Below are 55803 nucleotides of genomic sequence, written 5' to 3' on the forward strand. Positions count from 1 at the left end.
ACCGCTTTTATAATTAAACACCAAAGAAAATTTCAGGTTTTAATCTAAGCATTAAACAATATGCAGCCAAACTAGCTTGCTCTCTTGTATAGTTTCTATTGCCTTGTATATGAATGCATTCTTGTAAAAAGGTTCCATCTTTATACATAGCTCCTATGTAGATGGTGCCTGCTTTGGTATTTTTATCATTTTCTTCTCCAGCTACCCCACTAAGCGCTAAAGCAAAATCACAATTTGTGGTTTTAAAAACCCCTTTTAACATAAAATAAATACAACGATCAGAATATTCCCCAACACTTTCTAAAGTATCATTGCTCACCCCAAGCCAAGAATTTTTTAAACGATTAGAATAAGTGATCAAAGAACCCTCAAACACATTAGAAATTCCTGAATTTTCAGCAAATTTTGAAGCACAAAGTCCTGCGGTACAACTTTCTGCAAAGGAAATTTTTAAGTTTTTTTCTAAAAGTTTTTTGGCTATAAATTTAATAGGATCGTTTCCTAAAAATACTTTTCCTGCAAAAAGTTTGAAAACCCCTTTTAAAAAGCCTTCTAGTTTTCCATATTGACTAGCGCTTGCTCTAATACAAATAAGATTATCTAATAATGCACTTGAGCAAGTTTGAATTTCAAAAGAAGTAGTAAGTGTGCTAAGTAAGATATTTGCACTCATTTCATCTATATCTAAAAGACAAAAATACGCATAGTCAAGTTCAGGATTTTGCAAAATCAAAGGTAATTTTTGCTCTATATTTATATTTAATAAATTAATATGGCATTGCTCAAAAGAACTTAAAAAGGAATTTTTTTCACGCAAAGCTTTTGAAGGTACTAGGGTATCATTTTCTAAGATTAAAACATCATCATTTAAGGTTGCTATGATTTTAGCTATGGTTGCATAGTATTCGCTAATGCTAAAAATGGTTATATAGCTATATTCTTTAGAAAGTTTTTCAAGTAAAAAAGGAAGTTCTTTGTCAGGTTTGTTTATAAATTTTAACTCATGAAGCTCTAAAAACTGCTTTTTGTATTCTTCTTGTATATAACGCATATAATTTTCATTAATAATAATTTCATTGCCTATAATGATGATGAGATGTTTCATGATTTTCCTTTTTTTATTGCGATTATAACAAAAAAATAAGTGCAAATTAAAAGTATTTTAAGTAGAATTTACTATTTTTAAATTTTTCAAGGTGGATTATATGGATTATAAAGATACGCTATTGCTTCCAAATACGACTTTTGCAATGCGTGCAAATTTAGCAGAGCTTGAGCCTAAGCGTTTTAGTAAGTGGTTTGAAAACAACTATGCTTATGAAAAAATGAAACAAAAAAGACAAGGAATAAGCGAGAGTTTTACTTTACATGATGGCCCTCCTTATGCTAATGGACATTTGCATATTGGCCATGCTTTAAATAAAATTTTAAAAGATATCATCATTAAAATGCATTATTTTCAAGGTAAAAAAGTGCGTTTTACTCCTGGTTGGGATTGTCATGGTTTACCGATAGAACAGCAAGTTGAAGTTAAACTTAAAGATAAAAAGCAAAGTTTAAGCAAAAAAGAAATTCGTGAGTTTTGTAGAGAGCATGCGAGAGAATTTGTAAATATCCAAAGAGATGAATTTAAGTCTTTGGGTGTGATTGCTGATTGGGATGAGCCATACTTGACTATGAAAAATGCTTTTGAGGCAGATATTTACAAAGCTTTATGTAAAATCGCTAAAAAAGGACTTTTGCTAGAAAGAAGTAAGCCTGTTTTTTGGAGTTGGGCTGCTAAGAGTGCATTAGCAGAAGCTGAAGTAGAGTATGAAGACAAAGAAGATTATTCTATTTTTGTAGCTTTTGAGCTTGATAAAACTTCCCTTGAAAAGCTAGGTGTAAAAAAAGCTAAAGCAGTCATTTGGACTACCACGCCTTGGACTTTACCGGCAAATCAAGCTATATCTTTAAATCCAAATGAAAAATATGTTATCACTGAAGAAGGTTATATTTTTGCTAAAGCCTTGCTTGAAAATATGATTAATAAAAACTTCACTCAAGGAAAAATTCAAAAAGAACTTTTAGGTTCTGAATTTGAAAATTTAAGTGCTATTAATCCACTCAATCAAAGAAAATCCACTCTTATTTTAGGCGATCATGTTTTAATGGAAGGTGGAACAGGGCTTGTACATACTGCACCGGGTCATGGTGAGGATGATTATTATGTGTGCTTAAAATATGGCATTGAAGTGATTATGCCAGTAGATGATGGTGGGTGTTATGATGAAACACTAAGAGCTAAAGGGCTTTTGCCAGAGCATTTATTAAATGAGTTTATAGGACTTCATATTTTTAAAGCAAATGAGCGTATTTTAGAATTGCTTGGCGAAGCTTTGCTTGAAAGTTCTAAATTTATACATTCTTATCCATTTTGTTGGAGAACACATAAACCGGTTATTTATAGAGCTACAAAACAATGGTTTATCTTAATGGATGAGAAAAAATTAGATGGAAAATCTTTAAGAGAGCTAGCACTAGAGCAATTAAATAATGTGAAATTTTACCCAGAAAGTGGGGTAAAAAGACTTAGTTCTATGATAGAAAATCGCCCTGATTGGTGTATATCAAGACAAAGAGATTGGGGTGTGCCTATCGCATTTTTTAGAGATAAAAACACCAAAGAAGTGATTTTTGATGATGATGTTTTAGATCATTTAGTGGGAATTTTTGAAGCAAATGGAGCTGATGCGTGGTGGGATTTAGAAATAAAAGATTTATTATCGCCAAATAGCAAATATGATCCAAATAATTTAGAAAAAGTTTATGATATTTTAGATGTTTGGTTTGATAGTGGTAGCACTTGGGAAGCAGTATTAAACTCAGCAAGATATGATGCAGGAGAATATCAAGCTTCAATGTATCTTGAAGGAAGTGACCAGCACCGTGGATGGTTTCAAAGCTCACTTTTAATTTCTACTGCTATCAATCACAAAACCCCATATAAAAATATACTTACTCATGGCTTTACCGTAGATGAAAAGGGTCAAAAAATGAGTAAATCTAAGGGTAATGTGATTTTACCTCAAAATGTAGCTAAAAATTATGGGGTAGAAATTTTAAGACTTTGGATAATGCTTAGTGATTATTCAACAGACTTAAAAATTTCAGATAATATCTTAAAACAAGTAAGCGAGCAGTATAGAAAGATAAGAAATACTATAAGATTTTTACTTGCAAATACTAATGATATGGAATTTTTAGAAACAAAAAATTTCACACTTTTAGATAAGTGGATTTTAATGCGTGCAAAAGTTGCTTTTGAAGCATGTGAAGTTGCTTTTGAAAAATATGAATTTGCAAAAGGCTTTAGTGTGCTTTTAAATTTCTTAAGTGCGGATTTAAGTGGAATTTATTTAGATGTGTGCAAAGATAGATTGTATTGTAATGCAAAAGATGATACAAAAAGAGTAAGCGCGCAAAGTGCTATGGTGCTAATAGCTAGAAAACTTTTCACGCTTTTAGCTCCAAGTTTAACTTACACTATAGATGAAGCTTTAGAACATGCAAATGTGGCTATTAAAGAAAATGCTAAAGATGTGTTTGATTTGGTGTTAAAAAATGGCTTTGATTATGAGTATAAAATCGAAGATGATTTATTTATAAAATCAAGAGAAAAATTCTTTGAGCTTGTTGATGTATTAAAAAAAGACAAAATCATCAAATCAACCTTAGAGTTAAGCTTGCAAACAAGCGCAAATGAGCTTTTGAGTGAAGATATTGAAGAAGTAGCTGATTGGTTTATGGTAAGCTCGATAGAAAGCTTAGATGATAAAGAAACTTTGAGTGAGTTTAAAATAGATGATCATAGTTTTAAAATCGTGCGTTCTTTATTGCACAAATGTCCAAGATGTTGGAAATTTTTAGCAAAAGAAGAAGAATGTTTATGTCCAAGATGTAATAGCGTGGAAAAAGCAAAAAATGTTTGAGCAAGCTTTACCTTTTAGCGTGGTGGTGATTACTTTATTGAGCTTTTTATTTATCACGCTTTTTTTGTTTTATTTGGTTAAAAAATTTAAGGATAAATAATGGTAACTTTAAAAGAAGCTTTGAAATTTTCAAATGAAGAATTAGAAAATCTAAAAAAAGAATTAAATGAAAAAGCACATCAGCAAAAGCATTTAGGTGCTTATGTAGAGCAGTTTTTAAATAAAGACTTAAGCACTTCAGGTACTGGCGTACCAGTAGCTATAAAAGATAATATTAGTGTAAAAGATTGGGAATTAACTTGTGGTTCTAAAATTTTACAAGGCTATGTGGCTCCTTATGATGCAAGCGCTATTGTAAATTTACGCAAAAATAATTTTACTCCATTTGGAAGATGTAATATGGATGAGTTTGCTATGGGAAGTACAAGTGCAACTTCTTTTTATGGTAAGACTTTAAATCCGCTTGATAATACTAAAGTTCCAGGTGGAAGTAGTGGGGGGAGTGCTGCTGCGGTTGCTTCAGGGATAGCTTTGGCAAGTTTGGGTTCAGATACAGGTGGTTCGGTAAGACAGCCTGCTGCATTTTGTGGTTGTGTTGGGTTTAAGCCAAGTTATGGAAGAGTTAGTAGGTATGGTTTAGCAGCGTATTCTTCAAGCCTTGATCAAATCGGAGTTTTAACGCAAAATGTTGAAGATGCTGCGATTTTATATGATGCTATTGCAGGTTATGATGAAAAAGATAGCACAAGTGCAAACATAGCTTTTGAACCAACCGCACCAAAACTAAATGCAAATAAAAAGCTAAAAATAGCTGTGATTAAAAACTATATAGAGCAAACTAATGATGATGTAAAACAAGCCTTATTAAAAACTATAGATATATTAAAAGCAAATGGCCATGAGATTGTTTATAAAGACTTAATGGATTCTACATTTGATGTTGCGGCTTATTATATCATAGCAGCAGCTGAAGCAAGTGCAAATTTAAGCCGTTATGATGGCGTAAGATATGGTAGAAGAAGTGAAAAATGTGACAATCTTAGCCAAATGTATGTAAATAGCAGAAGTGAAGGTTTTGGTGAGGAAGTAAAAAGAAGAATTTTACTAGGAACCTTTGTTTTAAGTAGTGGCTATTATGATGCATACTACATCAAAGCACAAAAGGCTAGAAGATTTATCAAGCAAAAATATGAAGAAATTTTAAACGATTGTGATTTGATTTTTATGCCAGTTGCTCCAAGCGTTGCTTTTGGTTTTAACGATATAAAAACTCCAGTGCAAATGTATTTAGAAGATGTATTTACTATTTCAGTGAATTTAGCAGGACTTGGTGGCATTAGTGTGCCAGTAGGAAAAAATGAAAATGGACTTAGTATTTCTGCTCAGCTTATATGCAAAGCTTATGATGAGCAAACTTTATTAGATGGTGCTTTGAGCTTGGAAGAAATTATCAAAAACAAATAAAGGAAAAATTATGAAAATCATAAAACGCGCTTTGACTTTTGAAGATGTTTTACTAGTCCCTCAATATTCTGAGGTTTTACCTAAAGAAGTAGATATTAAAACAAGACTTACAAAAAATATCACCTTAAATATGCCTTTGATTTCGGCTGCTATGGATACAGTTACTGAACATAGAGCAGCTATTATGATGGCAAGGCTTGGTGGCATAGGGGTAATCCATAAAAATATGGACATAGCTTCACAAGTTAGAGAGATAAAAAGAGTTAAAAAAAGTGAAAGTGGCGTGATTATGGATCCTATTTATATAGGGCCTAAAGCAAGTGTTAAAGAAGCGCTAGAACTCATGGCTGAATATAGAATTTCAGGCGTTCCTGTGGTAGATGAGAATAAAATTTTAATAGGAATTTTAACTAATCGCGATTTAAGATTTGAAACTAACTTTGATAATTTAGTAGAAAATGTAATGACAAAAATGCCTTTAATCACTGCTAAAAAAGGCTCTACTTTAGATGATGCAGAAAGGATTTTCTCTACTAATAAAGTAGAAAAACTTCCAATCGTAGATGAAAATAATCGCTTAGAAGGTTTAATCACTATAAAAGATTTGAAAAAACGCAAAGAATATCCAAATTCAAATAAAGATGCTTATGGAAGATTAAGAGTGGCTGCAGCCGTGGGTGTGGGTCAGCTTGATCGCGTAAAGGCTTTAGTAGAAGCTGAAGTTGATGTTATAGTAATGGATAGTGCGCATGGACATTCTAAAGGGATTATTGATACATTAAAAGCAATTAAGGCTGAATTTAATGTAGATGTGATAGTAGGAAATGTTGCAAGTGCTAAAGCGGTTAAAGATCTATGTGAAGCAGGTGCAGACGCTGTTAAGATAGGTATAGGACCTGGTAGTATTTGCACCACACGCATTGTTTCAGGTGTGGGTGTACCTCAAATTTCAGCTATAGATGAATGTGCAATAGAAGCGAGTAAATACAGCGTGCCAGTAATCGCTGATGGGGGTATAAAATACTCAGGCGATATTGCAAAAGCTATCGCAGCAGGAGCAAGTAGTGTGATGATAGGTTCACTTTTAGCAGGAACTGATGAGAGTCCAGGTGAGTTATTTACTTATCAAGGAAGACAATATAAGAGTTATCGTGGCATGGGAAGCTTAGGTGCTATGCAAAAAGGTAGTTCAGATAGATATTTCCAAGAAGGTACAGCTCAAGATAAACTTGTACCTGAAGGTATTGAAGGTAGGGTGCCTTATGTAGGAAGTATAAAAAGTGTAGTACATCAACTTTTAGGTGGGCTTAGATCTTCTATGGGTTATGTAGGTGCAGTAGATATCAAAGCTTTCCAAGAAAGAGCTGAATTTGTAGAAATCACCGCAGCAGGATTAAAAGAAAGCCATGTGCATGATGTAACTATCACTGCTGAAGCACCAAATTATAAGGTGAGTAATTAATGGAATTTGAAGATCATATCAAACAAGCCGAGCTTTCTTTGGAAAAACTTAATGATAAAGATTTGGACCTTAAAACTTGCGTAGAAATTTATAAAGAAGGTTTAAAAAGTATCAAGCAAGCAAGAACTATGCTTGAAAATGCTAAATTAGAAATCGAGCAAGTAGATGAGTAGTGTTGTAGCTTTACAATTTCCCACTTTGGCTTTGAGTGAATCAAGGCTTGATTATTATCTAAAAGCTGCCAAGGAAAGTGGTGCGAATTTGGTGGTTTTGGGTGAGTATGTTTTAAATAGCTTTTTTAGTGAGCTAAAAACTATGCCAAAAAGCATGATCAAAGAACAAAGTCAAAGCAAAAAAGCAAGCTTGATAAAACTTGCTAAAAAATATGATTTAAATATTATTGCACCTTTCATAAGTGTTGAAAATGATGGTTTAAAAAAACTATGCTTAAAAGTAGGTCCACAAAATGTAAAAGTGTATGAGCAACAAATTTTAATGCCTTATGCACACTGGAATGAAGAAAAATTTTTTAACAATAAAAAAGCTGATAAGCTTAAACTTTTTACTTTCACACATGAGGGCTTAAAATGTGCTTTGCTTTTTGGCTTTGAGGCACATTTTGATATCTTTTGGCAAATGATCATGAAAAAAAAGATAGACTTAGTCATCATTCCCACAGCTAGCACCTTTGAAAGTAATCAAAGATGGCTAGAACTTTTAAAAACAAGAGCCTTTTTAAACTCAACAAGCATTTTAAGGGTTAATCGTATAGGTAATTTAAAGCAAGAAAATGAGTGGAAATTTTATGGAGATAGCTTTTTTATTAATGCTTTTGGCGAAGTGCAAGAGCAACTTGGCGATCAAGAAGAAATGCTTGTAGTGGAAGTTAGTAAGGCAAATGAAGCTAGAAATTTATGGGGCTTTGATAAGCTTGTGAAAAATTATGAAGAATAGTTTATATTTTAAAACACAAATTATACTTTTAATATAAAGTATAATTTGTTAGAATTAATAATTTAATATAGTAAATTTGGATTTAACTATTTTGTTTATTAACTATAAACCAAAGAATTGAAAATCCTATTATTCCAATTGGTAAGGCAAGCATAAATAATAAAAATTTTATAACTATTTTTGCAATGATTAAAAAAGAGCATTGATAAAAAATACATTATCTCCAAGCAGTATATTTTTTAGTTCTTTCCATACAAAATATGCAAAAGGAAATAATAAAAATTAATTCCTAACATAATGAAAAAAGAGATGTCGCTAGACGGTGGAGTGATTAAATAAAAAAACAAAAAAATACATGCTGTAAACACATAATGTCTTATAAGTCATACTAGATTTATAGTGCTAAAAACTTTTAGTGGATTGATCAAATTTTACTCCTTATTTATTTATAAAATATTTTGCAATTTTATTTTTTTAAATTAATTTAAACTTAATATTTTTATTTTAATATTGTTATATTAATACTAAATTAAATATAAAGTAGTTTTAGTATTAATAATTTATATAAGATTGTGTAAATATTTTGATGTGGCTATATGATTTATATCAGGATAAAATAAATACTCATTAAAAAGTTTATATTTTATTTTTAGTAAACAAATGATAGAATTTTGCCTTAAATTTTCAAAAAATTTGAGGCAAGAATGCAAAAAATTCATTTTATAGGTATAGGCGGTATTGGAATTTCAGCTTTGGCGAGATTTTTAAAAGAACAAGACTTTAAGATTAGTGGTTCTGATATCAAAGAAAGTAAAATCACAAAAGAATTAGAAAAAGAAGGTATAAATATAAAAATTCCTCATCATAAAGACAATGTCAAAGATGTGGATTTAGTGGTGTATTCAGCTGCTATCAAAGAAGATAATGAGGAATTAATCAGCGCAAAAAAACAAAACATCATAACGCTTTCAAGAAAAGAAGCCCTGCCTATGATTTTAAAAGACAAAAGAGTTTTTGCGGTTGCGGGAGCCCATGGTAAAAGCACGACTTCAAGCATTTTAGCAAGCTTGATAGAAGCTTCTGTTATTATTGGTGCAGTGCTAAAAGAAAGTGGTACCAATATGCTTTATAAAGAAAGCGAAAATCTCATTTTTGAAGCTGATGAGAGTGACAGTTCTTTTTTGAACTCAAATCCTTATTTAGCTATAGTGACTAATGTTGAAGCAGAACATTTAGATCATTATGGAAACGATCTTTCAAAATTATACAAAGCTTATGAAGACTTTTTGCGTTTGTCTAAAATTCAAGTGATTAATGCTGAAGATGAGTTTTTGTCAAGTTTAAATTTAAATAATGCAAAAAAGCTTTACCCAAGCAAAGATATCACAAATATTTATATGAAAGTAGAAAATTTTAAGCCAAAAACCTATTTTACACTTAAAGATTTAGGCGAATTTAGCGTTTTTGGTATGGGTGAGCATGTGGCGATGGACGCTGCTTTGGCTATTTTGGCTGCGAGTGAATTTATAAATATAGAAGAGCTAAAAACTAAGCTTTTAAAATATCAAGGGATTAAAAAAAGATTTGATATTTTGTTTGCAAATGAAAATATGGCTTTGATTGATGATTATGGGCACCATCCAACAGAAATTAAAACAACACTTAAAGCAGCAAGTGAGTATGCAAGGCTAGCTGGATATAAAAAAATCATAGCTATTTTTGAGCCTCATCGTTATACGCGTTTAAGTGCAAATATAGAGTATTTTAGTGAAGTTTTAGCAAATGTTGATGAGCTTTATATTTTACCTGTGTATGCAGCTGGGGAAGCTAAAATAGAAATTAATATGCAAAAATACTTTCCAAAAGCTAAATTTATAAAAGAAATCAAAAGAGAAGAAAATGCTATTTATCTTGATGATGAGTTGATTGAAAATGGTTTGGTAATTGGCTTTGGTGCGGGAGATATAAGCACAAAGCTTAGGGGAAAGTATGTTTAAGATTTTTTTATATATTTTAGCTTTTTTTGCGATTTTACTTTTTTTTGTTTTTTTACGTAAAAAAATAGGCAAGATTAGTAATTATCTTTTGATTTTAGTGTTGATTTTGATGATTGCTTTTGCGATTAAATTTGAGTTAAGTGCCACAAGAAGTGGTGTTTTAAAAAAAGAAACACTCAATGCATTTTTACAAGGACAAAGTTTGATTTGCAAAGATATTAATGTCACTAAAGAGTATTTTAACTTTGAACATGGAACGCAAAGTTTTATTTCAAATGGTAAAAATAAACAATTTAAAGCCTATGTTTTTGATATAAAAGATTGCAAGGTAGATAAATAATGCAAGAGCAATTTTTTAAAAAGCTAGATTTAGATGGCTATATAGAAGACTTTAGGGGGCTTTTTGCGAGAGATAAAGAAATTTTTTTACAAGGTGATAGCAAGCTTCATTATAAAAGGATCAATGAGCTTTCGCTGATTGATTTTAATCCTCCACCTATAATAGAAGAGCTAAATAGTGCTTTAACTCATCTTAGCAAGCAAGGAATTTTGCATTTAAGTCAAAGCTTTGAATTTATTAAAATCTGTATGTATTTTAGATACTTAAAGGGCTTAAAATTTGAAGAAAGCTTAAAAGAATGGCTTTTAAAAATAGAAATTCCACAGGCTATTTTAGAGCTTTTTGAGTATTTTGATGAAAAGGGTGAGATTAAGGAAAGTGTCGATGAAAGACTTGTTAATTTAAATTTAGCTCTAAAAATGAAAAAAGAAAGCTTGGTGGCTGAGTTTAAAAAACTTACCTATACTAAAAGTCTTAGTGCGTATTTAATCGATACTCAAATCCATCTTATCAATGGTATGGAGGCCTTGCTTTTACGCGGTGGGTTTAATCATGTCTTAAAAGCAAAAATCATAGGTAGAAGTAGCGGCGGTGGATTTTATGCGGTGCCTTTGAGTGTAGAAAAAATCCAAAGTCAAATAGATGAAATCAAAGATGCTAAAGAAGAAATTTTTTATGAGTATGCTAAAAAAATCAGCTTAATTTTTTATAAAAATTTGATGTTTTTGAAATTTATCAATAATGCTTTTGATTTATTTGATCATTATAGCGCTAGAGTTTTGATGGCTAAAAAACATGATTATGAGTTTGTTTTAGCTGATAGCTCTAATAATTTAAGCTTATATAACTTCGCACATCCGGCTTTAAAAAATGCAAAAAGCGTTAATATAGAGTTTAATAAAAAAGTTTTAATCATCACAGGTGTAAATGCAGGTGGTAAGTCTATGCTTTTAAAAGGAATTTTAAGTGCAGCTTTGCTTGCAAAGCATTTGCTTCCTATGAGAATTAATGCACAAAAAAGCCAAATAGGAAATTTCAAAGAATTTGATGCGATTTTAGAAGATCCGCAAAATGTAAAAAATGATATTTCTACTTTTGCGGGAAGAATGTTACATTTTTCTAAGCTTTTGGGTAAGAAAAATGTTTTATTAGGGGTTGATGAGATAGAGCTCGGGACAGATTTTGAAGAAGCTGCGTGTTTATATACTGAGCTTATTTCTAAGCTTTTAGAACAAGATAATAAAATCATCATTACAACTCACCACAAACGCCTTGCTATGCTTTTGGCGAAAAATTCACAAGTAGAACTCATCGCTGCTTTGTATGATGAGGAATTATCACGCCCAAAATATGAGTTTTTAAAAGGCACCATAGGTAAATCTTATGCATTTGAAACGGCTTTAAGATATGGCATAAGTGCAAATTTAGTGCAAAATGCTAAAAAGCTATATGGCGAAGATAAAGAAAATTTAGAAGAAATGGTAAGTAAAAATATCAATCTTGAACTTTCTTTACGTAAGAAAAATGAAGAACTTGAGAAAAAAGAAGCCAAAGTAGATGAAATTTTACTTTCACTCAAAGATCAAAAAGAAAAAAACGATCAAGAATTTAAAAAGCTTATTTCTAATTTAGAGTTTAAATACCACAAAGCCATAGAAGAAGCTAAAAAAACGATAAATCTAAAAGATATTAAAGAAAAACAAAGAAGTTTAAACAAAGCCAATGAACTTAAAAAAAGTATTGTTTTACCAAGTATGGAGCAAAATGAAGAACTTAGAGTTGGAGATTTTGTTAAATATGAAAAAATCAAAGGCAAAATCACAGCTATTTCAAAAAACGATGCGATGATTCAAAGTGATGGTTTGAGTTTGCGTGTACCATTAAAGCTTCTTAAAAAAAGCAATCAAACCCCCACACAAAAGGTAAAATCAAGTGTTAATATAACCCGCCCAAGTGCTTTAAATATGACTTTAGATTTACACGGCTTAAGAAGTGATGAGGCGCTTGAAAGATTAGATAAATTTATCTCTGATGCTTTGATAGTAGGTTTTGATGAGGTGATAGTTTATCATGGTATAGGCACGGGAAAACTAGCTTTTGCGGTAAAAGAGTTTTTAAAAGCTCACAAGAGTGTAAAAAGCTTTAATGACGCTCCGATTAATCAAGGTGGTTTTGGTGCTAAGGTGGTTAAGCTTTAAGTAAAATTATAGTAAAACCTTTAAACAATAATGAGGTTTAATAAATGAAACAAGTGATGATTTTAAGCGGGGCAGGTTTGTCTGCTCCAAGTGGTATAAAGACTTTTAGAGCTAGTGGTGGGCTTTGGGAAGAGCATGATGTGATGGAAGTTTGCTCTGCAACTGGCTTTAGAAAAAATCCTAAAAAAGTTTTGGAATTTTACAATAAAAGAAGAAAAGATCTAGCTGGTGTTAAGCCAAATCACGCACATGAAATCATCGCTTTATTAAAACAAAAATTTCCAAAACAAATTAGCGTTTTAACACAAAATGTAGATGATTTATTAGAGCGAGCAGGTTGTGAAGAAGTGGTACATTTGCATGGCTTTTTACCTGAACTTAGGTGTTTAGAGTGTGAAAATATTTTTAACATAGACTATGAAAGTAGTGATGATAAAATTTGTCCTAAATGTCAAAGCAAAAGTGTAAGACACAATATCGTGATGTTTGAAGAAATGGCGCCAAATTATAAGATTTTATATGAAAAATTACAAAATTGCGATTTATTTGTATGTATAGGCACAAGTGGGCAGGTTTTACCCGTGGGAGAGTATGCAAGAGTATGTAAGCAAAGTATATTAAACAATCTTGATGAGGATAAATATTTAGAAAGTAATTTTACTAAAGTTTATATAGAAGATGTTTGCACAGCCATTGATAAAATCAAAACCGATATAGAAAATTTCTTGGAAGCAAAATGTTAGAAGTAATCTTACAAGGCATAGTTTTAGGTATGGGTGTATCTGTGCCTTTTGGGCCTGTGAATATTTTGATCTTAAATACTGCTTTGTCTTCTTTTAAAAATGCTTTTTGCGTTGGGCTCGGTGCTTTAAGTGCTGATATACTTTTTTTGATTTTGACTAATCTTGGGCTTTTAAGCTTTGCAAATAATGAATTTTTTTATAAAATACTAGCGGTTTTTGGCTTTTTCTTTTTGAGTTTTATGGTATTTTTAATGCTAAGAAAAACAAGAAAAGTCGATCTTAACAAGGTAAATAAAACACATCCTTTAAAAAGTTTTAGCAAAGGATTTTTCTTAAATGTTACAAATCCTTATGTTATAGGCTTTTGGTTGAGTGTAGCAGGGCTTAGCATGCAGAGTAAAAACTCTTTTGCTTTGCTTTTTGGTTTGGTGGGTTTTATTGTGTTTTGGATTTTTACTTTATCGTTTTTTGTGTCTAAATTTAAAGCACTTGTAAAAAATAAACATATATTTTACATTAATCTTTTTTCAGCATTTATTTTAGAGTATTTTGCTCTTTCTATGCTGTATAAAGCTTTTATAGGATAGAACATGCAAGTAGTTGAAATTTTTAAAGAATTGAGTAAATTTAAATCCATCACCCCAGATGATGATGGAGCATTAAATTATATTGCAGTGGAGTTAAGTGATTTTGAAGCTTTTTTTATAGAAAAAGAAGGTGTGAAAAATCTTTTGCTGACTAAAAAATTTAGTGATGATGGCGAGCATTTAGCTTTTGGTGGGCATGTAGATGTAGTGCCTGCAGGAGAGGGTTGGAGCAGTGATCCTTTTGAGCCTTTAGAAAAAGATGGATTTATTTATGTAAGAGGTGCGCAAGATATGAAAAGTGGCGTGGCTGCTTTTATGTGTGCAGTTAAAGAGGTAGAAAATTTCAAAGGAAGAATTTCACTGATTTTAACAAGCGATGAAGAAGGCGAGGCTAAATTTGGCACGCTTGAAGTGCTTAAATTTATGCAAGAAAAAGATATGCTACCTGATTTTGCTGTGGTTGCTGAGCCAACCTGTGATAAAAAATTTGGAGATAGTATTAAAATAGGGCGTCGTGGTTCTATCAATGCAAAATTACTCATCAAAGGTAAGCAAGGTCATGTAGCATACCCGCAAAAATGCATTAATCCTGTGCATAATTTTGCTTTTGCTTTGAAATTTTTAGCAGGTTTTGATCTTGATCCAGGCGATGAGGTATTTGCACCATCTAAAATCGTTATTACTGATATACGCGGTGGTATGGAAGTGTGCAATGTAACCCCAAATGATTTAAAATTGATGTTTAATGTGAGAAATTCTCCACAAACTAGCTTAGAAGATGTAAAAGCTTATGTAGAAAAGACTTGTGAAGGGCTTGATTATGAGTTGAGCATAAATCAAAGTTCAAAGCCTTTTTTAACACAAAGTGATTCTAAAATCGTACAAAAACTAAATGAAAGTGTGCAAAAAATCACTCAAGTAGTGCCAGAACTTAACACCAAAGGTGGTACAAGTGATGCAAGATATTTTGCTGAGTTTGGTGTGAAGGTGGTAGAATTTGGCGTGTGCAATGATAGAATTCATGCAATTGATGAAAGAGTGAGTATAGAAGAGCTTGAAAAATTGTATTTAGTTTTTAAAGATTTATTAGAGAATTTTAACTAGGAAAAGCATGGATGCAATAGGAATTTAGAGTAGCCTCTCATTTAAGAGTACCTTGCAGCTACCGGCAAGTTAGCCCTCTAAACTTCTAAAATTATATCATTAATTTTTTAAAATGGAGTTAATAGGAAGTAAAATGTCTTTTGAGCTTGATGTAAGTAGCTATGAAAAAATAGAAAAGCTATTTATCAATTTTAAATTAAAATGTGATTTTAAATTTAGAATGATAAAAGGGATTAATGTTTTGCATTTTGGATATTTGTGGGGAGCTTGCAAAGAAGTACAAAAGATTTTAGAAAAAATCAAAAATGCGAAGATTTGTTTGAGCTAATTATGAAAATTTATTCCAAAAGACGCAAAAACCATCAAGCAAATTTTTTACTTTTACAATGTTATGAAAATGCTCTAAGAAGTACTTTAGCAGTAAAAATAGCAAATTTGTATAATAAGTTAGATGATGATTGGTTTAAATCTAGTGAAGAAGTTTTTAATCTTGCTTTGAAAAATCTTTTAAAAAAAGTTAAAAAGAGATGTCAAAAAATAGATGAATATAATAGCACTTGGCAAATTTTTGATGATTTTTGTCTGATTGATTTAGAAGGGATATTAATAGATCATTGGAGTGAATTTGCTTATATATTTAAAGATAAAAAAATATATAAAAATCAAGTCTTACCAAGTTTTGGCACCAAAGAACATCTTAAGACAAAACTAAGTCAAATAAGAAAAGCTAGAAATGAAACCTATCATAATAAACCTACAAAAATAAAATTTAAAAAAGATTTGGAAATTTTACTTTTGAAACTTGGTTATAATTTAGAAGATGCTATTGATATTGGAGAGATAAAAGAAGCTGTTATTTTAAGATTTAATTATAATAATGTAAGTGAGTAAGTATTTTAAGTAAAATAAGTAAAGGTTTTAAATGATTATCAATGGGCAAAAGCTTGAGTTAAAAGAGCTTAGATTTATGGATTATGTTAAAGAAAAGCAATTAAAAATAGAATTTATTGCCTTAGAATTAAACGGAGAAATTATCCCAAGGGATAAATTTGAAAATTTGATTTTAAAAGAAAATGATAAAGTAGAGATTGTTACTTTTGTAGGTGGTGGTTGATGAGAATTAAATTTAATGGTAGTATGATAAACACGCATTTTAAAAACACTTTGGAATTTTTTCAAAGTGTGAGTAAAAATGAAAATGATGTATGGATAGTCAATGGTTTTGCAACAAAAGAAAGTTTGGATCTAAAAGAAAATGATGAGCTTTTTTGTATAGAAAAAAATACTTTACCACCATATGAAGCTCTTGATGCGATGATGAGGGCAAGACATACTCCAAAGCTTCATGATAAACTTAAAAAGGCAAGTGTGGCAGTGTGTGGGCTTGGTGGACTTGGATCGCATATAGCTATAAATTTAGCAAGAAGTGGGGTTGGTAGGCTTCATTTGATTGATTTTGATGTGGTGGAGCCAAGCAATCTTAACCGCCAAGCTTATATGGTGGAAGATTTGGGTAAATTTAAGGCTGAAGCTTTAAAAGATCAAATCGCTAAAATTAATCCTTTTATAGAAGTATTTGCACAAGTTTTAAAAATAGAAAAAGAAAATATAGCCAAACTTTTTACAAATGATGATATAGTTTGTGAAGCCTTTGATAGTGCAAAATATAAAGCGCTTTTAGCGCAAAATTTTCATCAACACTATCCTCAAAAAACATTAATTTGTGCTTCCGGCTTAGCAGGATATGGCGATAGCAACAGCATACAAACAAGAAAAATTGCAAAAAACTTTTATGTTTGTGGGGATTTAAAAAACGAGGCAAAAGTAGGTAATGGACTTATGGCACCGCGTGTAAATATTTGTGCAGGACATCAAGCAAATTTAGTTCTAGAACTTTTAGCGAGCGAGTAATGGAAAAATTAAAAATAGGAAAATATGAGTTTAATTCCAGGTTTATTCTAGGTTCTGGGAAATTTTCTTTTGAGCTTATAAAATCAGCCATTGAAGAAGCAAAAGTTGAGATTATCACCTTAGCTTTGCGTAGGGTAAATGATAAAGGTATAGAAAATATACTTGATTTTATCCCAAAGCATATTAAGCTTTTACCAAATACTTCAGGTGCAAGAAATGCTAATGAGGCATTGCGTATAGCAAGACTTGCAAGAGAGCTTGGTTGTGGAGATATGATTAAGGTTGAAGTAATTAGCGATAGTAAATATTTATTACCGGATAATTATGAAAGTATAAAAGCAGTAGAACTTTTAGCAAATGAGGGTTTTACACCTTTAGTTTATATGTATCCTGATTTATATGCAGCACGTGCTATGGCTAATGCAGGAGCTGCTGCTATAATGCCTCTTGGAGCTCCTATAGGAAGCAATAAAGGCTTAAAAACTAAAGAATTTATACAAATTTTACTTAATGAAATTAGCTTACCTATTATAGTAGATGCAGGTATAGGAAATCCAGCACAAGCTTGTGAAGCCATGCAAATGGGAGTAAGTGCAGTGATGGCAAATACCGCCATAGCTCAAGCTAAAGATGTAGCAAAAATGGCAAAGGCTTTTGCGTTAGCTATAGAAGCAGGATATAATGCGTATTTAGCAGGCATAGCAAATGAAAGCACGCCAAGTGCAAGCTCGCCTTTGAGTGGTTTTTTAAGAGATTAAAATGCAAAAATATCCTCATATGCAAAGTATTGAAAGTGAGATTTTAACTAAGGTTTTAAAAGAAGTTGAAATTTTTGATGAAAGTAAATTTAGCGCTTTTGATGTAAAACAAGCTTTAGTTAAAGATTATCTTAACATAGAAGATTTGAAAGCTTTGCTTTCAAGCGCAGCGGAAGATTTTATAGAAGATTTAGCACAAAAATCAAGCAAGATTACTCAAAAATATTTTGGAAATTCCATTTTGCTTTTTACGCCTTTATATCTTTCTAATTTTTGCAATAGCAAATGTACTTATTGTGGATTTCAAAAAGGAAATAATATTAAAAGAGCTAAGCTAAACGAGGCTGAAATTCACAAAGAAATGCAAGAGATTAAAAAAAGTGGCTTGGAAGAAATTTTACTCTTAACAGGTGAGGGCAGGGAATATGCTAGCGTAGAATATCTTGCCAAAGCTTGTGAGATAGCAAAAGAGTATTTTAAGGTCGTGGGAATTGAAGTTTATCCTATGAATGTAGATGAGTATGCATTGCTTCATGAAAAGGGTTGTGAATATGTAAGTGTTTATCAAGAAACTTATAATCAAAAAACTTATTCTAAAATTCATATTGAAGGTGAAAAAAGTGTATTTGAGTATCGTTTTCATGCACAAGAGCGAGCATTAAAAGCAGGTATGAGAGGGGTTGCTTTTGGAGCTTTACTTGGCGTGGATGATTTTAGAAAAGATGCTTTTGCTACGGCTTTACATGCGTATTTTTTACAGCAAAAATACCCTCATGCTGAAATAGCTTTATCTATCCCTAGATTAAGACCTATTATCAATAATAAAAAAATTCATCCAAAAGATGTAAGCGAAACAAGACTTTTGCAGGTTTTATGTGCTTATAGATTATTTTTACCTTTTGCAAGTATTACGATTTCTACGCGTGAAAGAGCAGGATTTAGAGACGGGGTTATTAAACTTGGAGCTACTAAAATGAGTGCAGGTGTAAGCGTGGGGGTAGGTGAGCACCAAGGTGATAAAAAAGGTGATGATCAGTTTCAAATTAGTGATATGCGTAGTGTTGATGAGGTTTTAGCTATGTTAAAAAATGCAAATTTACAAGCTATAATGAGCGATAGTATTTATGTGGGATAAAAAAATCATTGCTATTAGCGATAGTCAAAATACCCAAGGAGATTTTTTAAATTTTATTGAAAAACTAAGTCAAAGTAGTATTGATGCTTTAGTGCTTAGAGAAAAACATTTAGATGAGTTAGAATATACTAAATTAGCCAAAGAAGTATTAAAAATTTTTAATAAAACTCAAAAAATTTGCTTTTTGCATTATCATTATGAAGCTTGTTTAAAATTAAATCATCAATTTTTTCATGCTCCCTTAATAATTTTACAAAATTACCCACAAAGTTATAAAAAATTTGAGCTTTTGGGTACTTCCATCCATTCTAAAGAAGAATTAGATTTAGCTTATAAGTTTAAAGCAAATCATGCTTTTTTTGGGCATGTATTTGAAAGCTCATGTAAGGCTGATTTAACACCAAAGGGTATAAAAAATTTAAAAGATTTGTTAGAAGTTTCAAAAATACCCATTTATGCCATAGGTGGGATAAATATCCAAACTATAAATCACTTAAAAGATTTAAATTTAGCAGGCGTATGTATAAGAGAAGCTTTGTATAAAAGTAAAGATGTAAAAAACTATGTTTTAAAGTGTAAAGATCTTTTAGTCCAAAAGGACTAAAAGATTATAGCCAGAAAAAGTATGCAATTACTGCAAGTGCGATTGAGCAAAAGATATTTAATATAATCCCAACTTTTACCATTTCTTGTTGTTTAATATGCCCTGTACCAAAAACTATAGCATTTGGTGGTGTAGCAACTGGTAGCATGAAAGCACAAGAAGCACCAATAGCAATGATTAAAGCAAGTCCTAAAGCAGGAACACCTAAAGTATCTGCTATAGAGATAAATAAAGGCACAAGTAAGGCTGCTGAAGCAGTATTTGAAGTAAATTCAGTTAAAAATACTATAAAAAATGCCACAATTAAACCTATAATAAATAAATGTCCATTTTCTATAAATGAAATGATAGTATCAGCCATTACTTTACTAGCGCCAGAATCTCTTAATACTACACTTAGAGTGATGCCTCCACCAAAGAGCATTAATACACCCCAATCGGTATTTTTTTGTATATTTTTCCAATCAATTACTTTAAAAGCACATACTAAAACAGCAGCCAATAAAGCAATAATCGCATCAAGATTTGCTATTTTGTGTCCAAAAATACTTGTGATGATAGGACTGATATTACCACTAAAAATCCAAGATAGTGCAACGACTAAAAAGATTATTAAAGTGATGATTCTAGGTCTTGTAAGTTCTATATTTTCAGTATGTAAATCAACTTGTAGATTAAATTTAGGTTTAAACATAAAGTATAAAATTAAAATCATTGCAGGTAGGAAAATTAAAACAATAGGAATTCCGTATTTTAACCATTGTGCAAAAGTAATGTGTAATTGAGTGGCAACGATTGCATTTGGTGGAGTTCCTACTATGGTGCCTATACCACCTATACTCGCACTAAAAGCTATACCTAAAAGGATGAAAACATAAGTATTTCTATCTTTTTGCGGATCAAGTGAAGCTAACATACCTATAGCAAGCGGAAGCATCATAGCTGCTGTTGCGGTATTACTCATCCACATAGATAAAAACGCAGTGGTAATAAAAATATATAAACTAGAAAGGCCTAAATGCCCTTTTGCTAATGTTAAAATTTTATGTGCAATAAGTTTGTCTAATTTTTGATGATGCATAGCTGCGGCCAAAGCAAAACCACCAAAAAATAAAAAGATATTAGAATCAGCAAAACCTGTTAAAGCTTTAGCGGTGGGTAGTAATCCCAAAATAGCAGCTAAAACAGGTACTAAAATAGCTGTAATAGTAACATGCAAAGCCTCGCTAAGCCATAAAACGGCAATAAAAATTAACAAAGATAAACCTTGGTTTACTTTAGTTTCACCAAAAGGGGAAAAATAAAGCAAAGCGATAAATAACACTAAATCAGCAACGACTATAAGTGTTTTTGTATTTGAACTCATTTAACAACTCCTTTAAAATATTGCAGTTTTGTAACATATTCTAAATGAATTTTCTTTTAAATATCAATTTTTGTATAAAATTTTTTCAATAAAATTATTCTTGTGTGAAAAAAAGTAAGTTTTAGTAAAATTTATTTGTTTTTGGTATAATTTTTGCTAATTAAAAATCATAAAATAATAAAGATGATTCTAAGGAAAAAAAGATGTTAAAAAAAGTATTTGTATTTGTTTTAGCTTTATTTTTTAGCGCATGTGCTGTAAATTCTAAAAATCAAAGTGTTGCAAAAGTTAATGAGCTTATAAAAATTCAAGCACAATGTTATAATCCTTCTGATTCTAAAGCATATGAAGCAAAAATTAAAGGCCTTGTGTATATTAGTGATGTGGGACTTAAGTATTGCGCAAATAAAAGAACAATTGATAAAAGTGCTTCCTTAAAAAAAGTTTATATTCATAGGGTATATGATTTAAATGAGAATTTAAAATATTCTTCTTCTAATGGAAGTAATTATTACATCAATGAAAATTTCAACTATTATTTTTATGTGTTTTTAAAAGAAGAATTAGAAAATAGAGGTATAGTTGTAGTAGAAGATACACAAGATTCTCCTTATGTTTTAAGAGTAGATTTAAGTTTTAATGATTTTTATTCTAAATTTGATTCTAGTTCTTTATTTTCAATTATTGCTAGTCAATTGACACTAAAAGATATTAATACCAATAAAACTATTAATATTAAAACCAAACAAGAAGTTAAAGGTTTTTATAATATCAAAGATCTACCTTTTTTCACTCAGCTTCTTATAAAACAAGTGGCTAATAAATCTGCAGATATTATCAGCTCTTTGTGAGGTGTTTTAATTGCCATGGATTTTCCTTTGCGAGTTTTTGTCCAGCTTGCAAGGAAGAGCTTTTAGAATATTCTTTAGGTATAAGAGAACTTGAGGGAAATTTTAAAGTTTATTATTTTTATCAATATGAGCAAATTAAGCATTTGATTTATTTTAAACACAAATTTCAAGGCTATTTTGTTTTAAATGCTTTGGCAAAATTGAGTTTTGCTAAATTTGAGGATTTTTTTCAACCATCTTGCAAAATTAATGCTATAGCTTTAGATGATAAAACATATAAAAATTACTCTCATACTGCTATTTTAACTAAATACTTAAATACTAAATTTATAAAACCTATGTATCACACCTTGCAAGCTAGTTCAGAATTTAAATATAGTGGTAAAAGTTTGAAATTTCGTAAAGACAATAAAAGATCTTATAAGCTTTTAAAGCGTCCAAAATATCCTGTAATTTTAGTAGATGATGTGATAACTACTGGATTAAGTTTATTAGAGGCAAAAGAGCTCTTAGAAAAAAATAATATTGAAGTGCTTTTTGCTTTAGTTTTGGCTAATGCAAAATTTGATACAATATAGGCATTAATTTTAAGGATTTTTATGGAAAATATTTTTACTAAAGATTCAGATATTGAAAATATAGATATAGAAAGTTCTATAAAAAGTAGTTATTTAGATTATTCTATGAGTGTTATTATAGGCCGTGCCTTACCTGATGCTAGAGATGGGCTTAAACCTGTTCATAGAAGAATTTTATATGCTATGAATGATTTAGGTGTTGGAAGTCGTAGTGCATACAAAAAATCAGCGCGTATAGTGGGTGATGTAATCGGTAAATATCATCCACATGGCGATACAGCTGTATATGATGCTTTAGTAAGAATGGCGCAAGATTTTTCTATGCGTTATCCAAGCGTAGATGGACAAGGAAACTTTGGTTCTATTGATGGCGATGGTGCTGCTGCGATGCGTTATACTGAAGCTAGGATGACGATTTTAGCTGAAGAGCTTTTGCGTGATATAGAAAAAGATACGGTTGATTTTATACCAAATTATGATGATTCTATGAGTGAGCCTGATGTTTTACCTGCTAGGGTTCCAAATTTATTGCTTAATGGTTCAAGTGGTATTGCAGTGGGTATGGCTACCAATATTCCTCCGCATAGCTTAAATGAGCTTATTGATGGTTTGCTTTATTTAATTGATAATAAAAACGCAAGTTTAGAAGAAATAATGCAATTTATTAAAGGACCTGATTTTCCAACCGGCGGTATTATCTTTGGTAAAAAAGGTATTATAGAAGCATACCGCACAGGTCGTGGTAGGGTAAAAGTAAGAGCAAAGACCCATATAGAAAAAAGAGCTAATAAAGATATTATCGTTATAGATGAACTTCCTTATCAAACTAACAAAGCAAGATTAATAGAGCAAATCGCTGAACTTGCCAAAGAAAAACAAATTGAAGGTATTGCTGAAGTTAGAGATGAGAGTGATAGAGAAGGAATTCGCGTGGTAATTGAGCTAAAACGCGATGCTATGAGTGAGATTGTGTTAAATAATCTTTTTAAATCTACCACTATGGAAAGTACTTTTGGTGTGATTATGCTTGCTATACATAATAAAGAGCCAAAAGTTTTTTCTTTAATTGAGCTTTTAAATTTATTCTTAAATCATAGAAAAACTGTAATTATTAGAAGAACTATTTATGAGTTGCAAAAAGCTAGAGCTAGAGCACATATTTTAGAAGGTTTAAAAAATGCACTAGATAATATTGATGAAGTGATAGCTTTGATTAAAAACTCTCCTGATAACCCAACGGCTAAAAATTTATTAATGCAAAAATTTGGTCTAAGCGAGCTTCAATCTAATGCTATTTTAGATATGAAATTAGGCCGTTTAACAGGTCTTGAGAGAGAAAAAATTGATAACGAATTAAGGGAATTATTAGCAGAAATAGAGAGGCTTGATCAAATTTTAAAAAGCGAAACTTTGCTTGAAAATTTAATCAAAGATGAGTTAAAAGAAATCAGAACAAAATTTGATGTACCAAGAATCACTCAAATTGAAGATGACTATGATGATATTGATATAGAAGATTTAATACCAAATGAAAATATGGTAGTTACTATCACTCATCGTGGCTATATTAAGCGTGTTCCAAGTAAGCAATATGAAAAACAAAAACGCGGTGGTAAAGGCAAGGTTGCAGTTACAACTTATGATGATGATTTTATAGAAAGTTTCTTTACGGCAAATACACATGATACCTTGATGTTTGTTACTGATCGTGGACAGCTTTATTGGCTTAAGGTTTATAAAATTCCTGAAGGAAGTAGAACTGCTAAAGGCAAAGCTGTGGTTAATCTTATTAATCTACAAGCAGATGAAAAAATTATGGCAATTATTCCAACCACTGATTTTGATGAAAGTAAATCATTGTGTTTCTTTACTAAAAATGGTATCGTAAAACGCACAAATTTAAGTGAATATCAAAACATTAGAAGCGTGGGTGTAAAAGCGATTAATCTAGATGAAAATGATGAACTTGTTACTGCAATTATCGTAGCAAGGGATGAAAATGAAACTCAAGAACAAAATTATGAAGAAAATTTAGAAAATGAAATGCTTGAACCTAATGAAGAGCTTGATAATACTATCGTTGGTAAAATGCTTTTTGCGGTTACTAAAAAAGGTATGTGCATTAAATTCCCACTTGCTAAAGTTAGAGAGATTGGCCGTGTAAGTAGAGGGGTAACTGCGATTAAATTTAAAGAAAAAGATGATGAGGTTGTGGGTGCTGTTGTTATAGAAAATGACGCTCAAGAAATCTTAAGCGTAAGTGCAAAAGGTATAGGTAAGCGTACTGATGCTGGAGAATATAGACTTCAAAGTAGAGGTGGTAAGGGTGTTATTTGTATGAAACTTACTGCCAAAACAAAAGATTTAATCGGTATAGTCATAGTTGATGAAAGTATGGATTTAATGGCATTAACAAGTAGTGGTAAGATGATACGCGTTGATATGCAAAGCATTAGAAAAGCAGGTAGAAATACAAGTGGTGTAATTGTTGTTAATGTTGAAAATGATGAGGTTGTAAGCATTGCTAAGTGTCCTAAAGAAGAAGATGAGGAATTAGATGCTGAAACTAATATGGATTTAAATTTAGAATAGTAAAATTATTGGAATGCTTTTTGCTGTTTTAATAAAATCAAATAAATTGAAGGTGTAAAAAATGAAAAAAGTTATTTTTATGTTTTGTTTAGCTTTGGGTTTTAGTGCTTGTGCACTAGATCAAAGAGGTGTGAATCCAAATCAGACTCAAGCAGCAAATTCTGATGTTGTGGTTCAAAAAGTTGATAAAGATGATGTGCGTAACATCATTAGAGAAGAAAAAATGCTTGCAAATGATACAAGCACAGACAATGATCTAACTTTTACAGCGGTGGGTGAGGGTATTGCTCCTTTAAATACGGTTTCAGTTGGTCAAGCTTTGGCTTTAGCTAAAAGAGCGGCAATTACCGATGCTTATAGACAATTAGCAAGTAAGTTGTATGGTGTCAGAGTTAATGGTAAAGATACAGTAAAAGATGCAATGCTTAAAAGCTCAACTATTACAGCGCAGGTAAATGGTTTGATTAAAAATGCAAGTGTTGTAGATCAAGACTTTAAAGATGGTCTTTATAGAGTAAATGTAGAACTTAAAATTGATGCTGACAAGTGGAAAGAATTGTTTGCTTATTAATCCTCATAATTTTTAATGCTACTGCCCAAGATGAATTTATATTTTGGGCAGAACTTTCTAATAAAAATTTTATTCTTTATCATCAAAATGAAACTATTTCTATGGCTATGACTAAAAGTAAAAATAAAAATTTAGAATATGCTTGTGAGTTAGCATATACGCCAAGTGATTTGAAGTCTTTAATACGCAATGATTTTGGTATGGTGGCTGAAGAAAAGATGACAAAGCTGGATAAATTTAACTTTTTAAATGCTCACAAAAATGATTTAATTGATTGCTTTTTTAACTCAAAAATAGATGTAAAAGACTTTGTAAAAAGTGAACAAGCAAGTGCGCAAAGTGAAACTTATGTGAGAATTTTGCCGCTAAGATTTATAGTTGAATTTCACGATAATAGTGCCTTTGTATATTATCTTAAATAAATACAAAGCTTGCTTTTATAAAAATCAAGTTAAAATACTTAAAAAAATATTAAGAGTAAAAGATGTATAAAAGTATCCCTCGTTATTTATTATTTAAATACCTGCGTTTTGATAAAGATCAACCCTTTATTATGCTTTCAAAAATTTTAGCCTTTTTAGGTGTAAGTATAGGACTTTGTGTGCTTTTAGTTGCAATGGCCATTATGAATGGCTTTGATAAAGAATTTGAGAGAAAACTTTTTACTATGAATTACCCTATCACTATATTACCGCGTTTTGGAGCAAATGTAGATGATAAATTATTACAAGAATTAAGAAGCAAATTTCCAAATTTATTATTTAGCCCTTATATTACTACTCAGGTTATAGCAAGAAATGATTTAAAATTGGAAGGCGGTATGCTTTTTGGGGTTAATTTTGAAGATGAAAAAAAGATCAATGAGGTAGTAGCTCAAGCTTTAGAAGATAAAAAATTAGATAATTTTGATATTTTAATTGGTAAGGGTTTAAAAGATGAATTTGGACTTGATTATAATGAAAAAATTACCTTAATTTTTTCCAATCTTAATGCAAGCGGACTTTCGCTTATTCCAAAAGTTAAAAGATTTGATGTTATGGCTGATTTTTCTTCAGGTTTGTTAGCTTATGATAAAGCTTATATGTATACAGATGTAAAAGCTTTAGCTAAGATTTTGTCATATCCCCAAGGAAGTTATGATGGGGTACATGTATATTCAAATAAGCCTTTTGAGGATATTAAACAAATTGAAGCTTTCTTGGGTGCAAGATATGCTAGTATAGGCTGGTGGGAGCAAAATGGAAATTTCTTTGCAGCATTAGCTTTAGAAAAAAGAGCTTTGTTTATAGTATTGATGTTGATTATTTTGGTCGCAAGTTTAAATATAGTAAGTTCTTTATTAATGATAGTAATGAATCGTCGTAGTGAGATAGCTTTGCTGCTTTCTTTGGGAGCTAGTAAGTTAGAGATTAAAAAAACATTTTTTTCTTTAGGATTTTTGATAGGTGGAGGTGGTATCGTAGCAGGTGTGATACTTGCAGCTATTGCTTTGTGGATACTTGGAAATTTTGACATTATTTCTTTACCAAGTGATGTTTATGGCATGAGTAAGCTACCTTTGGAGCTTTCTTTTGTTGATTTTTGTACTACGATTTTTGGTGCTATTATGATTGTGAGCCTGTCTTCTTATTATCCTGCTAAAAAAGCAACACAAGTAGATATTTTAGATACTTTAAGAAACGAATAAATTGAAAAATTTATTCGTTTAAGAATTTTTGAATTTCATTGAAAAAGTTTTCATAACTGATATCTTTAATGGTTTTAATAAATTTTCCATTCTCATCAATCAAATAAAATTCGCCACTATGTGCTATAGAATATCCCATAGCGGAATCTTTAAGATTGATTTTTTCATATACTACGCCATAATTTTTAGTAACTTTTTCTAATTCTTTTTCATCTTTAGCAACCAATGCAGTTGAATTTGGGTAAAAATACTTAACCCATTGGCTAGTTTGAGTTAAGTTGCTATCTCTTGCTGGATCTAGTGAGATAAATATCACATGAGCTTTTTCTTTATTTGGCATTTTTTCTAAAACATTAGCAATCAAGGCAAGCTCACTAGGACAGACATCAGGACAATATGTATAGCCAAAATATACAATTAGTTTTTTACCGATAAAATCTTTTAGACTAAGTATGCCTTTTTCAGAATTTAAGTGAAAATTGTATTTGTTGTTTTCAAAATACTGCACAGATATAAAAAATACTCCAAAAATTACCACAATTAATAAAAAAATATTTATTTTTTTCATATTTTACCTCTTTACATCAAAGTCAAAATAAAAACCTAGTGGAGTTTCATCATCAAAAAGCTCTATTCTAAAACGCATTATATCTAGAGTGCAAGAACTTAAAACTAATTTAGCATGATAAGTATTGTTTATTTTTTTAAATTGTGGAACAATATCTCCCATATACATATTAAGTCCATAAACCCTAGCATTAAGTTTTTTAAACTCACCTAAATTGGTAATATTTAAATCAAGCTCATTTAATGTAGTAATAGGCTTTGGATTTAAATTTACTAAGACTTTTTTATCCTTAAAATTGTATTCACATTCTTGAATGTTTAGATCACATGTTAGAGGTGTTAAAGTGGTAATTAATTCTCTCTTTTTCCCGGTATTTGATGAATTGGTGTAAAAATAAGCCCCGCATATAGCAAAGACTATAGCTAAGGCAAAGACAAGTAGATTTTTCATTATTTTTTAATGCTTCTTGACTTGATATCTTTTAGTTCAATTGTGCTATTATCATCAAAATAAAGAGTTAGATTGGCCTTTGTTTGCGGTGTGATATTTTCTTTGAGATTTAGTATCATAATGTGCATCCCACCAGGTTTAAGTTCGGTGCTTGAATTAGCTTTTATTGTGATTTGAGGAATTTGAACCATCATTTTTTTACCATCTTTCATAATATGATCATGAATTTCAGCTGTATCGCTTAATGAACTTTGAGCTTTTATGAGTTTAATATCTTTGTTGGAGTTGTTTTTAAGTTCTAAAAAAAATGCCGTTGTTTTAGAATTAGGTGGAGTTTGTCTTACATAAGGATCATTTATAGTAATTTGATTTGAAAAAGCAAAAGTGCTTAATATGGCTAAACTAAGTAATTTTTTCATTATTTTTCCTTTTTTTGTTTTTGGTTATTTGTAAACATTATACACGGAAAAAATTAAAAATATATTTATTGTAAAAATATTATAATTAGCTCTTTGTTGTTTTAATTTTTAATAGAAAGGTGAAAATTGTTTAAAATTATATTAGCATTGTTTAGTTTGGCTGTGTTTGCAAATGCAAATAATCTTGCAAAAATTTATCTAAACGAAGGTATTGATGCAGTTGAAAGGGTATTGGAGCAAGAGTTAAGTAAAAAAGATTTTTGGCTTGATGAGATAAAAGACAAAAATATTAGTTTAGGATATTATGAGGAAAATGTTGCAATAGTTTTAACAAATAAAAGTGATAAAATTATTAGAGTTTATCACTACAATGATGGAAAAGTAGAAAAGAAATTTATCCAAAGGGATGTTTTAACAGGTTTAGCTGGAGATAAAGAAGTAGAAGGAGATTTAAAAACTCCAATAGGTTTTTACGAACTTGGAAAGAAATTTTATCCTGGTGATCCATATTATGGCCCATTTGCATTTGCAACAACTTACCCAAATGTTTTAGATAAAACTTTGGGTAAAACAGGTGGTGGTATTTGGATTCATGGCTATCCTTTAGATGGAACACGCTTGGATACTTATAAAACTAGAGGTTGTATTGCTGTGCATAATGATTTATTGGAAGATTTTAATAAATTAGTAGCTGATAGAAAATCTTATGCAATGACAGAAGAGAAAAATAAAGTAAGAGCAACTCATGATGAAATAGCGATTTTACTAGCTAATTTATTTGCCTGGAAAGATAGTTGGCAAAAAAGTGATATAAATAAGTATTTATCTTTTTATGATAAAAAAATTTTTAAACATAATAATAAATCCACTTATGAGCAATTTGCAAAAAATAAAGAAAGAATTTTTGCAAAGAGAGAAAAAAAGAGCATTAAATTTTCAGATCTTAGCATAAGTCCTTATCCAAATGATAAAAATGAGAAAATTTTTAGAATAGGATTTTATGAAGACTATCGTAGTACTAACTATAAATTCAAAGGAGAAAAAGTCCTTTATGTTAAGCTAGTTGAAGATAAAATGCAAATTTTAGCTGAACAATAATGGCATATATAAAAATTGATCGTTTGGCTTATGAGTATAATCTTGACTTGATAGCCTCTAAAGCAGGAGGTTATCAAAAAGTAATATGTGTTTTTAAAGATAATGCTTATGGACATGGAGCTAAGCTTTTAGCTCCTATAGCTAGAGCAAAAGGTATAAATTTTATAGCGGTAAAAAATGAAGCTGAAGCAAAAGAGCTTGAAGATATTTTTGATAATATCTTAATTCTATCCCATCATCCACATGGCAATGAAAGTGAAAAATTTATTTATGCTTTAAATGCTAAAAATGATATTAAAAAATTCAAGCAAAATATAAAAATTCATTTAGTTGTAGATACAAATATGCATAGAAATGGAATTATACCTGAAGAAATTCAAGAAGTGATACAAGAACTACAAAGTAATAATTTAATACTTCATGGAGTGATGATGCACTTTGCAGGAAGTGATGAAATAGATGCTAGTTATTTTGTGCAAAAACAAAAATTTAAACAAGCTAAAGAGCTAATATATACTTTGCTTTGTGATGAAGCTAAAAAGCTTATATTTCATTCACATAATTCTGAAGCATTATTTAGAGCAAGCGAGCTTGGGTGCGATGAGTATTGTAGAGTAGGGCTTGTGCAATTTGGCTATGCACATTTTAATAAAGACTTACGCAAAGTTTTAAGTTTATGGGCTGAAAAATTAAGCCAAAGAGTGTTGAAAAAAGGTCAAAGTGTTGGTTATGGTGGTGTATATAATGCAAAAGAAGATCTTGAAATAGCAACTTATGATTTAGGTTATGCAGATGGGCTTTTGCGTTATGATGGAAAACATGATTTTTTTCTTCCTAATGGTAAGAAATTGCTTGGAAAAATGTCTATGGATAGTTTTTCTTGTGAGAATGATGAAGATGAAATTTGCGTTTTAAATGACGCAAATATTATGGCTAGTTTTTTTAATACTATCAACTATGAAATTTTAGTCAAACTTTCTCCAAATTTGAAAAGAATTTTAGTTTAAGATAAAAAGTGTTAATATATCTAAAGAAAGGGCAAATATGGCATTTTTAAATTGGGCTATTTTAATTTTATTTTTATTTATAGTATTTTTATTGATAAATCGTTACGAGAGAAAAATAAAAATTTTATATAAAAATATTGAAATCTTGAAAAACGAGTGTAAAAAAAATAGTGAAAATATAGAAAAAAATAGAATTTTAATAGAAAAAAATAGATCAAATATCGAAGATATAAAAATTCAAGATTAATTTTTATCTTGAAGTATTTTTGCTATCAATTCTAATGGATGTAAAAAATGCGTGGAGGATTTTTCATGCTCTAATGCATTTGAAATTTGCATTCTACAAGCTGAACATTCTGCACTGATAATTTCCACATTGCTTTTTTGTATATTTTGAGCTTTTCTTATACCAACTTGCAAAGCTTTTTCATAGTGATCAGTTTGCATACTAACACCGCCAAAACCACAGCATTCATTTGAGTTAATAAGTTCTTTGAAAGTATAGTTTTGTTTAAGCAAGGCTCTAGGTTCTTTAAAAACACCTTGCATTTTTCTTGCATGACAAGGATCGTGGTATGCAATTTTTGTCTTTAATTTTTTCTTTGTTTTTAAAAGCTCTTCTAGTTTAGTATATTCATAAAAATATTTTGTTGCAAGTAGTATTTTACTAGAAATATTTTTAGCTCTTATAGCCCATTCTTCATCTTTTTGCATGTGGAAAAAATGTTCATAGTCTATATTAATCATCGCAGAACAGGTTGCTTCGGGGATAATGATATAATCTAGAGTTTTTAATTTTTCTTCAAAATAAACGATATTTTTTTTAGCTAAAATTTCTACACTTTTAAAATCTCCAGTAAAATAATGAGGAGCACCGCAACAAGATTGATCTTTTAGTAAATCTACATTGATTTTAAGATGTTTACAAATTTCAAGCAAAGCAAAGCCCGTATTTGTATAAGAGTAATTTGACAAGCAGCCTATAAAAAGTCCTATGGTTTTTTCACCTTGATTATTTATGAAATCAGGATTAGAAGCTAGAAAGCTTTTTTTAGCTAAAGAAGGAAGCAAACGATCTTTTTTAATTAAAGGTAGGTTAAATTTAGCTTTCATTCCCAAATTTTTATGTTGTAAACTAAAAGCACAGCTTTGGAAAACATAACCAAATCTTGCTAAAATATCTAGAATTTTTCTGCGTCTTAGAAAAAAGAAAGCAAGTTTTTTGTACCAAGCAATGCCAAATTTTTGTGCTATATCGTAACGCACTTTTTCAATAGCACTATCCACTCTTAAATGGCTTGGACAAACTTCAACGCAATTTGTACACAAAAAACATGATTCAAATATTTTTTTAAGATTTTTATCAAGCTCTAGTTCTTGGTTTTCATAAGCACTGATTAAATCTAAAAAGCCACGAGGGGAAGTACTTTCATCGCGATTTATTTCATGTATGGTGCAAACTGGTATGCATTTTCCGCATTTTACGCAAGCATTAGAAATTTCATTAACATTTAACATATTAAACCGTTTTAGAGAAAACTTTTTTATCTTCGCTAATGCGTTTTAAATATTTATCAAAACACATAGCAATATTACGGATTAAAAGTACTCCTGTTTCATTAACTTTGATATGAGTTTTATCTATGTTGATAAATTCATTAAGTTTTTGGAGTTCTTCTAAATCTTGCTTAAAATATTCAAAAAAATCAATCTTAAATTTACTTTCAATATTTTTTATATTAAGAGCAAAATTACTCATAAGTTCCATAATAACAGCTTTTCTTAGTTCATCATCATCATCAAGCATGATACCTTTTTCGCAAGGCAATCGACCTTCATCGATAGCCTTTTCGTAGCTTGGCATATCTTTGAAATTTTGCATATAGTGTCTTTTACCTTCGCCTATACTTGTTAGGCCAATCCCGATTAAATCAGTTCCGCCTTTTGTAGTATAGCCTTGAAAATTTCTATGCAAACTACCATTTTCTAAGGCTTTAAAAAGTTCATCTTGTGGTTTTGCAAAATGATCCATTCCTATCATTTTATAACCATTTTGAGTTAAAAATTTTTCACAATATTCTAAAATTTGAAGTTTTACATCAGGACTTGGTAGAGTGTTTTCGTCAAATTTTCTCATATTTTTTTTAAGCCAAGGCACATGTGCATAATTAAAAATAGCAAAGCGATCGGGATTAATCAGCAGTGCTTTTTCTAAAGTTTGCTTAAAACTTTCTAGACTTTGATAAGGAAGGCCATAAATTAAATCCATATTTACTGAATTTATCCCTTTTTTTCTTACCATATCTACTGCATTTTTGGTAAGTTCAAAAGGTTGAATTCTATGAATTTCCTTTTGAACCTTTTCGTTAAAATCTTGCACACCAAAACTAATGCGATTAAAGCCATTTTGAATTAAAACATCAGCTTGTTCTTCATTTAAGAATCTAGGATCAATTTCACAACTTACTTCACTATCTTGGGTAAAATTTGGAAAAATGCTTTTTATTTTAAAAATCAAACTTTGCAATTGTTTAGCAGAAAAAAAAGTAGGCGTGCCACCACCAAAATGCATTTGAGCTACTTCCCTTTGTGTGTCAATGATATTTGCTAAAAGATCAAGTTCTTTAAAAAGATAATTTAAATATCTTTCTTTACTTTCTTCTTTTGCGGTATATATTACATTACAACCGCAAAAATAACAAGCACTCCTGCAAAAAGGCAAATGAAAATATAAAGATAATTGTGCTGTTTGTTGTTTTAAAATTTTTATATAGTCTTCATATTTAAAATGGGTGTTAAATTCTACTGCAGTAGGATAAGAAGTGTATCTAGGTCCTGCTTTGGAGTATTTAACAAAATTTTTATAATCTCTCATTTTTTGCCTTTTTGCATCATTTCTTTCATGTTTATAAATAAGTTAGGATGTTTTGTATGAATATTGCTGATTAATTGATCTAAATCAATATTAACTTCTTTTATACCTTTGGAAACTTGATGTTTAATCTCATCCATTGCAACTGTCCATACATCATTAAAGTCAATAGGAATTTGTTGATAGATAGCCTTTTCTAGTTTAAGTTCAAAATTATCCTTTTGTATCTTTTTGGCACTTTGTAAAAACTCAATCAGAGTTTTTACAGAAAACATAGTTTTAACTTCATCATTTTCATCTACTATAAACCATGGTTCGGGTGCTAAATCATGGCCATTTTTTAGACTTAACTTTTTTTCTTTATCGTTAATGTGGGTTAGATGAAATATAGTTTGATTGTGTTTTTCTATGCCCAAATGATTAGATAATTCATTGATTACATCTTGAGAGCTTTTTTTGCTTAGACTATTCAATCTCACTCCTTATTTGTTAATAATTTTGCAATTTCTTTTGCATGATAAGTTATGATAAGCTTAGCTCCAGCTCTTTTAAAAGCAAGCATAGTTTCAAGTACTATTTTTTCATAGTCAATCACACCTGCTTTTTGACCTGCTTTTAGCAAAGCATATTCCCCGCTTACATTATACACACAAAGTGGAAGTTTAGAATGATTTGCTATATCTTTTACTACATCTAAATACGCAAGTGCTGGTTTTACCATTAAGATGTCAGCGCCTTGTTTTTCATCTTCTAAGCTCTCACATAAGGCTTCTTTACCATTAGCAAAATCCATTTGATAGGTTTTTCTATCTCCATAACTTGGTGCAGAATCAGCCACATCTCTAAAAGGCCCATAATAGGCTGAAGCAAATTTAGTAGAATAAGCCATAATAGGTAAATTTTCAAAACCATTTTCATCTAAAGTTTTTCTTAAAGTTTCAATAATACCATCCATCATGCCGCTTGGTGCTATCATATCTGCACCGTTTTTAGCATGAATTAGAGCTTGTTTGGCTGAAATTTCTAAAGTTAAATCATTATCTACACTTTTACTTTTTGGATCAATAATACCACAATGCCCATGATCAGTATATTCACAAAAACAAAGATCGGTAATTACTACCAAATCAGGAAATTTTGCTTTAATAGCTCTTAGACTTGTAGCAATCAAGCCATCATCGCTTAATGCATCACTTCCACAACTATCTTTTTTGGAACTTTCTAACACGCCAAATAAAATAATCGCTTTAATACCAAGATTAATTAACTCCTCACATTCTTTTAAAATTTCATCTAAGCTCATTTGAAACACACCTGGCATAGATGTGATTTCATTTTTAATATTAGCACCATTGATAACAAAAAGTGGATAGATTAAATCATCTAAATTTAAGGTATTTTCTTTTACTAAGCTTCTAATATTCTCATTAAGTCTTAATCTTCTAAAGCGTTTAAACATAAATTTCCTTTTTGTTTGTTAAAATTGTTTAAATTCTAGCATATTTTTTATAAAAAAGGTAAAGTAAAATAATGACTGTTCAAATTTCTGAAATAGCAAAACTCCCCACTCGTTTTGGGGAATTTAATATACAAAGTTTTAAAGAAAATGATAAAGAACATCTTTGTATTTTTAAAGGAAAATTGGAAAAAGAAGTTAATATTAGAATCCATTCAGAATGTTTAACAGGGGATGTTTTAGGAAGTTTAAAATGTGATTGTGGAGAACAGCTTGATTTTTCTTTAAAATACATTCAAGAGCATGGTGGTATGGTGATTTATCTAAGGCAAGAAGGAAGAGGTATAGGACTTTTTAATAAAATTAATGCTTATGCTTTGCAAGATAAGGGTTTTAATACCATAGAAGCAAATCATCAATTAGGTTTTAAGGCAGATGAGCGTAGTTATGAAATAGTAGAATTTATACTTAAGCATTATAAGATTTCTAAAATTAACCTTTTAACTAATAATCCTGAAAAGCTAAATTCATTAAAAGAAAAAATTAATTTAAGAGTACCTATTTTAATAAAAGCAAATCGTTTTAATAAAGATTACTTAGAAATTAAATATACACAAATGGGACATCTAAATTGAAAAAATACGAAGAGCAATTAAATTTTTTAAAAGATTTTGCAAATAAAGATGATTTTTTTAAAAAAATCACGCTCTATAAAGAGTTGTTAGAAAAATTTAATGCTGTGCATAATTTAACTCATTTTGAAAATATAGATGAAAATATTATTGATAGTGTTAAAATTTTAGATTTTTATGATTTGAGTAATAAAAAAAAGATCATTGATATTGGAAGCGGGGCTGGTTTTCCTGCATTATTTTTAGCTTGTATTTTGCAAGATAATGAATTTTTTCTTTTTGAGCCTAGCGCTAAAAAGGCCTCATTTTTAAGGGTGGTTAAAACTGAACTTAATTTGATAAATGTAAATATCATAAAAGAAAAATTACAAAACTATCCACCTTTTAAAGTAGATTTAATTACTTCAAGAGCTTTAATGGATGTAAAACCTTTGGTAGAAATTTCAAATGGTTTTTATGATAAAAATACTTTATTTTTGCTTTATAAAGGAAGTGAAGTTTATGATGAATTGCAAGAATTGAAAGATTATCAAATTTTTAATCAAGGCTTTAGGAATTATTGTCTTTTAAAGATAAAGGAAAAACTATGTTAATTTTTGGACATCCTTTGATAAATATGCAAAAATTTAGTCATTATGAAAATATTTTTATCAAAACAAATGTAAATTGTTTTAACTATAATGAACAAAATATAAAAAGTGCAAAAGAGGAAAAAATAGATTTTGCTATATATGCCAAGAATGAGGAAGAAATTTTACTTTCTAATGCACTAGGAGCAAAATATATTTTAATAGAAGATGAGAGATTAGCAAAAATTGCCTCAAAAATGGCTGAGTTTTATATGTTTGACTCTAAAATTTTATTTTTACTTGATGTTTTAGATAATAATTTAAAAAAAGCTTATGAGTTAAGCGTTGATGGAGTTTGTTTAAAATCTTATATCACTCAAACTAAACCCATTAAGGGTTTAGTTTAATTATTTAAAACTTTTTCTTCCTAGCATCTTCTAAGATATCATTAGCTATCTTATTAACATTATCAGAAATTACAGCACTATCTTTTGCTATTTTTAAATTCTCTTGAGTTACATGATCAATTTGAGCTACAGCATCATTAATTTGAGTAATACCTGTAGTTTGTTCTTTAATACTCTCACCCATTTCATTAATAGATTGAACTAAGATATTAGTATTAGCTTCAATCTCACCTAAAGACTTTTGAGTTCTTTCTGCTAAGTTTCTAACTTCATCAGCAACAACAGCAAAGCCACGACCATGTTCTCCTGCACGAGCTGCTTCAATAGCTGCATTTAATGCAAGTAGGTTAATTTGATCAGCAATATCACCTATTATAGAAGTAACATTTTTAATCTCTTCACTTTGAGCAATAACTTCACTAGTTTTATGAGATACATTTTGCATAGAAGAAGTAATCTCTTCTAATGCTGCTGCTGTTTCTTCTAAAGAAGAAGCTTGAGAAGATGAAGAATCTGTTAAGTCTTTAACAGCACTTTGTAATTTACCACTCTCATCTGCTAATAAAGAAGCAAATTCAGATGATTGTCTTAGCATAGCTACTATTTCTTGACCTAATACATTAGTAGTTACTTCAACTCCACCTTTAGCATTTTTAACTTCAGTAGTAAAGTCTAATGCCTTATAGCTATCAAATACTCTATTGATTTCATTCATATTAGAACCAACTTTTGCTTGTAATACATCAAGCATATCATTTAATACATTTTTTAATTCTATTAATTGAGGATTAGCAGGAATTGCTGTTATTCTTGCTGTTAGATTACCACCTTCTATTTCTTTAGCTGTATCAACTGATTGTTCTACTGCTTTAGCATCTTGTTCTAATGCATTTTTAGTTTTAGTGATGTTTTCATTGATGGCTTTGGCAATAACTCCAAATTCATCATTAGTCTTAACATCTATCATAGCAGAATCTTTTGTTTTATGATTGATAAAGTCAAAGAAAGAATTGATACCTTTTTGGATTGCTTGTAAAGGGGATAGATAATAAGAGATGATGAAGTAGAGTAAAATGATACTAGCTATACTTGTAAAAATAACAATAGTAGTTTGAATATAAGCTATTTTTAAAGCAGGAGCTTCAATAACTTCTATATTTTCGCCCGCACAAGTTGTATAACCATCAACATTAACACAAATACCAAATCTATTGTTACCATTTTGTGTGGTATAGCTGAAAATATTATAATCACCAGCTTTTTCATAAGCTTTAGCAACTGTTATAATATCTGGATTTTGCTTATCGCTAACTAATGATTTGTCAGTTGAGGCAAATACAGTATAAGCTTGGTCAAATACAAAGGTTCTTCCTGGTAGTTCGCTAAATTCGTTTTGTAGATCTTTTACCAAAACATCAATAGCTAGTATACCTATAAATTTACCATCTTTGATTAATGGCATAGAGTAGGTAAAACATGGTAAACCAGTTGTTGCATCAATATAAGATGCGGTAATGTATAAGCCATTTTTCTTTCTAGCCTCTATATAAAATTCTCTTGTAGTAGCATCGTAATTATCTGCTTTTCCGTAAATTCCATAATCTAAGCCTTTGCTATCGCTATCTGGATCACTTACTATTAACTCACCGCTTGGTTGAGCTATATAAACAGCTAAATAACTATTCATATCTCTAACTGTTTTTAGTAAATTACCTGTATTATCCATAAGTTTTTCTTGAGTGTTAAGTTCGCTATATGGAAGCTTTAAGATGGCTTGAGAAAGTTTTTCCAAAGAATGCACATTGAGCTTTTTGAAATCTCTCATTGATTTTTCTGCAGTTCTTACATAATTAGTTTCAGCTTTTACTACCTCATAATTTAAGGCTTTTTTTGTAAAAATAAAACTAACAACGCCAAGTATTATAAGACATACTATAGCTATAATGTTTGCTATTAATGAAATTTTTAATTTGATACTTTTCATTAATTAAACTCCTTTGATGTTATGGTGAATTTTAAATGAGTTTATTATATCATTAAAAATTAAAAAAGAAACAAATATTATTTAAACGATAAATTTTTATAAAGAGTATTTAAGAGCCCAAAACATGCTTTTGAAAGTATAGTGTAAGTCTCATCAAAATTCCCACTATACCAAGGATCAGGCACTTCGTCATATCCTAATTCTAAGGCAAAAGAAGTGATTTTGTGAATTTTATGTTTTGCATTTGGAAAATTTTTAACTATATCATTATAATTAGAATTATCCATTACGATAATTAAATCATTATCCTCGCACATTTTTAAATTTAGTTTTTTACTACAAAATGGCTTAGAATTTATATTTTTGTTATCTAATAAAGCTTTAGTTTTATAATGCATATCCTCCCCATCGTGGTAACCTGAAGTACCTGCGCTAGAAATAATAAATTCATTATTTAAATTTGCTTTTGATATAAGATCCTTCATAATAAATTCGGCCATGGGAGAACGACAAATATTACCTAAACAAACAAAAATAATTTTAGTCATATTTTTCCTTTTATTTTTGTGTAGTTTTTTCAAAATTATAGCAGTATTTCAAAATATTTTTAAAGATTAATTAAAACTAAGATATAATTTTTCATTAATGGGGAGCTTTTGCTGAGAGGAAGTATAACTTCGACCCTTGAGAAGTTTGGTAATGCAAACTTTGAATTCTTGCAAAAACTTTCCTTTTTTATAAAAAAAGGATAAAAATGATACAAGCAAAAACAAAAACTAAAATTCCTATCTTAACTATAGCAGGAAGTGATTGTAGTGGTGGAGCTGGCATACAAGCTGATTTAAAAACTTTTAGTGCTCATAATTTATTTGGTATGAGTGTAGTTTTAAGCGTTGTGGCTGAAAATACTGCAAGGGTGATTTCTTGTTTTGATATACCCACTAAGATAATAGATGAGCAAATGCTAGCAGTTTATGAAGACATAGAGCCAGCTGCTGTGAAAATTGGAATGTTAGGTTCAAAGGAAATCATAATTTGTGTAAAAGAAAATTTATTGCGTTTTAAAGCTAAAAATGTAGTGATTGATCCTGTGATGTTTGCAAAAAATGGCTATGCTTTAATGCCTTTAGAAAATTGTCAGTTTTTTAAAGATGAAATTTTATCTTTAGCTGATGTACTTACTCCAAATATTCCCGAGGCTGAGTTTTTGTGTGATTTTAAAATACTTAATGAGGAGGATATGAAAAAAGCCGCTATAAAACTTCACAAAGAAGGTGCAAAAAGTGTTTTGATTAAAGGTGGACATAGTAAATATAACACCAATGATGTTTTTTATGATGGAAAGGAATTTAGTATTTTTAAAGCAGAAAAAATTAATACAAAAAATACACACGGCACAGGTTGTACATTAAGTTCAGCTATAGCTAGTAATCTTGCCTTAGGTAAAGAAAAACATGAAGCTATAAAACTTGCTAAAGATTATGTGTATGGAGCTATATTAAATTCTTTAGCACTTGGAAAAGGTTGTGGCCCGACTAATCATTTTTTTCAATATGACAAGGAGTAAAAATGATTATTAAAGCAGTAAGAGAAAAAAATCCTTTGATTCATCATATTACTAATTATGTTACAGCTAATGATTGTGCAAATGTAACTATAGCAATGGGAGCAAGTGCTGCTATGGCTGATTTTTATGAAGAGCAAGCTGATTTTGCTAGAATAAGTTCAGCCTTAGTATTAAACACAGGTACGATTAATCAACTTATAGCAAATTCTATGTTAAAAGCAACTAAAGAATATACTTTATTAAATAAACCTATAATTTTTGATCCTGTTGCTTTGGGTGTGAGTAAGGCAAGAGATGGGATTAATTTTGAATTACTTAATCTAAAAGGTATTAGTATTGTTAAGGCAAATGCATCTGAAATGGCTAGTGTTATAGGTTTAGATGGTAAAGCAAGAGGGGTTGATAGTACTTTTGTAATCGATAATGAGTTTTTAGAAAAAGCTAAAGAATACTCTTATAAAACCAAGCGTGTTTTAGCTATAACTGGAAAAATTGATTATATTATAAATCAAGAGCATATTGCTAAAATTTATAATGGCTCAATCATGGCTACTAAGATAACTGGAGCAGGTTGTATGTGTGCTTCTTTGTGTGGAGTTTTTGCAGGAGCGTTAGAAGATAAATTTCAGGCTAGTTTATATGCTTTGCTTAGTTTTGGCATAGCTAGCGAAATCGCTCAAGAGCTTTCTAGTGGAAGTGGTAGTTTTAGAGTGAATTTAATCGATGCTTTAAGTAATTTAGATGATGAAGAAATTAAAAAAAGAGCCAAATATGAAATCATTTAAAATTTATCTTGTCGCAAGCAAGGGTGAAAAAAGCGAAAGCGAGTTTTTAAATATTTTAGAAGCTTCTTTGAAAGCTAAGATTGATATTTTACAACTTAGAGAGAAAAATCTTAGTACTTTAGAATTTTATAATCTTGCTTTAAAAGTTAAAGCTTTGTGTGAAAAATACAACACACCTTTTGTGATAAATGATAGAATCGATATAGCCATGGCTGTGAATGCAAATGGAGTGCATATAGGACAAAAGGATATGCCTTTAAAAAAAGCAAGGGAGCTTTTAGGCAAAGAAAAAATCATAGGGCTTACGATCAATCATAAAAATGATCTTATTAATACTCAAGGTGCTACTTATCTTGGAGTGGGGGCTGTTTTTACTACGCCTAGCAAGCAAGATTGTGTTGTGCTTGGCATAGATGGATTAAAAGAAATTGCTAGTTTAGCTTCTTTACCTATTGTGGCTATAGGTGGGATAGATGAAGTTAATTTAAATTTGCTTAAAGATTGTAATATACAAGGTATAGCTGTGGTTAGAGCGATAATGCAAGCAAATGATCCTTATATAGCAACTTTAAATTTAAGATCAAATTTTGATAAAACTTTTATAGGAAAATAATGATTTATTTTATAGGGGATAAAGAATTTGATGGTGTTAAGACTATAAGATTAAATGAAATTAAATTTCTTGATTTTGAAGTTAATTTAAAGGAATTTGATTGTTTAATCATTAGCTCCAAGAATGCATTAAAAGCATTAATGTCAAGTAAAAACAAAATTGATTTTGATATTAAACTTTATGCTGTGGGAGAAAAAAGTGCTGATTTTGCAAAAGAGCTTGGCTTTAAAAATGTCAAATATCCTAGCAAGGCTTATGGTAAAAATTTAGCTAGTGAGTTTTTATCTGAGTTTAAAAATAAAAAATGTCTTTATTTAAGAGCGAAGAAAATTAGTTCAGGTCTTGATGAGTATTTGTTAAAAGAAAATATCCTTTTAAAACAATTAATCGTTTATGAAAATATAGCCATAGAGCCTAAAAAAGATGAGTTAAAAATACATCATCCAAGTGTTTTTATCTTTAGCGCTCCTTCAAGCATAGAGCAATTTTTGAAATTTTTTGCATTAGAAAAAGAAGATAAAGTTGTAGTTATAGGTCAAAGTACAGCTTTAAAACTTCGTAATTTTAAAAATTTATATATATGTAAAGAACAAGATCTAAACTCTTGTTTAAAATTAGCTAAGAGTTTAGATTTTTAAAAGTTTTATATAATAAAAATGAGGCAATAAAAATCATACAAATATCACCCACTAAAGTGGCTAGCCAAACTCCATTTACTCCTAAAAATTGCGTTAGTATAAATAAGGATAAAAATGGGAAAATAAGACTTTGGGAAATAGAAATTCCTAAAGAAAGCAAGGGTTTATCAAGTGCTGTGAAAAATGAAGCGCAGAGTTTTCCAAACCAAGAAAATAAAAACGAAAAAGAAAAAAATATTAAAGCATTTTGTGCTATATGGATAAAATCTTGGTTGTTATCTTTGTTAAAAACACTTACTATAAGGTTATTGAAAAAATAAACAAATAAAAACACTATTGTGCTTACACCCCAAGAAGCAAAAAACATTCTTTTAAAAATAGCTTGAATTCTTGCAATATTTTTGTGTCCATAATTATAACTTAATGCAGGTTGCATAGCATCACACATGGCCAAAACTAGCATGAAAACAAAAGTACTAAGATATAAAATCACAGAAAATGCTGCAACAGCTGTACTTCCAGAAAGTTTAAGCAAGAAAGCATTAGCTAAGATGGTATAAAAAGAGCTAGAAATATTAGAAAAAAATTCAGATGAGCCATTATAGAGTATATTTTTTAGTATTTGCAGCTTGATTATTGGTTTTTTAAATTTTAAAGTTAAATCTTTAAAAACAAAAGGTAATATCCCTAAAATGCTTCCTAAAAACATACCTATGCAAGTTGCTAAAGCTGCTGAAAAAAGTCCCCAATCAAAAACCACTATAAAAAGCCAATCAAGAAAAATATTGCTCAAAGCAGTAATGATATTAACTATCATGCTATAAAAAGTTTTTCCACAAATCCTAAGATAATTATCCATAGCAAAAGCTAGCATAATAAAGGGAGCAAAAATGGCAAAAATTTGCATATATTCAGTAGATAAACTTTGAATATTCTCATTAGCTCCCATAAAAACACTTAATGTTTTTGCTAAGAAAAATCCTAAAATTCCCATTAAACAAGAAATTGCAAAAATAAGAACTATGCAAAAAGAAAAAATAGCTCTTGCTTTTTCAATTTTTCCTTTACCTAGATTAATTGCTATTTGCACTGATGAACCTATGGCTATCATATCAGCTAGAGCAAAACTTATCATGATAAAAGGCATCATTAAATTCATAGCAGCAAGCGCATCTGAACCTAAATATCTTCCAACAAAAATTCCATCAATAATCACATAAAGATAGATAAAAGCCATGCTAGCCATGTTTGGCAAAGCACATTTTATAAATAGTTTGGTAGGATTTAATGTAGTGTAAAAATTATGTATTGACATAGCTTTCCTTATTAAAAATTATTTTATTTAAAATTTTATAGATAAAATAAATTTAATAAAGAGATTCTATGCCTTCTATAACATCTTTAAAATATGGATCAACAATGATAATGAAAAAATTTTTGAAAAACATTTATATCACCCAAATTTTAAAAATATAATAAATATTTGGCATTATATTTAAGCTGTAATTATAAATTTCTTAATGTAAATTTTAATTTTTTTTAGACGATTTTTATAAACCCACAAAAAAAGGAGCAAGGATGCAAATAAATTCGTATTCACGCGTGGCAGTAGAGTCGCAAGTTAGCAATAGGAAGGCTAATTTGAATACAAAACTTGAAGATGCCAATACCAAAAGTGCTAATAGCACAAAAGATATAGATGAGGATAAGCTTAGTAAGCTTGCTAGTATGGGAGGAAAAGGCATAACCGAGCTTTATGCTATGAATTTTATGCAGCAAGTATTTAGCATGAGTTCATCCAATGGTCTATCTCAGGCAGGGATTTTTCAAGGAGCTCAATCTAAGGATTCTTTAACAGCTATTTTATCAAATGTAGATTTTAAAGCTATAGGATATGAAGGTAAAGATATACTTAGTTTAAATGCTGATGAAGCAAAAGAGCTTATTGGGGAAGATGGATATTTTGGTGTAGCAAAAACATCTCAAAGATTGGCTGATTTTGTTATTAATGGGGCTGGTGAAGACATGGAAAAACTTCAAAAAGGTTTAGAGGGTCTAAAAGCAGGATTTGCACAAGCGGAAAAAATGTGGGGTGGCAAACTTCCTGATATCAGCTATGAGACAATTGATAAAGCTATTGAAACAGTAACTCAAAAAATTAACGAAATGGGTGGAAATTCTTTAGATATCAATGCATAAATTTATATCCCTAGTACATAAACTAGGGATTTAGTCTATTTTTAAAACACTTAAAAATGCTTCTTGAGGTAAATGCACCTTACCAATAGCTTTCATTCTTTTTTTACCTTCTTTTTGTTTTTCAAGAAGTTTTCTTTTTCTAGTAATATCCCCACCATAACATTTTGCGGTTACATTTTTACCCATGGATTTTACATTTTCTCTTGCAATAATTTTATTTCCTATGCTTGCTTGGATAGCAACTTCAAAAAGCTGTCTTGGGACGATTTCTTTCATCGCTTTTACAAGCTCTCTGCCCTTGCTTAGTGCTTTTTCATTTGGCACTATGATGCTTAGTGCATCGACATTTTCACCAGCTACTTTAATATCAAGTTTTACAAGATCTCCCACTCTAAATTCAATAGGCTCATAATCAAAACTAGCATAGCCTTTGGTAAGTGATTTAAGTTTATCGTAAAAGTCCATAACGATTTCGTTTAAAGGTATATCATACTCAAGTAAGACACGCTCAGGAGTGATGTAATCCATCTTAACTTGCATACCGCGTTTGCGATTTAAAAGAGTGATTAAATTCCCTAGGTATTCGCTTGGAGTTATGATAGTTGCTTTTACATAAGGTTCTTTTATATGATCGATTTTATTTACCGGAGGTAGTTCGCTTGGATTTTGAATTTTTAAAACTTCTCCATCGGTTTGATAAATTTCATAAGTAACAGTTGGAGCAGTGGCAATTAAATCAAGGTTAAACTCACGCTCAAGTCTTTCTTTAATAACCTCCATATGCAAAAGACCTAAAAAACCAACTCTAAAGCCAAATCCTAAAGCTAATGAAGTTTCAGGTTCATAAGTAATAGAACTATCATTAAGTTTTAATTTATCTAAAGCATCTCTTAAATCTTCAAATTTATCCGTTTCTATAGGATATAATCCTGCAAAAACAAAAGCTTTGGCTTTTTCAAAACCACCAATGGCTTCTTTTGCTTTATTTTTAGTTAGTGTTATGGTGTCACCTACTTGAACATCGGCGACATTTTTAAGTCCAAGCACGATAACACCCACTTCACCTGATTCTAATTTTTTAGTTTTTATAGGGCTTAATGGATGAGGATAGAAAAGATCTTGCACGAGATGTTTTTTATCTGTACTCATAACTAAAACTTCATCATTTTTAGCAATATTTCCCTCATAAATTCTAACTAAAGCCAAAGCTCCAAGATAATTATCAAACCAAGAATCATAAATTAAAGCTTTAGTAGGTGCTTCATCATCAGTTTTTGGCGCAGGAATTTTTGTGATGATAGTTTCTATGAGTTCTTTTATACCTACACCTGTTTTTGCGCTAACACAAATTGCATTAGAGCAATCAATTCCTATAATATGCTCTATTTCGTGTTTAACCTTTTCAATATCAGCCGAAGGAAGATCAATTTTATTAATCACTGGTATGATTTCAAGATCATTTTCTAAGGCTATATAAACATTGGCTATAGTTTGAGCCTCTACTCCTTGAGAAGCATCAACAACAAGTAAAGCCCCTTCGCAACTTGCTAAAGAACGACTTACTTCATAGGAAAAATCAACATGGCCTGGAGTGTCTATTAAATTTAATACATATTCTTCATTGTTGAATTTATAATTTAAACGCACAGATTGAGCTTTTATAGTTATACCACGCTCTTTTTCTATATCCATAGTATCCATTACTTGGGCGCTCATTTGTCTATCGCTAATTGCTCCGCATTCGCTGATAATTCTATCAGCTAATGTGCTTTTACCATGATCAATATGAGCTATAATAGAGAAATTTCTAATATTTTTCATCAAAAAACCTTAAGATTGTCTCATTTTTCTTTTTGCTAGGCCTATTTGCTCATAAGCATCAATTTCTTTTTTCAAAGCTTTATATCTTTTTTTTAGCTCATTGTTTAAAAATGAAATGTTTTTAGGAGTAGCATTAGCATTGGCTGAAATAGCACTAATGAAATCAAGTTTTCTTTTAGTGGCGCTGTCTTTTGGATTAGATCCTAGTTTTTGTGAATTTAAAAATTGCAAAATTAAGGCTTGAATTTCTTGAGAGTTGTTTGCATTATTTGCTTTAGATATAAAATCTTCTATATTGCTTATTTTTGGAGTTTTAGCTGGATTTGATTTGCTTGGTTGTTTTTCTTTGTGCATGAAAAATAATATCAAAAGAATTCCAAGTATGATAATTATCACTAAAGCTATAACTAAAAAAATAAAAAGAGAATTATTCATTTAAAACTTTCCTATAATTTTGTTGCATAAGATCTTTTAAAATAACTTGCTAAGCTTAATGCTACCATAAATAAAAATCCCCAATACACATAATCAGGAATTTTCACAGAATCTCCTGCTGCATAAGAATGCATACCAGTTAAAAAGTAATTTACACCAAAATAAGTCATGATAATTACCCAATATGCAAACATGGAGCAAACTGAAAAAATGTATTGATTTGCCCATTTTGGTACCATTCTAATGTGCAAAATGGCTGCATAAACTAAAATACTAATTAAAGCCCAAGTTTCTTTAGAGTCCCAACTCCAATATCTTCCCCAGCTTTCATTTGCCCATATAGCACCTAAGAAATTTCCAACTGTAAGTAAGCAAAGTCCTAAAATCATAGCCATTTCGTTGATTCTTGTTGCTTCTGTAATATTTCTTAAAATGTTTTCATTATGTTTGCCATTGATTTTTAGCATACATAATAAAATAAGTACAAATATACCTAATAATGCACATAATCCTAAAAATCCATAGCTAGCAGTAATAACCGAAACATGTATTGTTAGCCAATAAGATTGCAACACAGGAACTAAATTGGTAATTTGCGGATCCATTTGGCTAAGATGAGCTACACCTAAAGTAACTCCTGCTAAAATAGAGGTTAAAGAAAGTGCAATAGGACTTTTTCTCGAAAAGAAAATTCCAGATAATGATAAAGCCCAAGCTATATAAACCATGCTCTCATATGCATTACTCCATGGAGCGCGACCTGCTATATACCAACGCAAAGCCAAACCTAGAGTATGGATGAAAAATGCCACAATATTAAACACATAAACACATTTAAATATAAAATCAATGCGAATTTTTGGCAGAAGCATTTTAACAAAAACTATAATCAAAAGTAAAAATCCAGCGCATAAATAAAGCGGAGCAAGATTTACAAAAATTTGACTTTTGTTGAAAAAGATTTCTGTATTAATTTTTTTAGCACTTGGCATAACTTCATGGCCGTATTTTTCTTGGTAATTTTTGATAATATTTAAATTTTTAGTTGCTTCATCCCAGTTGTTATGTGCAATAGAATTACTAACTGCATTGAAATAATTTTCTAAAATGCTTCTTACTTCTTTACCTTCTTCGCCTTTTAAACCTATATATGCTTCGCGTGGTGCCACCCATTGATTATTGGTGCTATTTTGCAGTGGAATAAATTTAAAAATATCTCCTGAAAAAATTAAATTTACAATATTTACTCTTTCATCAAGCTTGATTATTTCTTTATCAAAAACACTTCTACGATTTGGATTTTTTCTATTAGCATTTTCTACATATTTTTGTAGTTTATAAGCATCTGTAGTGAAAAAATCTTTAAAACTAGTATAAGCCCTAGGTTCAATACCTAAAACTTTAGAAATTTCTTCATTAACCAAGCGACTTGTTGGCATAAATATAATATCTTTATCGTACCATGTACTGCCATCAAAAATCATTGATATGATAGTTGCTTCGGCACTTTGGCCTTGAAAGGTTGTGTTTTTGTATATTTTTTCTAAAACTTCCATAGCTAAAGTATTAAAAGGAACCATTCTACCATCAGGTTTTTGTACTACTAAAGAAGCAAGTTCTTTAGCATGTGTTTCATCTACCTTGATGGGTTCATTTGCATAAGTATTTTGGCTTGCAAAAAAAACTAATATAAATGTCAATATCGCACTTGTTTTTTTCAAGGTGTCTTGATTGATTAATTTAGCTAAAGTCCTAAATCTTGAATGAGGATTTAAAATATTTAAAAACATTCCTAATGTAAGTAAAAAGTATCCAATATATGTAGGAATTTTACCCGGATCTTTATTAACTGAAAGTATGGTGCCAAGCTCATCTTGATCATAAGAACTTTGGTAAAATCTATAACCTTGATAATCTAAAACATTATTCATAAAAATCTTATATTCTAATTTTTGTTCGGCATTATCAATTTCCACATAACTTGCATAAGACATAGGCGACATCGAGCCAGGATAGCGTTCTAGTTCAAAGTCTTTTAAGTACATTTCAAATGGCATTTCTATTCCTTTAGGCCCCCATCTTAAAAAGAAAGGTTGACCTGCTACATCAATACGGATAGGCGAGTTGTATTCTACTAGGAAAACTTCTTTAGATTCTCCTTTATAGCTTAATTTTAATTTTAAAGCATTAATAGCATTTTCTGAAAGTTGAGTTGGCATATATTTAGTGCTTTGTGCAAAGTCTTTGAAATTATTTAATAAAGAATTATTCCAATATTTTGCCTCACCAAATAAAGAAATCAAAGCATTGCGTCCTAGCTCTATCCAACTATTTTTAAACCAAGTAAAAAAGCTTTCATCTTGAGCTTGATTAACGCCTTCTAAGGTTTTTTTACCATGTAAAGAAGCAAATTTTACCACTAAATTAATATCATTAAAAGAATATAATCTTAAATCTTTAGCTTGTGCTTTTTGATTTGCTTTTAAAATGTTTTCTTTACCATCACTCATTGACATGTATTTTAAATCAAAATCAGCACTAAGCTTTAGATCTTTATCAATTTTTATATAAGGACTTGGAGCAGAGTCGTTTAAAAATGCTATATTGACACCATTGATATTTTTTATATCTCCTGCTTGAAAAAGCAATTCTTTAGATTCGTTATTTTGTGAAAGCATTAAAGATAAAAGAGGAGCAGAGTTGTTATCATCGATATAAATTTCTTTTGCATCTAAAATCAAATTTTCATATGAAATTTGAGCTTTTTCATCAGGTAATATTAAATCAAATGAAAAATCATTTACAAAAGGTAAAGTGGCAATATATTCAGATTTTGCAGCACTATATACTTTATCATCTTTTAAGGTTGCTATGTAGATATAACTTTTTGAGGTTTCAATGATATTATTTTTTTCGTTTTCTCTAATGTGTAAATTTCCTTCAAATCCCATATATCTAGTCATAGCTGAACCTAGTAATATAAATAAAAATGAGATATGAAAGATTAAAAGTGGTATTTTTTTCTTGTTAAACATTTTATATTTAAAAAGAGCTGTTAAAAGATTGATTCCTAATATGAGCTGTATAAAGCCAAACCAAGATGTTCCATATATCATGGCCCATGCTGTTGGAGTATTGTAAGCACTTTCTATAAAAGTAGCTAGAGCGCAAAATAGGGCAAAAATTAAAAATAAAAAAATAGAAATTTTTATATCCCCAAAAGCTAAAAGTTGTCTTCTCATGATTTAAGCTCCAAGGTATTTTTTTCTAATCTCATCATTACCGATAAGATCTTTTGCAGGTGCATGCATAGCGATTTTACCATTTTCTAGAACATAAGCATAATCGCTGATTTTTAAAGCTGAAAATGCATTTTGTTCCACTAATAAAATAGTAATACCTTCTTCTTTTAATTTGACTATAATATCAAAAACCTCTCCAACTATTTTTGGAGCAAGTCCTAGCGAAGGTTCATCTAGCATTAAAAGTTTTGGCTCACTCATAAGAGCTCTTGAAATAGCTAGCATTTGAGCTTCTCCACCGCTTAGAGTTCCCGCTAATGCATTTTTTTTATCTTTTAATCTTGGGAAAAGTCTATACATTTGATTTTTCAAATGTTCATAGTTTTCTGCATTATTAAAAGCACCAATTTTTAAATTTTCTTCTATAGTGAGATTTATAAAAACTCTTCTTCCTTCAGGTACCAATGCTATACCTTTTTGTACTAAAGTATGAGGTAAATGTCTTTGAGTGTCATAACCTAAAAAACTTACTTCACCAGTTTTTTTAACACAATTTAGCATTGCATTAAGTGTTGATGTTTTTCCTGCACCATTTGAGCCTATCAAGCTAACTATACTTCCTGTTTTTATGGTAAAATCTATACCTTTAACAGCTTCTATTAAGCCATAATAAACATGTAAATCTTTAACTACTAGCATTAAAATCTCCCAAATATGCACTAATTACTTCAGGATTTTGAACAGCATCACTTGGCTTTCCTTCAAAAATAGTCTTACCATAATCAAGCACCATAACCCTATCGCAAAGCTTATTTACAAATTTCATATCATGCTCAATAAGCAAAACACTGATTTTTTTATTATTTCTTATATCAAAAATCAATTCAGCCAAATCATCGCTTTCTGTTGAATTCATACCTGCTGCTGGTTCATCTAACAATAAAAGTTTAGGATTTGTTGCCAAAGCTCTTGCTATTTCAACTTTTCTTTGTTGTCCATAACTTAAACTAGTGGCCCTTTCATCAGCCAAATGAGCAATATTGAGTTGTTCTAAAATTTCATAAGCTGCTTTTTTTGCATTTTTTTCTGCTTTGGAGAATCTTCCCAAATGTAAAAAAGCTTCAAAAATATTATATTTAATACTCTTATCAAAACCAATTAATACATTTTCTAAAACACTCATGCTAGAAAAAAGTCTAATGTTTTGAAAAGTTCTTGCTATGCCTAGATGAACTATTTTGTGCGGCTTTAAATGGTCAATCTTTTTTCCTAGAAAAAATACTTCTCCGCTGCTTGGTTTATAATTTCCTGTAATAATATTAAATAGTGTCGTTTTTCCTGCGCCATTTGGACCTATAAGTCCAAAAATTTCGCTTTCTTTTATAGTAAAAGAAGTATTTGCTATAGCACTAACTCCACCAAAATTTTTATGGATTTTTTTAAGCTCTAAAATCATTTTTTATTCCTTTTAGAAAACTTAAATAAAATATCTGTTAATTCTTTATCACCCATTATTCCTCTTCTTGCAAAAAGCATTACTAAAATCAATATAACAGAAAACACAACCATTCTAAGACCAGGCATAGCAGGAGTTTCATAACCAAAAATATTCATACTCTCATCTAAAAATCTTAAATACTCACTTCCACCTATTACTAAAATAGCTCCTATGATAGCACCAGTAGTTGAACCTAAGCCGCCTAAAACAATGATGATTAAAAGCTGAAAAGTAAATAAAAAGTCAAATTGTTCAGGTGAAACTGAAGCTAGTGCGCAAGCTAATAAGCCTCCTCCAACACCTTCTAAAAATGCTGAAGTACTAAAGGCTAAGGTTTTAATATTAAAAGTGTTAATACCCATTGCTAATGCTGCATCTTCATCATCTCTTACAGCTTTCATGGCTCTACCAAATTTTGAACTAACAATATTTAAGATGATAATAACAGAAAATATAGCAATCCCACCACTCCAGTATAAGGTAGTATGTTTAGGAATATCGTTTAAGCCCAAAGAGCCATTTGTAACAGAAGCAAAGTTAATTGCCATAAGCTTGATAATAATTCCAAAGCCTAGTGTTACAATAGCTAAATAATCTCCTCTAACTCTAAATACTGCAAAGGCTAAAACTAAAGATAAAAGCATAGCACAAACCCCAGCAGCAAGTAAAGCTACAATAAAGCTTGGCGAATGAATCATCAAAATAAAACTACTTGGATCCTCTAAAGAAAACTGATCGATTTTGCTTTCACTTGTAAGTAAAACTAAGGCTGCAACATAAGCTCCTATAGCTACAAAACCATTTGGCTCTAATGAAAATTGTCCTGTAACTCCATTGATAAGATTATAACTTACCGCTAAGATTACAAAAATAGCAATATTGCTTAAAATTCCTATTTTATAATCGTTAAAAAAATAAGGAGATATAAAAAGAAAAGCAAGCGCTATAATAAAGAAACTTAAATGTGTAATTTTTCTTGCAATCATTTTAAAACCTACTTTTTTCAAAATTAATACCCAAAATTCCAGTTGGTTTAAAAAGTAAAATTAATACCAAAAAGATAAATGCAAATGCATCTTTAAAACCAGAAAGATCAGGGAAAATAGCAACAACAACAACCTCTGTAAAACCTATAATCAAACCACCTAAAACTGCCCCAGCAACAGAACCAATACCACCTAAAACAGCAGCGCCAAAGGCCTTAAGTCCTATAAGAGTTCCCATGCTAGGTTCAACAGAAGGATAACTAACAGCCCAAAAAATACCACCAATAGCAGCTAAAGCTGAACCTAGTGCAAATACAATAGCGATAATACGATTTGCATCAATTCCCATTAAATTTACAGTATGAATATCAAAAGCTAAAGCTCTAATAGCAATGCCATATTTGCTTTTATAAAGTATGAATAAAACCACTAATAATATAAAAAATGTCAAAATAGGCACTAAAATACTATTAATGCTAATGCTGATATTATTAAAATTAATCACTGTTTCAAGATAGCTTGGCACAGGAAAATATTTTGGCGTTGAACCAAATAAGACATTAAATACATTTTGTATTAAAAAGCTTATACCTATGGCTGTGATAAGTAAAGAAATTCTAGGTGCTTTTCTTAAAGGTTTATAAGCTACTCTATCAATAGCTATACCTAAAGCTGCTGCAAATAACATAGCTAAAGAAAGAGCGCCTAAGAAAGGTACATTCATGCTTGTAACACAAAATAAAGCTGAATATGCACCCACCATCATAATATCACCATGTGCGAAATTAATCAGTCTTAAAACACCATAAACCATTGTATAGCCTATGGCGATAAGTGCATACATACTGCCTAAACTAAATCCATTTATAATTTGCTGTAAAATTAAAGAACTATCCATTGAACCTCTTAAAATTTTTATTTATGGTAGAATCGAGTCTTTATAAACTTGTTTTTGATTCTCTATTGATTTTATAACAATTGAGCGCGTGGCATTACCTGTTTTGTCTATACTGATCACCCCGCTAACACCTTCAAATTTAGAAGTAGCATGAATGTTGCTGTTGATACATTCACTATTGAAATCATTAACGCATTTTTGCATAGCTTCAAAGATTACAAAATATGCATCTGCACCCATAGCTGTAAAATTTGGAACTTCTTTGCTTTGTTTTTCTTTTTCATAGGCTAATATAAAGTCTTTTGAAAGCTGTGTTGGAGGGTTATTATAATCAAAACTATCTGTAAATAAATATCCTTCTGCTGCATCTTGAGCTAGATTAATAAAAGTTTCATCGGCAACTCCATCTGCCGAACCCATAGGAATATTAACACCCATTGCTTTTGCTTGGCGTGCGAATAAAGAAGCCTCAGTATAATATACTGGAAGATAAATAAAATCAGGTTTTAAATTTTTAACTTGAGAAAGTATAGCTTTAAAATCTTTATCGCCTGCTGTAATTCTAAATTTATCTAAAATTTTTCCACCTTGTTTGCTAAATTCTTTTTCAAAGGCCCTAGTTAAACCCAAAGAATAATCTGCGCTTTGATCGCTGATAATCACAGCTTTAGTGTAATTTAACTTATTTTTTACATAATTAGCCAAAGATGAGCCTTGAAAACTATCCATAAAACAAACTCTACTGGCATATAATTTTTTATTTAAAATTTTATCAGCAGTAGCTGCAGGAGCAACCACTGGTATCTTTTTTTCCTCGCCAATTCTTATCACTTGTAAAGTATTAGCTGTTAGCATTTCTCCAATAAGTGCATAAGCTTTATTTTGCGAAATTAATCTTGTGCTAGCATTTGCACTTTCTATTTTGTCACCTTTTGTATCTACTACAACAAGATTTACCTTATCGCCATTACTTAAAGTATTTTTCATAGAATTTGCAATTTTCACTCCATCTAAAGCACTTTGACCATAAGCTGCAGTAGATCCTGTTAGAGGTAAAACTACGCCAATGTTAATTTCTTTTGCCTGTATGATATTACAAGCTATGATAGACAATATAGCTATACTAATTTTTTTCATAGTTTAACCTTTCAAGGATTAATAATAGTTTTATAAACTTGTTTTTGTTCTTGTATTTCTTTTATAACTACAGAACGACTTGCATTGCCACTAGCATCTATGCTTATAACTCCACCTACGCCTTCAAAATTATTAGTAGAATGAATTTTTTCATTAATGCATTGTGCGTTAAGATTATTAGCACATTCATTCATTGCATTTACCATCACATAATAAGCATCAGCTCCCATAGCAGAAAATGCTGGAAGCTCTTTGGTGCCATGATCTTTTTCATAAGCATTGATGAAATTTTTAGACAAAGTTGTTGGTGGATTGTTATAGTCAAAACTATCGGTAAAGATTACTCCATTTACGGCATCACCCCCAAGTTCAATAAATGTTTTATTATTTACCCCATCACCTGCACTTAAAAGTTTATTAAAACCAACTGCTTTTGCTTGTCTTGCTATTAAAGCTGCTTCTGGATGGTAAATTGGCATATAAACAAAGTCAGGATTGATACTTTTAAGTTGTGAAACAATAGCTTTAAAGTCTTTATCGCCCGATGAGATGGTTAATTTTTTAAGTATTTTCCCGCCATTTTGTTTAAATTCTTTTTCAAAGGCTCTTGCTAAGCCTAGTGAATACACATTGCTTTGATCAACTATTACAACTACAGTTTTTAAATTTAAATCTTTGTATGCATAGTTTGCAAATTTATCTCCTTGGAAGCTATCCATAAAACAAACTCTACTAGCGTAGCTTTTTTTATCCAAAAGTTTATCGCCTGAAGCAACAGGGGCTATTACTGGGATTTTTCTTTCTTCAGCTATAGATAAAACTTGCATAGTATTTGGTGTAACAGCTTCACCTATAAGTCCTAAAACTTTATCTTGAGAGATAAGTCTAGTGGTGGCATTTGCTGCTTCTATTTTATCGCCTTTTGTATCTATGGCTATGATTTTAACATTATCTCCGTTTTTTAAATTTGGATTTAAGGTATTAGCTAGTTTGATACCTTCATATACATCATTACCATAAGCCGCTAAAGCGCCAGTAAGTGGTAAAATAACTCCTATTTTTACTTCCGCAGCATAAATTGAACTAGCACAAAGCAAGCTAGCTAGCAGTAGATTTTTTTTCATGAAAACTCCTTTTTTATTTTAAAAATGTATTATGTTTTGTTTTTGGTGCTGGTTCTTCTTCTAAAAGATCTTTTTGATTAAGCTCAATAGAAAAATTTTGCCCCTTTAAGTAAGCTATAATGTGATCCATATCACTTCCACTTAATTTTTTGGTGTATATGCTCATTTGAATGTTATCGCTTGATTGATCTTTAAAATATCCATTAGCATAGTCTTTTAAGGCACCTTTGATTTCTTCTGGGCTTAAATCTTTAATAGCTTTTTTACCATAAGAATTTTTTTCTCCATTTTCTCCGTGACAGGTGTTACATTTGTTTTTAAAATATATTTCTTTAGCTTTTTTTAAATCATAGCTAATATTATCATTAAAAGTATAAGTAAATAAAGACTTTATATTAAAAGCCATTAAAGAATTTATAAATAAAATACTAATTATAAATGAGCGTAACATAATATGCCTTTTTTAAATATAAATAAAGCTCGATTATATCTAAAAAAAATAAACAATTTTATCTCAATCTCACT

General features: G+C 30.2%; 55 protein-coding genes and 3 pseudogenes. 35 read left to right on the forward strand and 23 right to left on the reverse strand.

Annotated features, from left to right (window positions below; all coding sequences use genetic code 11):
- Nucleotides 1-13: 13 nt before the first annotated feature.
- Entirely contained in the window at nt 14-1105 is a 1092-nt protein-coding gene (locus tag E2O22_RS06615; RefSeq protein ID WP_133319790.1) for a CinA family protein, read from the reverse strand.
- 100 nt (nt 1106-1205) lie between these two features.
- Here E2O22_RS06615 and ileS point away from each other — a divergent pair, with 100 nt between their 5' ends.
- The 18 genes from ileS (at nt 1206) to E2O22_RS06710 (ending at nt 19228) form a co-directional block, all read left to right on the forward strand.
- Nucleotides 1206-3971 carry an isoleucine--tRNA ligase gene (gene ileS / locus E2O22_RS06620; RefSeq protein ID WP_133319791.1) on the forward strand — a complete coding sequence of 922 codons (2766 nt, stop codon included), beginning with the start codon at nt 1206-1208 and terminating at the stop codon, nt 3969-3971.
- Nucleotides 3972-4070: 99 nt separating this feature from the next.
- Entirely contained in the window at nt 4071-5435 is a 1365-nt protein-coding gene (gene gatA, locus E2O22_RS06625) for an Asp-tRNA(Asn)/Glu-tRNA(Gln) amidotransferase subunit GatA (RefSeq protein WP_133319792.1), read from the forward strand.
- A 10-nt stretch (nt 5436-5445) separates the two neighbouring features.
- On the forward strand, nt 5446-6897 hold the full coding sequence (gene guaB / locus E2O22_RS06630; RefSeq protein WP_133319793.1) for an IMP dehydrogenase: 1452 nt from the start codon (nt 5446-5448) through the stop codon (nt 6895-6897).
- Nucleotides 6897-7070 (forward strand): exodeoxyribonuclease VII small subunit, encoded by a 174-nt coding sequence (gene xseB / locus E2O22_RS06635; RefSeq protein WP_039628709.1) that lies wholly within the window; start codon nt 6897-6899, stop codon nt 7068-7070. Before guaB ends, xseB begins: the two co-directional genes overlap by 1 nt.
- On the forward strand, nt 7063-7851 hold the full coding sequence (locus E2O22_RS06640) for a carbon-nitrogen hydrolase family protein (protein WP_133319794.1): 789 nt from the start codon (nt 7063-7065) through the stop codon (nt 7849-7851). The genes xseB and E2O22_RS06640 overlap by 8 nt, the downstream gene beginning before the upstream one ends.
- Before the next feature lie 704 nt (nt 7852-8555).
- Nucleotides 8556-9848 carry a UDP-N-acetylmuramate--L-alanine ligase gene (murC, locus tag E2O22_RS06650; protein WP_133319795.1) on the forward strand — a complete coding sequence of 431 codons (1293 nt, stop codon included), beginning with the start codon at nt 8556-8558 and terminating at the stop codon, nt 9846-9848.
- Nucleotides 9841-10188 (forward strand): hypothetical protein, encoded by a 348-nt coding sequence (locus E2O22_RS06655; protein WP_133319796.1) that lies wholly within the window; start codon nt 9841-9843, stop codon nt 10186-10188. The genes murC and E2O22_RS06655 overlap by 8 nt, the downstream gene beginning before the upstream one ends.
- Nucleotides 10188-12386 (forward strand): endonuclease MutS2, encoded by a 2199-nt coding sequence (locus E2O22_RS06660; protein WP_133319797.1) that lies wholly within the window; start codon nt 10188-10190, stop codon nt 12384-12386. Before E2O22_RS06655 ends, E2O22_RS06660 begins: the two co-directional genes overlap by 1 nt.
- A gap of 44 nt (nt 12387-12430) precedes the next feature.
- A complete protein-coding gene (locus tag E2O22_RS06665) occupies nt 12431-13129 on the forward strand; it encodes an SIR2 family NAD-dependent protein deacylase (protein ID WP_133319798.1) in 699 nt (232 codons plus the stop codon).
- Nucleotides 13123-13716, forward strand: coding sequence for a LysE family transporter (locus E2O22_RS06670; protein ID WP_133319799.1), 594 nt, complete (start codon nt 13123-13125; stop codon nt 13714-13716). Before E2O22_RS06665 ends, E2O22_RS06670 begins: the two co-directional genes overlap by 7 nt.
- Before the next feature lie 3 nt (nt 13717-13719).
- Nucleotides 13720-14820, forward strand: coding sequence for a succinyl-diaminopimelate desuccinylase (dapE, locus tag E2O22_RS06675; RefSeq protein WP_133319800.1), 1101 nt, complete (start codon nt 13720-13722; stop codon nt 14818-14820).
- Nucleotides 14821-14953: 133 nt separating this feature from the next.
- Entirely contained in the window at nt 14954-15148 is a 195-nt protein-coding gene (locus E2O22_RS06680) for a hypothetical protein (protein ID WP_133319801.1), read from the forward strand.
- Nucleotides 15088-15711 carry a CAAX protease gene (locus tag E2O22_RS06685; RefSeq protein WP_133319802.1) on the forward strand — a complete coding sequence of 208 codons (624 nt, stop codon included), beginning with the start codon at nt 15088-15090 and terminating at the stop codon, nt 15709-15711. Before E2O22_RS06680 ends, E2O22_RS06685 begins: the two co-directional genes overlap by 61 nt.
- 31 nt (nt 15712-15742) lie before the next feature.
- Nucleotides 15743-15934: a sulfur carrier protein ThiS gene (thiS, locus tag E2O22_RS06690; RefSeq protein WP_066006795.1), complete on the forward strand. Its 192-nt coding sequence runs from the start codon at nt 15743-15745 to the stop codon at nt 15932-15934.
- A complete protein-coding gene (gene thiF / locus E2O22_RS06695) occupies nt 15931-16731 on the forward strand; it encodes a thiamine biosynthesis protein ThiF (RefSeq protein ID WP_133319803.1) in 801 nt (266 codons plus the stop codon). The genes thiS and thiF overlap by 4 nt, the downstream gene beginning before the upstream one ends.
- Complete coding sequence (locus E2O22_RS06700) at nt 16731-17489, forward strand: thiazole synthase (RefSeq protein ID WP_133319804.1); 759 nt, start codon at nt 16731-16733, stop codon at nt 17487-17489. Before thiF ends, E2O22_RS06700 begins: the two co-directional genes overlap by 1 nt.
- 1 nt (nt 17490) lies before the next feature.
- Nucleotides 17491-18624 (forward strand): 2-iminoacetate synthase ThiH, encoded by a 1134-nt coding sequence (gene thiH, locus E2O22_RS06705; protein WP_133319805.1) that lies wholly within the window; start codon nt 17491-17493, stop codon nt 18622-18624.
- Nucleotides 18614-19228, forward strand: coding sequence for a thiamine phosphate synthase (locus E2O22_RS06710; RefSeq protein WP_133319806.1), 615 nt, complete (start codon nt 18614-18616; stop codon nt 19226-19228). The genes thiH and E2O22_RS06710 overlap by 11 nt, the downstream gene beginning before the upstream one ends.
- A gap of 4 nt (nt 19229-19232) precedes the next feature.
- On the opposite strand, the gene E2O22_RS06715 is transcribed toward E2O22_RS06710, so the two are convergent.
- Nucleotides 19233-20594 (reverse strand): DASS family sodium-coupled anion symporter, encoded by a 1362-nt coding sequence (locus tag E2O22_RS06715; protein ID WP_133319807.1) that lies wholly within the window; start codon nt 20592-20594, stop codon nt 19233-19235.
- A gap of 203 nt (nt 20595-20797) precedes the next feature.
- On the opposite strand from E2O22_RS06715, the gene mapA reads away from it, so the two are divergent.
- The 6 genes from mapA (at nt 20798) to E2O22_RS06745 (ending at nt 26873) form a co-directional block, all read left to right on the forward strand.
- Nucleotides 20798-21445 carry an outer membrane lipoprotein MapA gene (gene mapA / locus E2O22_RS06720; RefSeq protein WP_133319808.1) on the forward strand — a complete coding sequence of 216 codons (648 nt, stop codon included), beginning with the start codon at nt 20798-20800 and terminating at the stop codon, nt 21443-21445.
- Nucleotides 21442-22023: a ComF family protein gene (locus E2O22_RS06725; protein ID WP_133319809.1), complete on the forward strand. Its 582-nt coding sequence runs from the start codon at nt 21442-21444 to the stop codon at nt 22021-22023. The genes mapA and E2O22_RS06725 overlap by 4 nt, the downstream gene beginning before the upstream one ends.
- Nucleotides 22024-22044: 21 nt before the next feature.
- Nucleotides 22045-24615: a DNA gyrase subunit A gene (gyrA, locus tag E2O22_RS06730; protein ID WP_133319810.1), complete on the forward strand. Its 2571-nt coding sequence runs from the start codon at nt 22045-22047 to the stop codon at nt 24613-24615.
- Between the two features lie 61 nt (nt 24616-24676).
- Nucleotides 24677-25186, forward strand: a complete 510-nt coding sequence (locus E2O22_RS06735) for an LPP20 family lipoprotein (protein WP_133319811.1) — start codon at nt 24677-24679, stop codon at nt 25184-25186.
- A complete protein-coding gene (locus E2O22_RS06740; protein WP_133319812.1) occupies nt 25162-25608 on the forward strand; it encodes a hypothetical protein in 447 nt (148 codons plus the stop codon). Before E2O22_RS06735 ends, E2O22_RS06740 begins: the two co-directional genes overlap by 25 nt.
- A 62-nt stretch (nt 25609-25670) precedes the next feature.
- The gene (locus tag E2O22_RS06745; RefSeq protein ID WP_133319813.1) at nt 25671-26873 is read left to right on the forward strand and encodes an ABC transporter permease; all 1203 of its coding nucleotides are present in this window, start codon (nt 25671-25673) and stop codon (nt 26871-26873) included.
- 10 nt (nt 26874-26883) lie between these two features.
- On the opposite strand, the gene E2O22_RS06750 is transcribed toward E2O22_RS06745, so the two are convergent.
- From E2O22_RS06750 to E2O22_RS06760, 3 genes are read right to left on the reverse strand one after another with little or no spacing between them, the layout of a single operon-like run.
- Entirely contained in the window at nt 26884-27441 is a 558-nt protein-coding gene (locus E2O22_RS06750; RefSeq protein ID WP_133319814.1) for an SCO family protein, read from the reverse strand.
- 3 nt (nt 27442-27444) lie between these two features.
- Nucleotides 27445-27891, reverse strand: a complete 447-nt coding sequence (locus E2O22_RS06755) for a hypothetical protein (protein WP_133319815.1) — start codon at nt 27889-27891, stop codon at nt 27445-27447.
- Nucleotides 27891-28310: a copper chaperone PCu(A)C gene (locus E2O22_RS06760; RefSeq protein ID WP_133319816.1), complete on the reverse strand. Its 420-nt coding sequence runs from the start codon at nt 28308-28310 to the stop codon at nt 27891-27893. Before E2O22_RS06760 ends, E2O22_RS06755 begins: the two co-directional genes overlap by 1 nt.
- A 126-nt stretch (nt 28311-28436) precedes the next feature.
- Between E2O22_RS06760 and E2O22_RS06765 the strand changes: the two genes are divergently transcribed.
- Genes E2O22_RS06765 through E2O22_RS06775 form a run of 3 tightly spaced genes read left to right on the forward strand, consistent with a single transcriptional unit; the run spans nt 28437 to nt 30662 of the window.
- Nucleotides 28437-29408, forward strand: a complete 972-nt coding sequence (locus tag E2O22_RS06765) for a L,D-transpeptidase family protein (protein ID WP_133319817.1) — start codon at nt 28437-28439, stop codon at nt 29406-29408.
- Nucleotides 29408-30415 (forward strand): alanine racemase, encoded by a 1008-nt coding sequence (locus E2O22_RS06770; protein WP_133319818.1) that lies wholly within the window; start codon nt 29408-29410, stop codon nt 30413-30415. The genes E2O22_RS06765 and E2O22_RS06770 overlap by 1 nt, the downstream gene beginning before the upstream one ends.
- 37 nt (nt 30416-30452) lie before the next feature.
- Nucleotides 30453-30662: a hypothetical protein gene (locus E2O22_RS06775; RefSeq protein ID WP_133319819.1), complete on the forward strand. Its 210-nt coding sequence runs from the start codon at nt 30453-30455 to the stop codon at nt 30660-30662.
- Here the strand turns inward: E2O22_RS06775 and E2O22_RS06780 are convergent.
- The 4 genes and pseudogenes from E2O22_RS06780 to hemB all read right to left on the reverse strand — a co-directional run bounded on the left by E2O22_RS06780 (nt 30659) and on the right by hemB (nt 34746).
- Nucleotides 30659-31933 carry a (Fe-S)-binding protein gene (locus E2O22_RS06780; RefSeq protein WP_133319820.1) on the reverse strand — a complete coding sequence of 425 codons (1275 nt, stop codon included), beginning with the start codon at nt 31931-31933 and terminating at the stop codon, nt 30659-30661. The two genes, E2O22_RS06775 and E2O22_RS06780, sit on opposite strands and share 4 nt — an antisense overlap.
- 1 nt (nt 31934) lies before the next feature.
- Entirely contained in the window at nt 31935-33290 is a 1356-nt protein-coding gene (gene hemN / locus E2O22_RS06785) for an oxygen-independent coproporphyrinogen III oxidase (RefSeq protein WP_133319821.1), read from the reverse strand.
- Nucleotides 33277-33760 (reverse strand): annotated as a pseudogene (locus E2O22_RS06790) (DUF2603 domain-containing protein). Before E2O22_RS06790 ends, hemN begins: the two are co-directional and overlap by 14 nt.
- 2 nt (nt 33761-33762) lie before the next feature.
- Nucleotides 33763-34746: a porphobilinogen synthase gene (hemB, locus tag E2O22_RS06795; RefSeq protein WP_133319823.1), complete on the reverse strand. Its 984-nt coding sequence runs from the start codon at nt 34744-34746 to the stop codon at nt 33763-33765.
- Between the two features lie 71 nt (nt 34747-34817).
- Here hemB and ribA point away from each other — a divergent pair, with 71 nt between their 5' ends.
- The 3 genes from ribA to E2O22_RS06810 are packed head-to-tail and all read left to right on the forward strand — an operon-like array spanning nt 34818 to nt 36351.
- Nucleotides 34818-35378 carry a GTP cyclohydrolase II gene (gene ribA / locus E2O22_RS06800; protein ID WP_133319824.1) on the forward strand — a complete coding sequence of 187 codons (561 nt, stop codon included), beginning with the start codon at nt 34818-34820 and terminating at the stop codon, nt 35376-35378.
- A complete protein-coding gene (gene rsmG / locus E2O22_RS06805; protein WP_133319825.1) occupies nt 35375-35968 on the forward strand; it encodes a 16S rRNA (guanine(527)-N(7))-methyltransferase RsmG in 594 nt (197 codons plus the stop codon). Before ribA ends, rsmG begins: the two co-directional genes overlap by 4 nt.
- The gene (locus E2O22_RS06810; protein ID WP_133319826.1) at nt 35962-36351 is read left to right on the forward strand and encodes a hypothetical protein; all 390 of its coding nucleotides are present in this window, start codon (nt 35962-35964) and stop codon (nt 36349-36351) included. Before rsmG ends, E2O22_RS06810 begins: the two co-directional genes overlap by 7 nt.
- A gap of 4 nt (nt 36352-36355) precedes the next feature.
- Here E2O22_RS06810 and E2O22_RS08245 read toward each other — a convergent pair.
- From E2O22_RS08245 to E2O22_RS06820, 3 genes and pseudogenes are all read right to left on the reverse strand, one after another.
- Nucleotides 36356-36748: pseudogene (locus E2O22_RS08245) on the reverse strand (methyl-accepting chemotaxis protein); the annotation flags it as partial.
- Between the two features lie 1005 nt (nt 36749-37753).
- Nucleotides 37754-38335: pseudogene (locus tag E2O22_RS08250) on the reverse strand (PDC sensor domain-containing protein); the annotation flags it as partial.
- A 77-nt stretch (nt 38336-38412) separates the two neighbouring features.
- Nucleotides 38413-38883, reverse strand: coding sequence for a low molecular weight protein-tyrosine-phosphatase (locus E2O22_RS06820; protein ID WP_133319828.1), 471 nt, complete (start codon nt 38881-38883; stop codon nt 38413-38415).
- Between the two features lie 206 nt (nt 38884-39089).
- On the opposite strand from E2O22_RS06820, the gene thiD reads away from it, so the two are divergent.
- Genes thiD through E2O22_RS06840 form a run of 4 tightly spaced genes read left to right on the forward strand, consistent with a single transcriptional unit; the run spans nt 39090 to nt 41938 of the window.
- Nucleotides 39090-39902 (forward strand): bifunctional hydroxymethylpyrimidine kinase/phosphomethylpyrimidine kinase, encoded by an 813-nt coding sequence (gene thiD / locus E2O22_RS06825; protein ID WP_133319829.1) that lies wholly within the window; start codon nt 39090-39092, stop codon nt 39900-39902.
- A gap of 2 nt (nt 39903-39904) precedes the next feature.
- Nucleotides 39905-40687, forward strand: coding sequence for a hydroxyethylthiazole kinase (thiM, locus tag E2O22_RS06830; protein WP_133319830.1), 783 nt, complete (start codon nt 39905-39907; stop codon nt 40685-40687).
- A complete protein-coding gene (gene thiE, locus E2O22_RS06835; RefSeq protein ID WP_133319831.1) occupies nt 40674-41300 on the forward strand; it encodes a thiamine phosphate synthase in 627 nt (208 codons plus the stop codon). The genes thiM and thiE overlap by 14 nt, the downstream gene beginning before the upstream one ends.
- On the forward strand, nt 41297-41938 hold the full coding sequence (locus E2O22_RS06840) for a uroporphyrinogen-III synthase (protein ID WP_318529546.1): 642 nt from the start codon (nt 41297-41299) through the stop codon (nt 41936-41938). The genes thiE and E2O22_RS06840 overlap by 4 nt, the downstream gene beginning before the upstream one ends.
- On the opposite strand, the gene E2O22_RS06845 is transcribed toward E2O22_RS06840, so the two are convergent.
- Entirely contained in the window at nt 41919-43247 is a 1329-nt protein-coding gene (locus E2O22_RS06845) for an MATE family efflux transporter (RefSeq protein WP_243705658.1), read from the reverse strand. The genes E2O22_RS06840 and E2O22_RS06845 overlap by 20 nt on opposite strands.
- Before the next feature lie 269 nt (nt 43248-43516).
- Between E2O22_RS06845 and E2O22_RS06850 the strand changes: the two genes are divergently transcribed.
- Entirely contained in the window at nt 43517-44137 is a 621-nt protein-coding gene (locus E2O22_RS06850) for a hypothetical protein (RefSeq protein ID WP_133319834.1), read from the forward strand.
- A 30-nt stretch (nt 44138-44167) separates the two neighbouring features.
- On the opposite strand, the gene lepA is transcribed toward E2O22_RS06850, so the two are convergent.
- From lepA to E2O22_RS06900, 10 genes are read right to left on the reverse strand one after another with little or no spacing between them, the layout of a single operon-like run.
- On the reverse strand, nt 44168-45958 hold the full coding sequence (lepA, locus tag E2O22_RS06855) for a translation elongation factor 4 (RefSeq protein WP_039628652.1): 1791 nt from the start codon (nt 45956-45958) through the stop codon (nt 44168-44170).
- A 9-nt stretch (nt 45959-45967) separates the two neighbouring features.
- Nucleotides 45968-46393, reverse strand: a complete 426-nt coding sequence (locus E2O22_RS06860) for a hypothetical protein (RefSeq protein WP_133319835.1) — start codon at nt 46391-46393, stop codon at nt 45968-45970.
- 11 nt (nt 46394-46404) lie between these two features.
- Nucleotides 46405-49635: a cytochrome c biogenesis protein gene (locus E2O22_RS06865; RefSeq protein ID WP_133319836.1), complete on the reverse strand. Its 3231-nt coding sequence runs from the start codon at nt 49633-49635 to the stop codon at nt 46405-46407.
- Between the two features lie 3 nt (nt 49636-49638).
- On the reverse strand, nt 49639-50334 hold the full coding sequence (locus tag E2O22_RS06870) for an ABC transporter ATP-binding protein (RefSeq protein ID WP_133319837.1): 696 nt from the start codon (nt 50332-50334) through the stop codon (nt 49639-49641).
- Entirely contained in the window at nt 50321-51091 is a 771-nt protein-coding gene (locus E2O22_RS06875) for an ABC transporter ATP-binding protein (protein WP_133319838.1), read from the reverse strand. The genes E2O22_RS06870 and E2O22_RS06875 overlap by 14 nt, the downstream gene beginning before the upstream one ends.
- Nucleotides 51088-52119 (reverse strand): branched-chain amino acid ABC transporter permease, encoded by a 1032-nt coding sequence (locus E2O22_RS06880; RefSeq protein WP_133319839.1) that lies wholly within the window; start codon nt 52117-52119, stop codon nt 51088-51090. Before E2O22_RS06880 ends, E2O22_RS06875 begins: the two co-directional genes overlap by 4 nt.
- 1 nt (nt 52120) lies before the next feature.
- A complete protein-coding gene (locus E2O22_RS06885) occupies nt 52121-53017 on the reverse strand; it encodes a branched-chain amino acid ABC transporter permease (protein WP_039628648.1) in 897 nt (298 codons plus the stop codon).
- Between the two features lie 21 nt (nt 53018-53038).
- Nucleotides 53039-54154 (reverse strand): ABC transporter substrate-binding protein, encoded by a 1116-nt coding sequence (locus E2O22_RS06890; RefSeq protein WP_133319840.1) that lies wholly within the window; start codon nt 54152-54154, stop codon nt 53039-53041.
- A gap of 11 nt (nt 54155-54165) precedes the next feature.
- Complete coding sequence (locus E2O22_RS06895) at nt 54166-55278, reverse strand: ABC transporter substrate-binding protein (protein ID WP_133319841.1); 1113 nt, start codon at nt 55276-55278, stop codon at nt 54166-54168.
- 13 nt (nt 55279-55291) lie between these two features.
- Nucleotides 55292-55732 carry a c-type cytochrome gene (locus E2O22_RS06900; protein WP_412175282.1) on the reverse strand — a complete coding sequence of 147 codons (441 nt, stop codon included), beginning with the start codon at nt 55730-55732 and terminating at the stop codon, nt 55292-55294.
- Nucleotides 55733-55803 lie beyond the last annotated feature (71 nt).

This window comes from Campylobacter lari, from assembly GCF_004357905.1.
Lineage (GTDB): Bacteria > Campylobacterota > Campylobacteria > Campylobacterales > Campylobacteraceae > Campylobacter_D > Campylobacter_D lari_D.

Bases quoted from the DNA above. Each gene is read 5' to 3' on its own strand.
- E2O22_RS06615 (WP_133319790.1), bottom strand. From the start codon at position 1,105: ATGAAACATCTCATCATCATTATAGGCAATGAAATTATTATTAATGAA.
- ileS (WP_133319791.1), top strand. From the start codon at position 1,206: ATGGATTATAAAGATACGCTATTGCTTCCAAATACGACTTTTGCAATG.
- gatA (WP_133319792.1), top strand. From the start codon at position 4,071: ATGGTAACTTTAAAAGAAGCTTTGAAATTTTCAAATGAAGAATTAGAA.
- guaB (WP_133319793.1), top strand. From the start codon at position 5,446: ATGAAAATCATAAAACGCGCTTTGACTTTTGAAGATGTTTTACTAGTC.
- xseB (WP_039628709.1), top strand. From the start codon at position 6,897: ATGGAATTTGAAGATCATATCAAACAAGCCGAGCTTTCTTTGGAAAAA.
- E2O22_RS06640 (WP_133319794.1), top strand. From the start codon at position 7,063: ATGAGTAGTGTTGTAGCTTTACAATTTCCCACTTTGGCTTTGAGTGAA.
- murC (WP_133319795.1), top strand. From the start codon at position 8,556: ATGCAAAAAATTCATTTTATAGGTATAGGCGGTATTGGAATTTCAGCT.
- E2O22_RS06655 (WP_133319796.1), top strand. From the start codon at position 9,841: ATGTTTAAGATTTTTTTATATATTTTAGCTTTTTTTGCGATTTTACTT.
- E2O22_RS06660 (WP_133319797.1), top strand. From the start codon at position 10,188: ATGCAAGAGCAATTTTTTAAAAAGCTAGATTTAGATGGCTATATAGAA.
- E2O22_RS06665 (WP_133319798.1), top strand. From the start codon at position 12,431: ATGAAACAAGTGATGATTTTAAGCGGGGCAGGTTTGTCTGCTCCAAGT.
- E2O22_RS06670 (WP_133319799.1), top strand. From the start codon at position 13,123: ATGTTAGAAGTAATCTTACAAGGCATAGTTTTAGGTATGGGTGTATCT.
- dapE (WP_133319800.1), top strand. From the start codon at position 13,720: ATGCAAGTAGTTGAAATTTTTAAAGAATTGAGTAAATTTAAATCCATC.
- E2O22_RS06680 (WP_133319801.1), top strand. From the start codon at position 14,954: ATGTCTTTTGAGCTTGATGTAAGTAGCTATGAAAAAATAGAAAAGCTA.
- thiS (WP_066006795.1), top strand. From the start codon at position 15,743: ATGATTATCAATGGGCAAAAGCTTGAGTTAAAAGAGCTTAGATTTATG.
- E2O22_RS06700 (WP_133319804.1), top strand. From the start codon at position 16,731: ATGGAAAAATTAAAAATAGGAAAATATGAGTTTAATTCCAGGTTTATT.
- thiH (WP_133319805.1), top strand. From the start codon at position 17,491: ATGCAAAAATATCCTCATATGCAAAGTATTGAAAGTGAGATTTTAACT.
- E2O22_RS06710 (WP_133319806.1), top strand. From the start codon at position 18,614: ATGTGGGATAAAAAAATCATTGCTATTAGCGATAGTCAAAATACCCAA.
- E2O22_RS06715 (WP_133319807.1), bottom strand. From the start codon at position 20,594: ATGAGTTCAAATACAAAAACACTTATAGTCGTTGCTGATTTAGTGTTA.
- mapA (WP_133319808.1), top strand. From the start codon at position 20,798: ATGTTAAAAAAAGTATTTGTATTTGTTTTAGCTTTATTTTTTAGCGCA.
- gyrA (WP_133319810.1), top strand. From the start codon at position 22,045: ATGGAAAATATTTTTACTAAAGATTCAGATATTGAAAATATAGATATA.
- E2O22_RS06735 (WP_133319811.1), top strand. From the start codon at position 24,677: ATGAAAAAAGTTATTTTTATGTTTTGTTTAGCTTTGGGTTTTAGTGCT.
- E2O22_RS06745 (WP_133319813.1), top strand. From the start codon at position 25,671: ATGTATAAAAGTATCCCTCGTTATTTATTATTTAAATACCTGCGTTTT.
- E2O22_RS06750 (WP_133319814.1), bottom strand. From the start codon at position 27,441: ATGAAAAAAATAAATATTTTTTTATTAATTGTGGTAATTTTTGGAGTA.
- E2O22_RS06755 (WP_133319815.1), bottom strand. From the start codon at position 27,891: ATGAAAAATCTACTTGTCTTTGCCTTAGCTATAGTCTTTGCTATATGC.
- E2O22_RS06760 (WP_133319816.1), bottom strand. From the start codon at position 28,310: ATGAAAAAATTACTTAGTTTAGCCATATTAAGCACTTTTGCTTTTTCA.
- E2O22_RS06770 (WP_133319818.1), top strand. From the start codon at position 29,408: ATGGCATATATAAAAATTGATCGTTTGGCTTATGAGTATAATCTTGAC.
- E2O22_RS06775 (WP_133319819.1), top strand. From the start codon at position 30,453: ATGGCATTTTTAAATTGGGCTATTTTAATTTTATTTTTATTTATAGTA.
- E2O22_RS06780 (WP_133319820.1), bottom strand. From the start codon at position 31,933: ATGTTAAATGTTAATGAAATTTCTAATGCTTGCGTAAAATGCGGAAAA.
- hemN (WP_133319821.1), bottom strand. From the start codon at position 33,290: ATGAGAGATTATAAAAATTTTGTTAAATACTCCAAAGCAGGACCTAGA.
- hemB (WP_133319823.1), bottom strand. From the start codon at position 34,746: ATGTTTAAACGCTTTAGAAGATTAAGACTTAATGAGAATATTAGAAGC.
- ribA (WP_133319824.1), top strand. From the start codon at position 34,818: ATGACTGTTCAAATTTCTGAAATAGCAAAACTCCCCACTCGTTTTGGG.
- E2O22_RS06810 (WP_133319826.1), top strand. From the start codon at position 35,962: ATGTTAATTTTTGGACATCCTTTGATAAATATGCAAAAATTTAGTCAT.
- E2O22_RS06820 (WP_133319828.1), bottom strand. From the start codon at position 38,883: ATGACTAAAATTATTTTTGTTTGTTTAGGTAATATTTGTCGTTCTCCC.
- thiD (WP_133319829.1), top strand. From the start codon at position 39,090: ATGATACAAGCAAAAACAAAAACTAAAATTCCTATCTTAACTATAGCA.
- thiM (WP_133319830.1), top strand. From the start codon at position 39,905: ATGATTATTAAAGCAGTAAGAGAAAAAAATCCTTTGATTCATCATATT.
- thiE (WP_133319831.1), top strand. From the start codon at position 40,674: ATGAAATCATTTAAAATTTATCTTGTCGCAAGCAAGGGTGAAAAAAGC.
- E2O22_RS06850 (WP_133319834.1), top strand. From the start codon at position 43,517: ATGCAAATAAATTCGTATTCACGCGTGGCAGTAGAGTCGCAAGTTAGC.
- lepA (WP_039628652.1), bottom strand. From the start codon at position 45,958: ATGAAAAATATTAGAAATTTCTCTATTATAGCTCATATTGATCATGGT.
- E2O22_RS06860 (WP_133319835.1), bottom strand. From the start codon at position 46,393: ATGAATAATTCTCTTTTTATTTTTTTAGTTATAGCTTTAGTGATAATT.
- E2O22_RS06865 (WP_133319836.1), bottom strand. From the start codon at position 49,635: ATGAGAAGACAACTTTTAGCTTTTGGGGATATAAAAATTTCTATTTTT.
- E2O22_RS06870 (WP_133319837.1), bottom strand. From the start codon at position 50,334: ATGCTAGTAGTTAAAGATTTACATGTTTATTATGGCTTAATAGAAGCT.
- E2O22_RS06875 (WP_133319838.1), bottom strand. From the start codon at position 51,091: ATGATTTTAGAGCTTAAAAAAATCCATAAAAATTTTGGTGGAGTTAGT.
- E2O22_RS06880 (WP_133319839.1), bottom strand. From the start codon at position 52,119: ATGATTGCAAGAAAAATTACACATTTAAGTTTCTTTATTATAGCGCTT.
- E2O22_RS06885 (WP_039628648.1), bottom strand. From the start codon at position 53,017: ATGGATAGTTCTTTAATTTTACAGCAAATTATAAATGGATTTAGTTTA.
- E2O22_RS06890 (WP_133319840.1), bottom strand. From the start codon at position 54,154: ATGAAAAAAATTAGTATAGCTATATTGTCTATCATAGCTTGTAATATC.
- E2O22_RS06895 (WP_133319841.1), bottom strand. From the start codon at position 55,278: ATGAAAAAAAATCTACTGCTAGCTAGCTTGCTTTGTGCTAGTTCAATT.